Origin of the sequence: Ruegeria sp. HKCCA6837, assembly GCF_013034475.1 — a bacterium.
Taxonomy (GTDB): Bacteria; Pseudomonadota; Alphaproteobacteria; order Rhodobacterales; family Rhodobacteraceae; genus Ruegeria.
Genome location: NZ_WQGD01000016.1, coordinates 1 through 55,699, shown reverse-complemented (window position 1 = coordinate 55,699; position 55,699 = coordinate 1). Strand labels below are relative to the sequence as shown.

At 57.1% G+C, this 55,699-nt stretch carries 64 protein-coding genes and 1 pseudogene (1 of these 65 cut by a window edge); 37 read left to right on the top strand and 28 right to left on the bottom strand.

All coding sequences use genetic code 11. From position 1 onward, the window contains the following. Window positions 1-619, bottom strand: partial view of a response regulator gene (locus GOV91_RS18440; RefSeq protein ID WP_170417925.1) — the 5' portion only. 107 nt of this gene lie to the left of the window's left edge; 619 of the gene's 726 nt are visible here — the first part of the coding sequence; the start codon lies at window positions 617-619; the stop codon falls past the left edge of the window. Between the two features lie 172 nt (window positions 620-791). Between GOV91_RS18440 and GOV91_RS22760 the strand changes: the two genes are divergently transcribed. The 9 genes from GOV91_RS22760 (at window position 792) to petA (ending at window position 9,170) form a co-directional block, all read left to right on the top strand. Beyond that, window positions 792-1,307 carry a calcium-binding protein gene (locus tag GOV91_RS22760; RefSeq protein WP_170417928.1) on the top strand — a complete coding sequence of 172 codons (516 nt, stop codon included), beginning with the start codon at window positions 792-794 and terminating at the stop codon, window positions 1,305-1,307. A 251-nt stretch (window positions 1,308-1,558) separates the two neighbouring features. Beyond that, entirely contained in the window at window positions 1,559-2,281 is a 723-nt protein-coding gene (locus tag GOV91_RS18430) for a TVP38/TMEM64 family protein (protein ID WP_331252139.1), read from the top strand. Beyond that, complete coding sequence (locus tag GOV91_RS18425) at window positions 2,278-2,646, top strand: hypothetical protein (protein ID WP_157054266.1); 369 nt, start codon at window positions 2,278-2,280, stop codon at window positions 2,644-2,646. Before GOV91_RS18430 ends, GOV91_RS18425 begins: the two co-directional genes overlap by 4 nt. An 84-nt stretch (window positions 2,647-2,730) precedes the next feature. Then, window positions 2,731-3,090, top strand: a complete 360-nt coding sequence (locus tag GOV91_RS18420) for a hypothetical protein (RefSeq protein ID WP_152460765.1) — start codon at window positions 2,731-2,733, stop codon at window positions 3,088-3,090. A 132-nt stretch (window positions 3,091-3,222) separates the two neighbouring features. Next, complete coding sequence (locus GOV91_RS18415; RefSeq protein WP_170417931.1) at window positions 3,223-4,272, top strand: YncE family protein; 1,050 nt, start codon at window positions 3,223-3,225, stop codon at window positions 4,270-4,272. A 132-nt stretch (window positions 4,273-4,404) separates the two neighbouring features. Beyond that, entirely contained in the window at window positions 4,405-6,690 is a 2,286-nt protein-coding gene (locus tag GOV91_RS18410) for a copper-translocating P-type ATPase (RefSeq protein ID WP_170418025.1), read from the top strand. Then, window positions 6,687-8,021: an APC family permease gene (locus GOV91_RS18405; RefSeq protein ID WP_255612171.1), complete on the top strand. Its 1,335-nt coding sequence runs from the start codon at window positions 6,687-6,689 to the stop codon at window positions 8,019-8,021. Before GOV91_RS18410 ends, GOV91_RS18405 begins: the two co-directional genes overlap by 4 nt. Further along, on the top strand, window positions 8,018-8,296 hold the full coding sequence (locus tag GOV91_RS18400; RefSeq protein WP_170417934.1) for a DUF2933 domain-containing protein: 279 nt from the start codon (window positions 8,018-8,020) through the stop codon (window positions 8,294-8,296). Before GOV91_RS18405 ends, GOV91_RS18400 begins: the two co-directional genes overlap by 4 nt. 325 nt (window positions 8,297-8,621) lie before the next feature. Next, on the top strand, window positions 8,622-9,170 hold the full coding sequence (gene petA / locus GOV91_RS18395) for a ubiquinol-cytochrome c reductase iron-sulfur subunit (RefSeq protein ID WP_050605700.1): 549 nt from the start codon (window positions 8,622-8,624) through the stop codon (window positions 9,168-9,170). Window positions 9,171-9,462: 292 nt separating this feature from the next. Here petA and GOV91_RS18390 read toward each other — a convergent pair whose 3' ends face one another. Next, window positions 9,463-10,713 (bottom strand): MFS transporter, encoded by a 1,251-nt coding sequence (locus GOV91_RS18390; protein ID WP_170417937.1) that lies wholly within the window; start codon window positions 10,711-10,713, stop codon window positions 9,463-9,465. Next, window positions 10,700-11,728 (bottom strand): lysylphosphatidylglycerol synthase domain-containing protein, encoded by a 1,029-nt coding sequence (locus GOV91_RS18385; RefSeq protein WP_170417940.1) that lies wholly within the window; start codon window positions 11,726-11,728, stop codon window positions 10,700-10,702. The genes GOV91_RS18390 and GOV91_RS18385 overlap by 14 nt, the downstream gene beginning before the upstream one ends. An 89-nt stretch (window positions 11,729-11,817) precedes the next feature. On the opposite strand from GOV91_RS18385, the gene GOV91_RS18380 reads away from it, so the two are divergent. Continuing rightward, a complete protein-coding gene (locus GOV91_RS18380) occupies window positions 11,818-12,231 on the top strand; it encodes a heavy metal-responsive transcriptional regulator (protein WP_170417943.1) in 414 nt (137 codons plus the stop codon). A gap of 284 nt (window positions 12,232-12,515) precedes the next feature. Continuing rightward, on the top strand, window positions 12,516-12,992 hold the full coding sequence (locus GOV91_RS18375; RefSeq protein WP_170417950.1) for a DUF411 domain-containing protein: 477 nt from the start codon (window positions 12,516-12,518) through the stop codon (window positions 12,990-12,992). Between the two features lie 211 nt (window positions 12,993-13,203). Here the strand turns inward: GOV91_RS18375 and GOV91_RS22755 are convergent, their stop codons facing one another. Both GOV91_RS22755 and GOV91_RS18370 read right to left on the bottom strand, forming a co-directional pair. Beyond that, entirely contained in the window at window positions 13,204-13,422 is a 219-nt protein-coding gene (locus GOV91_RS22755; RefSeq protein ID WP_237215937.1) for a GDCCVxC domain-containing (seleno)protein, read from the bottom strand. 4 nt (window positions 13,423-13,426) lie between these two features. Next, window positions 13,427-13,750, bottom strand: coding sequence for a hypothetical protein (locus tag GOV91_RS18370; protein WP_170418031.1), 324 nt, complete (start codon window positions 13,748-13,750; stop codon window positions 13,427-13,429). Between the two features lie 145 nt (window positions 13,751-13,895). Here GOV91_RS18370 and GOV91_RS18365 point away from each other — a divergent pair, with 145 nt between their 5' ends. Continuing rightward, the gene (locus tag GOV91_RS18365; protein ID WP_170417953.1) at window positions 13,896-14,315 is read left to right on the top strand and encodes a MerR family transcriptional regulator; all 420 of its coding nucleotides are present in this window, start codon (window positions 13,896-13,898) and stop codon (window positions 14,313-14,315) included. 263 nt (window positions 14,316-14,578) lie between these two features. On the opposite strand, the gene GOV91_RS18360 is transcribed toward GOV91_RS18365, so the two are convergent. The 3 genes from GOV91_RS18360 to GOV91_RS18350 all read right to left on the bottom strand — a co-directional run bounded on the left by GOV91_RS18360 (window position 14,579) and on the right by GOV91_RS18350 (window position 18,099). Beyond that, on the bottom strand, window positions 14,579-15,532 hold the full coding sequence (locus GOV91_RS18360; RefSeq protein WP_170417956.1) for a LuxR family transcriptional regulator: 954 nt from the start codon (window positions 15,530-15,532) through the stop codon (window positions 14,579-14,581). A gap of 187 nt (window positions 15,533-15,719) precedes the next feature. Continuing rightward, window positions 15,720-17,009: a helix-turn-helix domain-containing protein gene (locus GOV91_RS18355; RefSeq protein WP_170417959.1), complete on the bottom strand. Its 1,290-nt coding sequence runs from the start codon at window positions 17,007-17,009 to the stop codon at window positions 15,720-15,722. A 367-nt stretch (window positions 17,010-17,376) separates the two neighbouring features. After that, complete coding sequence (locus GOV91_RS18350) at window positions 17,377-18,099, bottom strand: hypothetical protein (protein ID WP_170602107.1); 723 nt, start codon at window positions 18,097-18,099, stop codon at window positions 17,377-17,379. Between the two features lie 155 nt (window positions 18,100-18,254). On the opposite strand from GOV91_RS18350, the gene GOV91_RS18345 reads away from it, so the two are divergent. The 19 genes from GOV91_RS18345 (at window position 18,255) to GOV91_RS18260 (ending at window position 32,858) form a co-directional block, all read left to right on the top strand. Then, the gene (locus GOV91_RS18345; protein ID WP_142638830.1) at window positions 18,255-18,611 is read left to right on the top strand and encodes a hypothetical protein; all 357 of its coding nucleotides are present in this window, start codon (window positions 18,255-18,257) and stop codon (window positions 18,609-18,611) included. Between the two features lie 48 nt (window positions 18,612-18,659). After that, window positions 18,660-19,073, top strand: a complete 414-nt coding sequence (locus GOV91_RS18340) for a thermonuclease family protein (RefSeq protein ID WP_170417964.1) — start codon at window positions 18,660-18,662, stop codon at window positions 19,071-19,073. A 473-nt stretch (window positions 19,074-19,546) separates the two neighbouring features. Then, window positions 19,547-20,170 carry a hypothetical protein gene (locus GOV91_RS18335; RefSeq protein WP_152460688.1) on the top strand — a complete coding sequence of 208 codons (624 nt, stop codon included), beginning with the start codon at window positions 19,547-19,549 and terminating at the stop codon, window positions 20,168-20,170. Then, on the top strand, window positions 20,167-20,592 hold the full coding sequence (locus GOV91_RS18330) for a hypothetical protein (RefSeq protein ID WP_152460687.1): 426 nt from the start codon (window positions 20,167-20,169) through the stop codon (window positions 20,590-20,592). Before GOV91_RS18335 ends, GOV91_RS18330 begins: the two co-directional genes overlap by 4 nt. Continuing rightward, complete coding sequence (locus GOV91_RS18325) at window positions 20,589-21,233, top strand: lytic transglycosylase domain-containing protein (protein ID WP_152460686.1); 645 nt, start codon at window positions 20,589-20,591, stop codon at window positions 21,231-21,233. The genes GOV91_RS18330 and GOV91_RS18325 overlap by 4 nt, the downstream gene beginning before the upstream one ends. Next, complete coding sequence (locus GOV91_RS18320) at window positions 21,230-21,511, top strand: hypothetical protein (RefSeq protein WP_152460685.1); 282 nt, start codon at window positions 21,230-21,232, stop codon at window positions 21,509-21,511. Before GOV91_RS18325 ends, GOV91_RS18320 begins: the two co-directional genes overlap by 4 nt. 3 nt (window positions 21,512-21,514) lie before the next feature. Continuing rightward, window positions 21,515-21,793, top strand: coding sequence for a VirB3 family type IV secretion system protein (locus tag GOV91_RS18315; RefSeq protein ID WP_152460684.1), 279 nt, complete (start codon window positions 21,515-21,517; stop codon window positions 21,791-21,793). Beyond that, entirely contained in the window at window positions 21,786-24,152 is a 2,367-nt protein-coding gene (locus GOV91_RS18310) for a hypothetical protein (protein ID WP_170666374.1), read from the top strand. The genes GOV91_RS18315 and GOV91_RS18310 overlap by 8 nt, the downstream gene beginning before the upstream one ends. After that, entirely contained in the window at window positions 24,149-24,283 is a 135-nt protein-coding gene (locus GOV91_RS22830; protein ID WP_256368715.1) for a hypothetical protein, read from the top strand. The genes GOV91_RS18310 and GOV91_RS22830 overlap by 4 nt, the downstream gene beginning before the upstream one ends. Beyond that, window positions 24,283-25,029: a type IV secretion system protein gene (locus GOV91_RS18305; RefSeq protein ID WP_170666370.1), complete on the top strand. Its 747-nt coding sequence runs from the start codon at window positions 24,283-24,285 to the stop codon at window positions 25,027-25,029. The genes GOV91_RS22830 and GOV91_RS18305 overlap by 1 nt, the downstream gene beginning before the upstream one ends. Then, window positions 25,026-25,526 carry a hypothetical protein gene (locus GOV91_RS18300; RefSeq protein ID WP_170666366.1) on the top strand — a complete coding sequence of 167 codons (501 nt, stop codon included), beginning with the start codon at window positions 25,026-25,028 and terminating at the stop codon, window positions 25,524-25,526. Before GOV91_RS18305 ends, GOV91_RS18300 begins: the two co-directional genes overlap by 4 nt. Further along, on the top strand, window positions 25,523-26,578 hold the full coding sequence (locus GOV91_RS18295; protein ID WP_170666362.1) for a type IV secretion system protein: 1,056 nt from the start codon (window positions 25,523-25,525) through the stop codon (window positions 26,576-26,578). The genes GOV91_RS18300 and GOV91_RS18295 overlap by 4 nt, the downstream gene beginning before the upstream one ends. Window positions 26,579-26,604: 26 nt before the next feature. Further along, window positions 26,605-27,240, top strand: a complete 636-nt coding sequence (locus GOV91_RS18290) for a type IV secretion system protein (RefSeq protein WP_170667822.1) — start codon at window positions 26,605-26,607, stop codon at window positions 27,238-27,240. Further along, on the top strand, window positions 27,240-28,055 hold the full coding sequence (locus GOV91_RS18285) for a TrbG/VirB9 family P-type conjugative transfer protein (protein ID WP_170666357.1): 816 nt from the start codon (window positions 27,240-27,242) through the stop codon (window positions 28,053-28,055). Before GOV91_RS18290 ends, GOV91_RS18285 begins: the two co-directional genes overlap by 1 nt. After that, window positions 28,055-28,738 carry a hypothetical protein gene (locus GOV91_RS18280; RefSeq protein WP_170746573.1) on the top strand — a complete coding sequence of 228 codons (684 nt, stop codon included), beginning with the start codon at window positions 28,055-28,057 and terminating at the stop codon, window positions 28,736-28,738. The genes GOV91_RS18285 and GOV91_RS18280 overlap by 1 nt, the downstream gene beginning before the upstream one ends. Before the next feature lie 11 nt (window positions 28,739-28,749). Then, window positions 28,750-29,583: a TrbI/VirB10 family protein gene (locus GOV91_RS18275; RefSeq protein ID WP_170575215.1), complete on the top strand. Its 834-nt coding sequence runs from the start codon at window positions 28,750-28,752 to the stop codon at window positions 29,581-29,583. Window positions 29,584-29,788: 205 nt separating this feature from the next. Beyond that, complete coding sequence (locus GOV91_RS18270) at window positions 29,789-30,802, top strand: ATPase, T2SS/T4P/T4SS family (protein ID WP_152460675.1); 1,014 nt, start codon at window positions 29,789-29,791, stop codon at window positions 30,800-30,802. A 12-nt stretch (window positions 30,803-30,814) separates the two neighbouring features. Next, complete coding sequence (locus GOV91_RS18265) at window positions 30,815-30,973, top strand: DUF4177 domain-containing protein (protein WP_152460674.1); 159 nt, start codon at window positions 30,815-30,817, stop codon at window positions 30,971-30,973. Next, window positions 30,966-32,858 (top strand): type IV secretory system conjugative DNA transfer family protein, encoded by a 1,893-nt coding sequence (locus GOV91_RS18260; RefSeq protein WP_152460673.1) that lies wholly within the window; start codon window positions 30,966-30,968, stop codon window positions 32,856-32,858. The genes GOV91_RS18265 and GOV91_RS18260 overlap by 8 nt, the downstream gene beginning before the upstream one ends. Before the next feature lie 214 nt (window positions 32,859-33,072). Here GOV91_RS18260 and GOV91_RS18255 read toward each other — a convergent pair whose 3' ends face one another. The 3 genes from GOV91_RS18255 to GOV91_RS18245 all read right to left on the bottom strand — a co-directional run bounded on the left by GOV91_RS18255 (window position 33,073) and on the right by GOV91_RS18245 (window position 34,828). Further along, complete coding sequence (locus GOV91_RS18255) at window positions 33,073-33,495, bottom strand: cytochrome c (RefSeq protein ID WP_170474328.1); 423 nt, start codon at window positions 33,493-33,495, stop codon at window positions 33,073-33,075. A 161-nt stretch (window positions 33,496-33,656) separates the two neighbouring features. Beyond that, the gene (locus GOV91_RS18250) at window positions 33,657-34,124 is read right to left on the bottom strand and encodes a DUF411 domain-containing protein (protein WP_170417767.1); all 468 of its coding nucleotides are present in this window, start codon (window positions 34,122-34,124) and stop codon (window positions 33,657-33,659) included. Between the two features lie 74 nt (window positions 34,125-34,198). Further along, window positions 34,199-34,828: a cation transporter gene (locus GOV91_RS18245; protein WP_170417770.1), complete on the bottom strand. Its 630-nt coding sequence runs from the start codon at window positions 34,826-34,828 to the stop codon at window positions 34,199-34,201. A 74-nt stretch (window positions 34,829-34,902) separates the two neighbouring features. Here GOV91_RS18245 and GOV91_RS18240 point away from each other — a divergent pair, with 74 nt between their 5' ends. Continuing rightward, on the top strand, window positions 34,903-35,319 hold the full coding sequence (locus GOV91_RS18240) for a helix-turn-helix domain-containing protein (RefSeq protein WP_170417773.1): 417 nt from the start codon (window positions 34,903-34,905) through the stop codon (window positions 35,317-35,319). 209 nt (window positions 35,320-35,528) lie between these two features. On the opposite strand, the gene GOV91_RS18235 is transcribed toward GOV91_RS18240, so the two are convergent. The 10 genes from GOV91_RS18235 to GOV91_RS18190 all read right to left on the bottom strand — a co-directional run bounded on the left by GOV91_RS18235 (window position 35,529) and on the right by GOV91_RS18190 (window position 44,817). Beyond that, a complete protein-coding gene (locus GOV91_RS18235; RefSeq protein ID WP_170417776.1) occupies window positions 35,529-36,566 on the bottom strand; it encodes a hypothetical protein in 1,038 nt (345 codons plus the stop codon). Between the two features lie 87 nt (window positions 36,567-36,653). After that, window positions 36,654-38,489 (bottom strand): relaxase/mobilization nuclease domain-containing protein, encoded by a 1,836-nt coding sequence (locus GOV91_RS18230; RefSeq protein WP_170417779.1) that lies wholly within the window; start codon window positions 38,487-38,489, stop codon window positions 36,654-36,656. After that, complete coding sequence (locus tag GOV91_RS18225; protein WP_170417782.1) at window positions 38,486-38,905, bottom strand: hypothetical protein; 420 nt, start codon at window positions 38,903-38,905, stop codon at window positions 38,486-38,488. Before GOV91_RS18225 ends, GOV91_RS18230 begins: the two co-directional genes overlap by 4 nt. Window positions 38,906-39,377: 472 nt before the next feature. Continuing rightward, entirely contained in the window at window positions 39,378-39,578 is a 201-nt protein-coding gene (locus tag GOV91_RS18220) for a hypothetical protein (protein WP_170417785.1), read from the bottom strand. Window positions 39,579-40,261: 683 nt separating this feature from the next. Beyond that, a complete protein-coding gene (locus tag GOV91_RS18215; RefSeq protein ID WP_170417788.1) occupies window positions 40,262-40,804 on the bottom strand; it encodes a hypothetical protein in 543 nt (180 codons plus the stop codon). A gap of 22 nt (window positions 40,805-40,826) precedes the next feature. After that, a complete protein-coding gene (locus GOV91_RS18210; RefSeq protein ID WP_152460667.1) occupies window positions 40,827-41,117 on the bottom strand; it encodes an addiction module antidote protein in 291 nt (96 codons plus the stop codon). A gap of 5 nt (window positions 41,118-41,122) precedes the next feature. After that, window positions 41,123-41,416, bottom strand: coding sequence for a type II toxin-antitoxin system RelE/ParE family toxin (locus GOV91_RS18205; RefSeq protein ID WP_170417791.1), 294 nt, complete (start codon window positions 41,414-41,416; stop codon window positions 41,123-41,125). A gap of 115 nt (window positions 41,417-41,531) precedes the next feature. After that, window positions 41,532-43,397 (bottom strand): ParB/RepB/Spo0J family partition protein, encoded by a 1,866-nt coding sequence (locus GOV91_RS18200; RefSeq protein ID WP_170417794.1) that lies wholly within the window; start codon window positions 43,395-43,397, stop codon window positions 41,532-41,534. Between the two features lie 218 nt (window positions 43,398-43,615). Then, window positions 43,616-44,020, bottom strand: a complete 405-nt coding sequence (locus GOV91_RS18195) for a DUF3768 domain-containing protein (RefSeq protein WP_152460664.1) — start codon at window positions 44,018-44,020, stop codon at window positions 43,616-43,618. Window positions 44,021-44,547: 527 nt separating this feature from the next. Next, on the bottom strand, window positions 44,548-44,817 hold the full coding sequence (locus tag GOV91_RS18190) for a WGR domain-containing protein (RefSeq protein ID WP_245220702.1): 270 nt from the start codon (window positions 44,815-44,817) through the stop codon (window positions 44,548-44,550). A 233-nt stretch (window positions 44,818-45,050) separates the two neighbouring features. Here GOV91_RS18190 and GOV91_RS18185 point away from each other — a divergent pair, with 233 nt between their 5' ends. From GOV91_RS18185 to GOV91_RS18175, 4 genes and pseudogenes are all read left to right on the top strand, one after another. Continuing rightward, a complete protein-coding gene (locus GOV91_RS18185; protein WP_152460663.1) occupies window positions 45,051-45,443 on the top strand; it encodes a GFA family protein in 393 nt (130 codons plus the stop codon). 102 nt (window positions 45,444-45,545) lie between these two features. Further along, on the top strand, window positions 45,546-45,848 hold the full coding sequence (locus tag GOV91_RS18180) for an SH3 domain-containing protein (RefSeq protein WP_152460662.1): 303 nt from the start codon (window positions 45,546-45,548) through the stop codon (window positions 45,846-45,848). A gap of 155 nt (window positions 45,849-46,003) precedes the next feature. Continuing rightward, window positions 46,004-46,144, top strand: a pseudogene (locus GOV91_RS22960) (DUF6429 family protein); the annotation flags it as partial. A gap of 115 nt (window positions 46,145-46,259) precedes the next feature. Beyond that, entirely contained in the window at window positions 46,260-47,666 is a 1,407-nt protein-coding gene (locus tag GOV91_RS18175; RefSeq protein WP_174819503.1) for a hypothetical protein, read from the top strand. Between the two features lie 482 nt (window positions 47,667-48,148). Here GOV91_RS18175 and GOV91_RS18170 read toward each other — a convergent pair whose 3' ends face one another. Continuing rightward, window positions 48,149-48,448 carry an MBL fold metallo-hydrolase gene (locus GOV91_RS18170; RefSeq protein WP_170417797.1) on the bottom strand — a complete coding sequence of 100 codons (300 nt, stop codon included), beginning with the start codon at window positions 48,446-48,448 and terminating at the stop codon, window positions 48,149-48,151. Between the two features lie 84 nt (window positions 48,449-48,532). Here GOV91_RS18170 and GOV91_RS18165 point away from each other — a divergent pair, with 84 nt between their 5' ends. Beyond that, entirely contained in the window at window positions 48,533-49,444 is a 912-nt protein-coding gene (locus tag GOV91_RS18165) for a homocysteine S-methyltransferase family protein (protein ID WP_170417800.1), read from the top strand. A gap of 464 nt (window positions 49,445-49,908) precedes the next feature. Here the strand turns inward: GOV91_RS18165 and GOV91_RS18160 are convergent, their stop codons facing one another. From GOV91_RS18160 to GOV91_RS18135, 6 genes are all read right to left on the bottom strand, one after another. Next, window positions 49,909-50,736, bottom strand: a complete 828-nt coding sequence (locus tag GOV91_RS18160; protein ID WP_170417803.1) for a citryl-CoA lyase — start codon at window positions 50,734-50,736, stop codon at window positions 49,909-49,911. After that, window positions 50,733-51,929 carry a CaiB/BaiF CoA-transferase family protein gene (locus GOV91_RS18155; RefSeq protein WP_170417806.1) on the bottom strand — a complete coding sequence of 399 codons (1,197 nt, stop codon included), beginning with the start codon at window positions 51,927-51,929 and terminating at the stop codon, window positions 50,733-50,735. Before GOV91_RS18155 ends, GOV91_RS18160 begins: the two co-directional genes overlap by 4 nt. After that, a complete protein-coding gene (locus GOV91_RS18150; RefSeq protein WP_170417809.1) occupies window positions 51,929-53,374 on the bottom strand; it encodes an aldehyde dehydrogenase family protein in 1,446 nt (481 codons plus the stop codon). Before GOV91_RS18150 ends, GOV91_RS18155 begins: the two co-directional genes overlap by 1 nt. Next, a complete protein-coding gene (locus GOV91_RS18145) occupies window positions 53,371-54,066 on the bottom strand; it encodes a hypothetical protein (RefSeq protein ID WP_170417812.1) in 696 nt (231 codons plus the stop codon). The genes GOV91_RS18150 and GOV91_RS18145 overlap by 4 nt, the downstream gene beginning before the upstream one ends. Next, complete coding sequence (locus GOV91_RS18140) at window positions 54,063-55,073, bottom strand: agmatinase family protein (protein WP_170417815.1); 1,011 nt, start codon at window positions 55,071-55,073, stop codon at window positions 54,063-54,065. Before GOV91_RS18140 ends, GOV91_RS18145 begins: the two co-directional genes overlap by 4 nt. Beyond that, a partial coding sequence (locus tag GOV91_RS18135; protein ID WP_171236533.1) for a hypothetical protein occupies window positions 55,070-55,699 on the bottom strand: 630 nt, incomplete at its 5' end. The genes GOV91_RS18135 and GOV91_RS18140, both read right to left, overlap by 4 nt.

Sequence of the window (55,699 nt, the reverse complement as noted above, 5' to 3'; positions counted from 1 at the left end):
GGCTGACCTGGTTGTCGATCGTACGGTCGAACAAGTGCGGGCTGCGGCCGGCGGTCAAATCCAGCAGTTCGTCTCGCGACAGGAGTTTGCGGGGCCGCTGCAGGAATACGGCCAGCAGCCGGACATCGGCGGTGGTCAGACTTTCTTCGGCCCCTTCGGCGGATATCAAGGTGCGACTGTCGGCATCCAGAACCCAGCTTCCAAAGGCGATCCGTTTGCCGCTCAGATCGCCAGCCGGGGGGACGGTGGTTTCGGAACGCCGCAGGATCGCCTTGATCCGGGCCAGCAATTCACGTGGGTTGAATGGTTTGGGCAGGTAGTCATCGGCGCCGATCTCTAAACCCACGATACGGTCGGTGTCATCGCTGAGGGCTGTCAGCATCAGGATCGGCGGGCCACCGGCCGCGGACAGGCGGCGACAGACCGACAATCCGTTTTCGCCCGGCATCATGATGTCGAGTACGATAAGATCAATCCGACCGGCCGCCAGTCGTGCGTCCATCTCGGTTGCGTCGCGCGCGGTACTGGCGCGCAACCCATTCTTTTCCAGATAGCGGCTGACAGCATCACGGATTTCGCGGTGGTCGTCGACAATCAAGATATGTGGTGCTTCAGTCATGGCGCAATCATAAGCCCCGGCGCGGTACAAATCCCGGCTTTTTTGTATCCCTTTGTATCAGTTGGGCGGGCTGCGACACAACGATACAAACCGGGTTGAGCAGGGGGGTGGTGGCGCGACCGAGGGCGGCCATATGCTTTGTGTAGAAACAAAAACCCGAGAGGTGAAAGTCATGAAACGTACCTTCACGCTGGCCGCTGGAGCCATTGCCGCGACTTTGATGGCGCTGCCCGCGCTTGCCGCCGGTCAGCATGGCAGCAGCGCGCAGATGCAGGGCCATGAGGGCGGCATGATGCAGGGTGCGCCCGGCGGCATGATGGGCGATCACGCAGGCATGATGCAAATGATGGTGAAAATGCATGGCCAGATGATGGGCGGCAACTGGCTGGCGGTTCTGGACATGGACGAGGACGGTCGCCCGAGCGAATCTGAGATCGCCGAAGGTCTGAAGGCCCGGATGCAGGCGCATGACGTCAATGGAGATGGCAACCTGTCGATTGATGAGTTCGAAGCGCTGCATTCCGGGATGATCCGCGAAACCATGGTGGACCGATTTCAGCATCTTGATGCCAATGGCGATGGCGTTGTGACCACAGGGGAAATCGAGAAAGGCGCAAAGACGATGTCGCCGAAACACGGCATGAAGGCCTCGAAACCTGTGACAAAGGCTTCTGAAACCAACAACTGAAACGCAACCGTGTAGCCGGGTCATCGCACTCGGCACAAACCACTGAGGAACAAAGCGATGATGGGCTATGGCGCTGGAATGGGGTTTGGAATGATCTGGATGTTGCTGATCGCAGTGTTGATCGTTCTGGCGATCGTAGCGCTGATCAAATACATCGCTAAGTGACCTCGGAATCCGTCACTCCCGTTTAGGGGTGGAGGGCTATGTCATAGGAGGAACGAAAGCTGGAGGGCCTGCACAGCAATAGCCGTTTGGTTTTCATCGCGGTTTTGATCGCGTTGCTGATCGCCACCATCTGGTTGTGGCTGTCTGGCGCGTTGGACGCAGGACTATCGCGCGAAGTCATTACTGCGTGGGTGGATTGGGCCGGCCCGTTCGGACCCGTTGTCATCATCGGCTTCATGACAGCCGCAGTGGTTGCCAGCCCAATCCCCAGCGCTCCGATCGCTGTCGCTGCCGGGGTGGCATATGGGCATGGGCTGGGAACCGCATTGGTTGCTATCGGAGCGGAGTTGGGGGCGCTGCTGGCGTTCCTGATAGCCCGTTGGTTGGGGCGCGACGCGCTGCGCCAGTGGTTCGGCGACAAGCTGGACTTGGGGTTGCTTGGATCGCAGAATGCCCTGATGTTGACCGTGTTCACCAGCCGCCTGATGCCTTTCGTTTCTTTCGACATGGTCAGCTATGCCGCCGGTCTGACCCGACTTCAATTTTGGCGGTTCGCACTGGCCACCTTGGCTGGACTCCTGCCGGCCAGTTTCGTTCTGGCCCATCTGGGCAGCCAGATTACCGAAACCGCGACAGGCGGCACCAGCCTTGCGGTTATCGGGCTTGGGCTGTTGACGGGGGCGCCACTTATCTGGTTGGCTTGGAAACGCAAGATGCCTGTTGGCTCTTCAGACCACGAATTGAGCCAGATCAATGCGACCGGTCCAAGCGGCCCTAAACTGTTGGAGAATGGAGGAAACCCTAAGTGATCCGCGCACAATGGATATCAACTGCGACACGGACGGCCCGAGCCATGGGCCGGCTGCAGGTCCTGTTGATCTGTGCGTTGGTGGTTTCGATGCTGATCTCTGTTGTGCCGTCCCATGCCGGGCATGACATCGCGAAGGCCGCCACCCAGGCCGAGCTTGTGATCGATGACAGCGGTGGGTATCCCGCGTCTCATCCATCAGAAGAATTAGACTGCTCAGTGCACCCGGGCTGCTATGCGATGGCAGTTATGGCGGCACCTGAATTGCTCTCGATGCGTATTGCTACGCCCGTGGCGCCAGAACGGTTCCGGCCACGCGCAAGCCTGCCGGTCGCACCACTACCACATCCGCCAAACCTGTCCTGAACGTGACCGGCAATGGCTCCGGAATCGCTCCGGGGTCTTGCCCAAGCCGTTGATTGCGGCCCAACTCAGTTCAGGACACTTACCATGCTTACCATTCTGTACTTTTTCGTCACGGGCGTGGTGCTATTCGCACTGTTGCGCCTGACCTGTGGCCCCTGTGTGATGGGGACACAAGAACATCATCCCGGTGTTCCGGTGACAACCCTTGGCTGGGCGCTCAGCCTGTTTCTGGCCGCAACCTACCTGCTGTGCGTGGCCTTTGACCTGATCTTTCCAAGTTTTGCCATGTACCGGGCTTGGATCGGCCTGATGCCCGGAATGACTTGGCTCAGCCTGCCCTCATTCCTGTTGGGACTGTTATGGGCGTTTCTCTACGGCTGGTACGCCGCGTTGCTGTTCGGCGGACTGTTCAATGTCTTTGCGGCTCGCACAAAACTCAACTGATTGAAAGGACAAAGCCATGAAGGCCATCGCTCTGACCCTGCTTTTGACGCCCTTCCTGATGGCCGTCATCTACCGGATTTTTCTGCACGTGCCCGCCAATGCGCGCGTTTCAGTTGACGAAAGGAAACCTAAATGACCCTGTTCAATCTGGCCGCAGGCCTGTCCGTCGCAGCTTTGACTGCGCCTTCGCTCACGCTGGCGGCAACCGTGTTCATTCCCGAAGGCAGCGCGGACTCGGTTCTGGTGATCGACTCCGAAACCGGCAAGACCGTCGAGCGGCTGCCGAGGCTCGTGGCGGTCCATGGGCTGGCCGGCGCGCCCGGCTTTAAGTACCTGGTCGCGGGCAGCTACGCAGAAACCGAGGCCACAACGCCACCAAAACCCGAAGGTATGTCCAAGGATGAACACGCTGCGCACCACGCCAAGCGCGATGTCACTGCGTTGCCCAAAGACAAGGGGCGGAGCCTGCTGACGATCCTTGATGCGGAAACACGCGAGGTCGTCCGCCAGATCGAGGTTCCAGGTGCGGTGCATCACACTGCGGTGTCGCCCGACGGGCGGTTCGCGGTGGCGACCCATCCGGGCGGTGACGGTATTTCGATCGTCGATCTCGATAAGCTCAGCTTCCTTGGTTTCGTAGCAACCGGGCCAATGCCCAACTATGCGGTATTCGCGCCTGACGGCGACAGGGTCTATGTCACCAATACCGGCAATGGTACACTTAGCGAAGTGGATGTCGTCAAAGGCTTCGTCGTACGCAACATGCCCGTCGGCGAAGGCCCTGAGCATCTTGTACTTAACGCCACCGGCAGCGCCGCCTTCGTAGCCGACAGTGATGGTGGCAAGGCCTTCCGCGTAGATCTTGCCAGCGGTTCTGTCACCGAAACCTATGACATTGGAGGCGAGTTGCACGGGATCGGCCTGTCCGACCGCGAGGGCGTACTGTTCGTGGCCGCCAAAGGCACCGACCGGTTGTTGTCGATTGATCTTGCTACGGGCAAACAGCGCTCGACCAACCTGTCACCGGCACCTTATCACCTGACGACCATACCGAACTCAGGCAAAGTGATGGTATCAAGCCGAACCGAACCGAAGGTCTGGATCGTCGATCAAGTCAGCCTGACGGCTATTACCGAAATGCCGATACTGGGTGAGGGCCACCAGATGGTTGTTCTGCCCTGAAGGACTGTGCCCGGCATTGCGTAATTAAACGGCTCTACGACCAAAGCTTAAACCAGGGAGCAGAACATGACAGAAGACCACGACATCAGAATCCACGCGAACGGCCCGACCGAGGTCGCTTACGTCTGCCCCATGCATTCTGACGTGCGTCAATCTGGGCCCGGCGACTGTCCCAAATGCGGGATGCACCTTGTGCCCGAGGGCGAGGTGGATGCGCATGCGCATCACCACCATTCCGCGCATCATGGCGCGACGGACGAGAACGGTGAATATGACATCGTTCCGACAGGCTATGACGGACCCGTATATACCTGCCCGATGCATCCGCAGGTGCGGCAAACCCATCCCGGGTCCTGTCCACTCTGCGGCATGGGGTTGGAGCTGGAAAGCGCGGCGATGGTGGACGAGGGGCCGAACCCGGAACTGGTGGATTTCACCCGGCGCCTATGGGTAGGTGCGATTCTGACGCTTCCACTTTTGGTTTTCACGATGGGCCCCTACGTTGGGCTGTCTGGTGTGCGAGAGATTTTTGGTGAGCGAACAACCCTATGGATTGAACTGATACTTGGCACTCCGGTTGTTCTTTGGTGCGGTTGGCCATTTCTGGAACGAGGGTGGAATTCGTTTCGCACCATGAACCTGAACATGTTCTCGTTGATTGCCATGGGGGTTTCGGCCGCGTGGCTGTTCAGCGTTGTCGCCGTATTGATGCCCCACATATTTCCGGACGGTTTTCGAGATTCAGAAGGCCATGTTGGGGTCTATTTCGAAGCGGCCGCAGTTATCGTTACACTTGTTCTGCTCGGGCAGGTGATGGAACTGCGGGCACGCGAAGGCACAGGAAAGGCAATCCGCGCTTTGCTGGACATGGCCGCAAAGACCGCCCGCATTATCCGCCCTGACAGCAGTGAAGAGGAAATTCCGCTTGAAGAAGTACAGGTAGGTGACCGCCTTCGCGTACGCCCCGGCGACAAGGTGCCAGTAGACGGCATTGTACTCGAAGGGCGCTCATCTGTTGACGAAAGCATGATCTCTGGCGAACCGGTTCCGGTCGAAAAGGTACAAGGCGAGCCGGTCACAGGGGCCACAATCAACGGCACCGGTAGCCTTGTGATCGAAGCAACCCGAGTGGGCTCTGACACAATGCTGTCCCAGATTGTCGAAATGGTGGCCAACGCGCAACGCTCGCGCGCACCAATTCAGAAATACGCTGACAAAGTGGCGGGCTGGTTTGTACCGGCGGTCATAAGTATAGCTGCGCTGGCCTTTATTGCATGGGCAATTTGGGGACCGGCTCCGGCGCTCTCCTACGCCTTGATCGCAGCGGTGTCGGTACTGATCATAGCTTGCCCGTGCGCGCTTGGCCTGGCCACTCCGATGTCGATCATGACGGCCACGGGGCGCGGGGCGCAGGCCGGAGTGCTGATCAAAAATGCCGAAGCGCTGGAGCGGTTCGAGAAGATCGATACTTTGATCGTCGACAAAACTGGCACGCTGACCATGGGCAAGCCAAAGCTTGTGGCTGTATTACCCGAACCTGGCCATGACGAGGTCGAGGTGCTGCGGCTGGCCGCAACGCTGGAGAAGGGCTCGGAGCACCCGTTAGCTGAGGCAATCGTCACAGGAGCCGAGGAACGTGGCGTAGCCCTGTCCGACGCCAGTGACTTCGAGGCGGTGACTGGTAAAGGCGTGAAAGGCACGGTGGATGGCCGCCCCGTCGCGCTCGGCAATCTGAAACTGGTCACCGATCTCGGACTCGAGGCGGCCGAACTGACGGCCAAGGCCAATGCGCGTCGGGATGACGGCGAAACGGTGATGTTCGTGATGCTTGATGGTTCAGTGGCGGGGTTGGTCTGCGTCGCCGACCCGGTCAAGGAAACAACACCAGCCGCACTCAAGGCGCTGCACGAACTGGGTTTCCGGATCATCATGGCGACTGGCGACAACGAACGCACTGCAAAGGCGGTGGCCGAACGTCTGGGTATCGATGAGATTCGAGCCGACGTACTGCCCGAGGACAAGGCCCGCATAATTCGCGAACTGCAGGAGAAAGGCGCAAAGGTCGCCATGGCGGGTGACGGAGTGAACGACGCACCCGCGTTAGCGCAGTCCGATGTGGGCATCGCCATGGGGACCGGTGCCGACGTGGCGATCGAAAGTGCAGGCTTCACGCTGGTCAACGGAAGCCTTGATGGCATCGTGCGCGCCCGTAGGCTGGCCCGCGCTACCATGCGCAATATCCGGCAAAACCTATTCTTTGCCCTGATCTACAACGCCTCGGGCGTTCCGGTGGCGGCGGGTCTTCTGTTCCCGCTTTTCGGCATCCTGATCAGCCCGATGTTTGCGGCCTTCGCTATGAGTGCTTCATCGATTTCAGTGGTGTTGAATGCGCTGCGATTGCGGGGGGCGAAGATTTGAGCACGCACGAGCATAGTACCCACGGCGCCAGTGGCGCGCTGAAGCCCGGATCAATCTCGCTGACCGGAGCCGTCGCCATGGGGACCGGCGTGATGATTGGCGCTGGGATCTTTGCACTTACCGGACAGATCGCCGGGCTGGCGGGGCCATGGTTTCCGCTGTCCTTCGTGGTCGGGGCCGTGGTGACGGTTTTCAGCGCCTATACCTATATCGCCATGTCCAACGCCTGGCCCTCATCAGGCGGCATCGCCATGATCCTGACCAAGGCATATGGGCCCGGGGCGGTTGCGGCGGCGGCCTCGCTGCTGATGGCACTGTCGATGGTGATCAACGAAAGCCTCGTCGCGCGTACTTTCGCGACCTATGCGCTCCGCCCGTTCAACATCGAGAGCGGACCGCTGGTGTCTTTGGTCGCTGTTGCGCTGATCGTCTTTGCCTATGCGGTGAACCGGTCGGGCAACCGGTCGGTGGGGTTGTGGTCGATCATCATGTCGGCGCTCAAGATAGGCGGGATCGCAATATTCGGCATCGCCGCACTTTGGGCTGCGGGCGGAACCTGGCAGGTTCAGGGCTCGGAACCGGCCGCGCCGCTGGGGTTCGTCGCCTCGGTAGCCCTGTCGATCCTCGCCTTCAAGGGCTTTACCACCATCACCAACAGCGGGGCCGAGATCGTCGACCCGCACCGCAATGTCGGGCGCACCATCATGATCTCGATCGCGATCTGCGCGGTGGTCTACCTGCTGGTCGCCCTTGCCGTCGGTGTCAGCCTGCCGCCCGAGCAAATCCGCGCGGCGCAGGACTATGCCCTGGCCGAGGCTGCCAGGCCGGTGCTGGGGCAGGGCGGGTTCTACCTGACCGTGGCGCTGGCGATGGTGGCGACGGCCTCGGGGCTGATCGCCAGCGTTTTCGCTGTGTCCCGGATGCTGGCGATGCTGACCGACATGAAGATGATCCCGCACAGCCATTTCGGCATGACGGGCAGCATCCAGTCTCACACGCTGATCTACACGGTCGTGATTGCGGGCCTGCTTGCGGTGTTGTTCGACCTGTCTCGCATCGCCTCGTTGGGGGCGTTCTTTTACCTGGTGATGGACATGGCGGTGCATTGGGGTGTCTGGCGACGCTTGCGCGGTCAGATCAAAGCCCGTGGATGGGTCTTGCTGACCGCCCTGGCGCTGGACTGCGTAGTCCTGACCGCGTTCACAATACTCAAGCTGCGCTCCGACCCGATGATCGTAGTATATGCCGTTGCTGGCATCGGCTTGGTCTTCGTCTATGAGCGCATCTTTCTCAAACAATGGATCATCGAAAAGGAGACAAATCAGCTATGACCCAATCAAATTTCGACGAAACCCGCGCCACACAGGAGACGACCGAAAGGGTCAGCTCTGACGTAACGGCCGAAGCGCCCAAAACCGAAGATCAGACGGCCAACGGTGCCAAGCGTAATTGGCTCCCGGTTGTCATTGCGATCGCGTTGGGCGCCGCTGTTCTGGGCTGGGAATACCGCGAGACACTCTATCCTTTGCTCAGTTCTCCGTTGCTGTTCTTGCTGGTCTGCGTGGGCATGCATTTCTTAATGCATCGCGGCCACGGCAAACACTGAGAACGGCGCCCTGTATGGCTGGCGGCTTTGCGGCAAGAACACTGCGCAACAAGGAGCAGCAACGGCCAACTGATCAGAACAAATTTGTAACCCAATAAGGAAGGGAAATTGCCATGTTAGCAAATCCAATTCGGAGAGCAGCAACTGAACTGCACCTGACGGCCGGTGCACTAACTGTAAAGGCATTGCACGGTGACACCGACGAAGATCACTCTGATGAATAGGGAATGGGGCATCGCGGTGAAGAAGAGGACCAAGGCGACTGATCCACCTCGTCCGAGTCCTATCATTCGATGAACCCGTCCTGACGCACAGGAGGAACAATATGTCTGAATTTTCTGAAAGACAGGCACCTTCAGAGCCTGAAACTCGGCGCGATTTCTTATACTTCGTCACCGGCGGTGCCGCCATCGTGGCCACGGGCGCGGCGGTCTGGCCACTTGTTAACAGCATGAACCCCAGTGCAGACATCTCCGCCCAAGCCGTTGTCGACATAGATCTTGAAGGTGTCGGACCAGGAACGAGGATCACTGTTAAATGGAAAGGCAAGCCGATCTTTATCGACCACCGGACTAAAGAGCGGATCGCGCTGGCGATAGCAGAAGACGATGCACCAATGATCGACCCGCAACCTGACGCCGAGCGCGTACAGCGACCGGAATGGCTGGTAGTTATTGGCGTTTGCACCCATCTGGGATGCATACCACTCGGGCAGGGCGGCAGCGAACCCACCGGAGACTGGGACGGTTGGTTCTGTCCGTGTCACGGTTCACATTACGACACGTCTGGCAGAATTCGGAAAGGCCCCGCGCCCCGCAACCTCGATCTGCCCCCTTACGAGTTCGTCACCGACACACGGGTCAAAATTGGGTGACGGCGCGGTGAACTTTGTTCAGAGGCGCGTGCCTCACCAAGTTCGTTTGTCAGTCCTCGAATATCCCTCGATCAGCGCCGCGATGCTATGTGGCGGAATTCGACATGTACCCCGCTTTCTGGAGTTTTCGAGAAGAGACCTCGCCGTCATGTTCTGAACGGAACAATTCTAATCGCTGCGCTCAACGTTTTCTGCTTCGCCCATGTTTAGACATGCCATCTTGCCTTTTGACAGGATCGCATCTGAATTGCGGGTTGAGAGGAAACGCTTTGGTCCTGAACAAGGTGCTATTTCAACCCCGTGTCAGCCGCGCGGCGATCGCGACCTGTCCCAGCGCGGCCAGGATCGCAGCGATGAACACGGCTTCGATGGCGATCATGCTGACCACCACACCGCCCACAAGCGGCGCCAGCGCCGCCGGGGCCGCAAAGCTGTTGAACCACGCGGAATAGGCCGGGCGGCGGTCGTCGGGCGAGATCTCCAGCAAATAGCCGAGATAGCCGATGGTCACCCCGTTCATCATCGCGCCGATCAGGAAGAACAGCACCGCGAAACCGGTCAGCCCCGAACCCGTGACCACAAGCAGCAAAACCAGCACCGGAGGTCCGAGACGCACCAGTGCCACTATCCCCAGCAGGCGCAATTTGCCCGCCTGGTCTCCGATGTGGCCCCAGAGCGGATTCGAGGCCAGCGCGCCGACAGTCTGCGCCGCCAACAGCGTTCCGACATCCGCCGCCCCGAGGCCGCTGCGGCTGGCGGCAACGACATAGAACGGCAACGCCATCAGCGTCGCTGCACCAAGCCATTGGAAGATCAGGAACAGCCGGAACCGGTGGTCCTGCCGCAGCGTCGAGAAACCTTCGCGCAGAAATCCAGACAGATTGGCAGGACGGTCCCGTGGCGCCCTTGCAGCGGTAGCGGGCTCACCCGCGGAGACAAAAAGCGTCGCAGAGACGATCATCAGCACCGCGCCGAGCCAGAAGATCAGCGCATAGGCCCTGAGCGGCGGCATCACGTCGAGCGCGTGTCGCAGAAAGCCCGCCACCAGAACCGCCAGAACACCGCCGCCGAAAAAGCGCCAGGCCAACATCCGGCTGCGGCGCTCGGACGGGATCGCCCGGCCGACGATGTCGTTGTAGGGCACCGCGACCACGCCGCTGACAAAGGCATAGACCGTCCACAATCCCAGCATCCCGAGCGCCAGCGGAACCGGAGGCCAATCGACCTGAGGCCAGTCGGCCCCCCACCACAGAAGAATACCGATCATCGCGACCGTGATCGCCCGCCCATAGGCACCAAGGGCGTAGAACGGCATCCGCCGATCGGTGCGCTCGGCGAGGTAGCCCACCGCGAACTGGGGCAGCAGCCAGCCAAGACGCAGGACCGTGCTGGCATAGCCCACGGCCAGCGCGCTACCGGTCAGCATATGCACCAGACTGGCCACCACCGTCGCGCTGTCCACCGCCGCCGACCCGCCCTGAAACACCGCACCAGCACCGGCGATGCGCCAAAATCTCGTGTCTTCGGGATTACGCCTTGCCATTCGCCGCCTCTGCCTCCGCCCGGGCGCGGCGGATGTCGATGCCGCTCTGCCACAACACCGTCAGGCCGATCCCGACCACCAGAAGGATCGTCAGCACATAGTTGAACAGGATCATCAGAAGGGCGGTTTCGTCCGGAACGCCAAGCACCTTGAGCGCGAACCCCGCCCCAAAGACAAAGCTCGCCGGGATGCGCACGAAACGACCCAGAACCATGGCGAACCCGGCAAACACCATCAGGAACAGGTAATCCCACGCGCTCAGCACCACGCCAACCGCCAGCCCGGCCCACAGGAAATGGGTTGTCGCCACCAGCTTACCCGCAATGGCTGCGGCAATGGCGGCGACGCGGCGGGCCCGTGCCTGTGGCCAGACGATCCCTTCACCGAGCGCGGTGCGCAGATACGCGCCATCGGCCCCGATGCGGGCGGCAGCCCAGTCGAAGAGTCGGCAGACCAGAGGGTCCTCGCTCAGAAGTGACGCGCGGAACCGGAACAGAACCCAAAGCAGGCTGCCGAAAAGCATCAGGTTCAACAGGCCCGCAACGCTCAATCCCAGCCGCAGGTCACCCTCGATCTGTGGAATCTGGCCGGCGGCGGCCACCGCTCCGGCAAAAAGGGCGAAAACGACGCCGTCGAGGAACCGGGCGATGATCGCGGTTGCAAGCACGGTCGCCATCTTCAAGCGGTCGAGCCGGGCAACCAGCCAGGCCCGGACCAGCGGGCTGATGCCGAGCGGGACAAGGACATTTGCGCCATAACCTGCCAGTAGCGCCCCCGTCAGCCGCAGGGTGCCGACGGGTTTCACGTCGAACAGGATCTGCCGCCACTTCCAGCCGCTCATCAGCTGCTCCAGCAGGATGGTGGCGGCAAGAATCGCGATCCAGAACATGTTGGCTCCGCGCAGGCCCTGCAGAAACAGCGCAAAATCGAGGCTGCCGTAGAGCGCAAACACCAGATAGAGCGCCAGGGCGGAGCCGAATATCGGCAGCAGCCACCGTTTCAGGAAGGTCCGCATTTGACATCCTCGCAACTACCAAGACCTCAATGTTTTAACCTCCGTATCATGATACGGTGTCAAGATGACGGTGACGGAGGGAGACCGCGATGCAACCACTCAAGATCGGCCAGGCCGCGCGCGAGACCGGGATAGGCGTCGAGACGATCAGATTTTATGAAAAGAAGGGCCTTGTCACTCAGCCGCCGCGCCCAATTGACGGCGGCGCGCGGGACTATGGTGGTGACACGCTTTGGCGGCTGAAATTCATATCCGGCGCTAAGAAGCTCGGATTTTCGCTGGCAGAAATCGCGGAAATTTTGGAGTTGCGCACGGCACCAAATACCGAGTGCGTCGCGATGCAGGCCAGAGCGCGCAAAAAGCGGGACGAAATTCAGGAACGGATCGAAGGGCTTGCACGGTTGAGGAACAATCTGGACGAGCTGATCGCGGCGTGTCCGGGGCGTGGTGGAATTCAGAACTGTTCGATCGTGGGCGCCATAGAACGCAGCAGTGAGAAATAGGCGCAATTCCGGCCTTGAACGGAGGGTAGCGGCGTTGCTTGCGAACCGGGTTATTGCCAAGCAGGACCCAGAACGGCAGGTGCAGCGAAAAAAGGAGAGCGAGGGTTCCGCTTCCGAGCAGAGTTTGCGCCAGATCATTGTGAGAAATCCCTGCGTCGCCCAGAAAGCCATATCTGATGAGTGTCGGAGGGTGACGGACAAGTCGGCCCTGTAAATGCGGTCCAGCTTTTATCCTACCGGTGCGATTTTATATCGGTTTAAGACAAGTTTACCCAAGAGGGAACATGACAATGAATAACCTGAGCCGCCGCCGCTTGATGCAAGGAGCCGCGGCAATTGCGTGCAGCGCGGCGCTTCCCGCCTTCGCGAAAACCGGTCCCTCAATCCATGTCCTGAAGGATCCGAATTGTGGGTGCTGCGGATCGTGGATCAAAATCATGCGGGCGGAAGGTTTTGAAGTAGGCGTGGAAAACAGTGCTTGGGAGGCCTTGAACGCTTACAAAACCGCCAATGGGATTCCGGAGGGCATGATGTCATGCCACACGGGTCGCGTGGAGGGCTACATGATCGAAGGACACGTCCCATCCGCTGACATTCGGCGCCTGCTGGGCGAACGCCCGAATGCTGTCGGACTGTCGGTTCCGGGAATGCCTTTCGGCTCACCGGGCATGGGGCCGGAAAGTGAACGCGAAGCCTTCGACGTCTTTCTGATCCGCAAGGATGGAACCACAGAGGTGTTCGCCAGCTACCCGGCCGCATAATTTCCCGATGGCGCTGGCAAGATCCTGACAAACACGGCGCTCGCTTCTGCTGCCTGGTTTACGTGACATTCTTCACGGCAAACCAGTTGATCCGTGACTTCACGCCTGCCTTGTCCTACCGGGCAAGTTCCAGCCTACGGTGAAAAAATACCTGCGTCCGCAAAGCCTGATGACCGGCTTTGCGGACAAAACCGACATCCCGGTCGCCGTATCAACCGCAGCATTTGTCGCCCGCCTGAATTGGCGGGCATGGGGCCGATCCGTAGGAACAGTAGACGCAGCAATCGCCGGGAAGTGGCTTCAGGACTTTTCCGCAAGATGTGCATTCGTAGAACCACTGGCACGCGTCTGTTGGCATCGTTTCAGGCCTTGAATGTCCACATTCCGGGCAGATGATCGTGCTGACAAGGTTCGGGTGCTTTTCACTCATGGCGTCACATCAAGGTTATCAGGAAATCATTTATTCGGATTTCGTTGAGCACGATAACCCAAGCGATGGCCGTCAACGCAAAACTGCCTGTCAGCCACCATTTGAAGCGGTCGAGCGAACCACGGCGATACGCGACGATGCCAGAGAGAAACAGCAGGGCCGTCGAACCGCCGAGCACGTAATAACTCGCGGCGGCGATCTTGCCGAATACGGCCAGCCAGCTCCCTCCCAAGCCAAGCAAAATCAAGGCCATCGGCAAGATGCAGCAGGTCGCAACGCCAAGTGCGGTAAACGATCCAAGAAAGCTTGCGCCAACAAACTTGCTCATGGTCAGCTTTCTCCGGCTTTGACGAACTCGAGCGGAAGCCGGTTCGACTTCCTCGATTTTTGCTTCGCGCGGTATGTGAAATTCGACATCATGACCGACAACATGCACCCTGTAGTAGCTACAGGTTCAAGGGAAAGGTCATCACATGATTGCGATTGGCGAAGCGGCGAGATTGACCGGTCTGTCGGTCGAGACGATCCGCTACTACGAACGGGAAGGCATAGTCGAGAAAGCCGGTCGAACCGCCTCGGGACGCCGCGCATACACGGAACGGGAAATCTCCGAGCTCAGATTCATCAAACGCTGCCGCGATCTTGGCTTTACCATTCAGGGTGCATGCGCACTTCGCGAATTGTCCAAAGCGCCCGAGCAAGCTTGTCGTGACGTCGAAGACGTCGCAACAAGACATCTCGACAACGTCAGGTCAAAAATCGCCGCCCTCCAACGGTTGGAGCAAGCACTGGCAGAACTTGTGCAGACCTGCACCGAGGGTACGGCCTCATGCCCCCTGCTAACGGCGTTGCTCAACGAGCCTATCGCCAAAGAAAAAATAAACGACACCTAATTGCAACGCCCGGAAAGGATCGAATCTGGCCAACTCAGTTTGCGGAAAGACTACAATGCGGCTCAAATCCGGCTCGCTCATCATTACCCACCCCATGCCCGAACTCTCTGCCTGTCCTCATCGCAGGCGAGAGTGACATTCCTGAATTGCTCATGGGTGACATTTGAGCTTTGCGGCTACAGATTGCGGAAGCATAAGTGAAATTATGTGAAACTTGCCCCTGCTCACAATTTTGCAAATCAAGCGGTGCACGTGGGCCGAACTCAGAGATGCCTGATCCACACGCATTGATCCCGGTTGGGTCCAAGTTCTTCGAGGATCCTTTCAGCATCCAGATTGAAGTCTTTGGCAATTTCCTGGACCTGAACCGCCTGAAAGCTATCCAAGTTCCGCACCGTTCGACCATCTTCAAAGGTGATCAACTCGTGTGATCTTCCAGACCAACGCACGATCCCGCCGCAAAGGGTCTGTCCTTCAACATCCGCAAGTTCGGCGACCGGGTCGGCAAAGAAATCGGTCCATTTAAGAATACCTGTGCTGACAGCTCTCGCCACTGCTTGTTCCGTTGTCCGGCACTTGAGTTTTGTGACGATCGAAGACGTCAAAGCATGCACCATCCTGGAGGAGAGCCCCGTCTGGCCAGCAACTACGGATGGGATCAATCCTGATGCGAGCATCTTCAGAACATCCATCTCCTGATCGGACAACGCATCCGTAGGAAAGTTGAAAACTGTATCAATCACATCGAGCGCGAGTAGATGCAGGACCTGCGCTTCGTGGCGAAGGGCAGGGAGCATACTCCCGACCAAGGCGTCCCAGTCGGATCGGCGCAGGTTGGAGGTAACCGTAAAGACACCACGCTCCCCAAACGGATTGATAACCGGAATGGATAGTCCGTGCTGACCCACACCAAATTTTCTCGCTGCATCGAATAGCGGTGCGTGTTCACGCTGATCATCAAACACAGCCCAATCAATTGGTGCGATCATTGCGGCGCCAAACCGGATGAGGGGATCGACCAGGACCATGTCGTTGTCGACGTAGTGCCTGACCCATTCGGCCGGGAACGTGGTGCAGCCGTGGACAACGTTGTGATGCTTGTCGATATGGGCGTAGGACGCATTCTCCAGTCCGAACCTCGAACAAATTTCCTGAAGGCGCGCCTCCCCGGTCTGCCTGAAATCCAGTTCAGAATTGCCAATGTCCGCGATTTTCATAGATCGTCTTTCTGTTCCGCGTTGCCGTCGAGGCCGCTTAGCAACCTAAAGCTGAACAAACCACTCGGGAATTCCCGTAGCCAATCATGCATTTGAATACAGTTCTGTTCTGGAGGCGGAAACGGAGCGAAAACCTGCCGATGAGACACATGAATTGGAGAAGCTGGCGGCTCATAACCCGGCACGGCTAAAACCCGCTGCAGTGATCTTGCGGAAGCCCGTCTTCCTCCTCTCGGGCTCTACGCGCCAAAAGCCCCATGAAACTGGAAATCAGGTTCAGTTCACCGCGCTCATCTGCGTGCACCATACCGCGCAGATATCCGCCCGGATTAACCACTGGCGGCAACCGTGGATCGCTCAGCCTCGCGTCTGTGATCAACCCGGCCAGGATTGCACCCATCACGGTCAATCGGTCAATCGCCGTACGCCAAGCCGAGGCATTGGCGCCGATCTCCGACAATCGCGACCAAACGCCGGTCTCAATCGCGTAGAGCGACGGGCTGGAATTCTGATCTCCGCCACCCGCGATATCGATATGCATGCGCAGCTCGGGTGAGGCCAGTTCATATAGGATGCGGTTATTCACCCGCGGTAGTTTTTGGGCCTTGCGCGATGCCGTATCTGTCGGATGATTGCTTTCTAAGCAATGCGGAGGGCCGTCAGGCCCGGAGCCGGAACAATCTGGTTCCGAGGCTTTTGCCGAGGACATTGAACTCTCGCCATCGGCGTTACAGGACAGAATTGTTTCTTCAATTTGGTCTTGTATATGGCACCCGAAACAAGCTTCGGGTTCACCCGAAATTTCACCGGGTTTTGCGACATGCTCTTCGATCCGGCTCCAAAGGTCGTAAGCCGCCTGAACATGTAGCTTGAGCGCCTCCAGCGTCATGTATTTCAACTTGTCGGCGCGCGGCCAGGATCGAAGTTCCTCCTTCATGCCTTCCAGACTTTCAGGAGGGCAGGGGAGTAAGAGAAGCACGGCCAGACTATGTTTCACATATCGGTAAAGCCGTGATCGATCCCCGCGCAGCTCGTCCTGTTCTTTCTTCTCGGCCTTGCTGCGCACGTCCGCATCGCGCATCTCGGGAATGAGGTTCAGGGCAGGGGTCAGGAAGAGTCCAAGCTTCTTGCGCTTACAGCGCGCGCCATTTGCGCCAAGCCTGCGTTCGATCAGACCAATCCTTTCCAGCTCACGTTCGTGATTGTGGATTGTCCGATCTGTCACGCCTCGCCCGGCAATGAGGGTTTCCTGGCGCGCGTAGCAAAAGGGTTCCTGAGACGGGTCTCGAAAAGCACATGGCGTAATCATATCGATGATGATCTCTAAGGTGCGAATACACTGGGCTGATGCGCCTCTGATCTGCGCATATCCCACGCAGAGCTGACGTAACCTGTCACGGTTCCAGCCCTCAGGAAGGCCGTTGTGAAAGCGAATATTATCGTGGTGATGGGCGGATGCGATCTGCCGAAAGCTCATGGATTTGGCCTCATTTGGCAAAGGTCAGTGTTGATATCGCGGCTTCGCGGGGCAGGGTGTTCGGAATGGTTCAACGGTCTCATGGTCTGCTTCTCATTGGGGAAGCAAGGCGGCTCGAACCTCAGCAAAAAGACACAGAAAAACCGTTCGCACAGATGCGTTTGTCCTTGTCAGTAATTTTGGAGTTTCCTATAAATCAGGTGATCAAACGTGACTTAAGAAGATCCCCGCTGAGGCCCCGCCTTGCGGGGGTTTTTGTTTCTGGGATTAAGTTTTTCCTCCGGGCCAATCGGCCTGGTTTAAAAATGCAGCTGGCGATTTTTGGTGGCATAGCCAGGAGCAACGCGTTGTACCGCAGGTCAGCACCTCAATATCGGATGAGTTCGTAGTCGCTGAACCCGAATGTGTCGGTCCACTCGACGCCAACGCCGCGGAAGTAGCTGGGAGGTTCACAGCGATTGCCCAGTGGCAGCCAGTAAGGGATTGGGGCAGGAGCGCGCTCGGACCAGCGAAAATTCGTATTATCGTCGTAGGTGCCAACCACAAGATCAAGCGAACGCTCGCAATCTCCCTCCCTTGAACGACGGCGATAGCTGTAGTGGCGCACATCCCAAACCCTGATGGATCTCACAACGTCGAAATCGGAAGAAGAAAGATCGACGCTGATCGGGGTGGCTTGGAAACCGTCACCGTATTGGCCGTGATGTGCATCGATCCTTCCTATCGAGATCGCTGCGTCTACCAGTATTGGCTTAGCGGTGTCATCCGATGGAAGCTCTGGAACTGGGCTAGCACTGGTGCGCTTGATGGCTTCCAACCGTTCCATAGGACCCAAGTCCGAGGGGCTGTGTGACGTATTCATCGGACAGCGCCAGAGTTGAAGCGGCGGTTCGACCGGGTAGGGTGTGATGCGCCGAATGAACTCCGCCTTGGCTGCGACGCAATCAGCCGAACTTGGCCAACCCCCGGCGAGGCAAAGGAATATGGCACAGTCAATTGGATAGGCACGAGCCTGCGTGGCTGGCAGTGCAGCGAGTGCAACTGCAAGGGCCTTCGCGCGAGTTCGATTTCCGGATTTTGAGTGTTTCAAGATGGTCTCTCCTGCTTGCGAATCGCCTAAGCAATATCCGGCCAATATATTTCTGACAATCCAATATCGTATATTGGCGGGTTTTCTTATATTGACGTAGATTGTGTTTTAGTCCACAACTTTTGGATGTAGAAGACGGCCCATAGGGGGTCGTCATGGCGGACAACAAGAGACAATACACTGTGGTAACCATCGAGATGGTCCGGGGCCTGAAAGAGGATCAGGTTCCCTTTACATGCCGCTACGAATTTATCGGACTCGCTTCCCTTGGACGACCTAAGTACCACTGCATTTACAGCTCGCCGAACTATGTCGGGGCCTTGTGCAAGTCGAAGATCTCTCGAGCGGGCGCTGAGCCCAGAGAGTTCGATCTTTGGCCGGGCCTCTTCAAGCATCATCAGGAATTTGGTGATGGGCGCATTCTCTGCGTCAAATCAGACTATACGATCGAGTCGATTACCCCAGAGGGTCTCGAAGCAGCTCAGGCCCTGGACGCGAAATCCAAAACCTGATCGGTCACGTTCGAGAACCCGGCTCATCAAAATGCTGGGGCAGGGCGCATGAAACGGCTCTTGTTTCTCAGCGCTGCACTCGCGTCCTTGTTCATTGCTGCAGTTTGGATTGAACCAGCTAGGAAAACAAAGACTCTCGGCGCATCCGAGGTGATTGCCGTTGACGGTGACACGATCGACCATGGTGACGACCGATACCGGCTTATTGGGTTTGATACGCCTGAGACATTCCGGGCTCAGTGCGATGCTGAGAGAGCTTTGGGTCTACGAGCCAAGGACCGGCTGACGGAGCTCATCAACTTCGCGGGCGTAATTGAACTTGAGATTGAGCTGCACTTTGACGTCCACGATCGCTTCTTGGCGCTTGGGCGCGTGTCTGGACAGAACGTCGGGGCCATCCTGATTTCTGAAGGTCTGGCGCGCCCGTACTCGGGTGGCAAGCGCCAGTCCTGGTGCGGCTGAAAGAAAGGATAAAACAACGATTTATGACAGCAGAGAGAAACGACTAAGCAATAAGCAGTCCTGCCGATTGCGCCAACAATCGACAGGACAAGAAACGCCCTTAATCCATCCGGGCATTCCTCCAACATCAAGAGAGAACTGTACTATGGTAAAAACAGTAGTCCGAGATGCCGGTCCTAGATTGGGCAGCACCGCGACAGAGTCAATGGGTGCAAACCTAGACAACGCGTCTGCACCTCCGATCCCTTAGCGCTGTCTGACGATTGAGGCGCGCGGGACATCCGAACGTTCCAGCCAAAACATCTGACTAAGAGATCCGAACCAGACATTGGTCTTTTGCGGCGCCACTGAAGGTTCAGTGCTGTGTCCCAGCACCCGATTCCCCACCGCTCAGATGACCTGAAGTCGACCCCATAATAGTAATTATGTAAAAACTACTGACCTATTTTTTGAAAGGCGGAAAGGTGATCACAGTGGCCTTCGACACTATCGAAAGCAAGATTGATCGGCGCTGGGTGCCTGCCGCCCAGAGCTTCGAGCAAGCCCGTAAGGACATTCTCACCGTAATCCGCCACCTTGCCGGAGAACGGTCAACCATCAAGCGCGGAATGCGCGAATACTGGCTGGAAAGCGATGCCCGCGCCACGGCTTTCGGAATCGCGCTCGAAATGTTCCATGTCCTCAATGATCTTGAGTATGTCCGTGCAAATCGGCTCTACAAAGCCTTGAAGTTGCACGCAGACGTTAACAAGGCGTTGGGTCCGAAAGAGCTGTTCCGCTTTGCTTCACCGGAAAAGGCCGCTGCGCTCATCCAAAGCAGCAGCCGAGCAAACTATGCCAACTCATACGCAACCCTGAAATTCGGTTGCGACCTGTCAGGCACAATCGACGCCGACACCGCGCGCGACGTTCTGAACCGGCATGAAGCCCTTTGGTTCGTTTACCCAAACGCCACCTATCACGTTCACCTGATCCGTGAGGGTGTCTGGCTGGACATCGTTATGCCGCTTGAAGTGGTCGTTGAGCTGCGCCTTGAAGTGGATTTCGCAATGCAAATCCGACAAGCGGAACTTGATGCGCAGGGAGCTTTGTCATGAACAAGCCTGCGCGCAAAGTTCTTCCTGATCGTCGGCTGGCTGAAACACGCCGCGTTGAAACTCCGCAAGGGCACACTGCCTTTGTCACCATCGGGTATGATCCGGCGTCGCCAATCAAACCCCGTGAAGTGTTCTATAGCGGCGGTTTTCGCTCTGGCAGCGACCTCGAATACCATCTGCATGATCTGTGCGTTCTGATTTCGCTGTTGCTGCAGCACGGCGTAGCAGCTTCGTTTCTGTCGCGCTCTATCGCTCGCAAGACTTCGGCCCTTGGTGGCGAAGAATACGCAAGTCTCGCAGGCTGGTTGGTGGATGCTGTCAGCATTCCGCCGTCCTGGACTGATGAGTACGTGGCCGCGACCGGCGACGAACAGAACCCCTCCAATTCCTCGCCAACTCAAGCAAAGGAGAAATCCGAATGATCGCAGCAATGCGGCCCCTTCTGCTCGTCTCCACGGCATTTGTGGCGACCGGCGCAAGCGCCCAGGTCATCGAATACGAGCCGGATGGCAGCGTGTTTCTGAACGGTGCGCGGGCAGAAATCGTCAATGGCGTCGTTCGGCCAATCCGGATGCGTGAGTACACGCTTGACGAAAAACCGGAAGCGCCGAAGGCCAAGCCACAGGAAAAGATCGAGATTGCGGGCAAGGCACCGCGGCCTCGCAGATCCTCGGGCGGCTGGTCGCAGGAGCGGATCGTCAAAGAAATCCACGCAGCGGCGGAACGCCATGACATTCCGGCCGAGTTGTTCATGGCGCTGGTCTGGCAGGAAAGCCGGTATCGGGCTGACGCTCTGTCACCCAAGGGTGCCTATGGCTTCGCACAGCTCATGCCCGGAACGGCGAAAGACCTGGGCGTGAACCCAAAGAACCCTGCAGAAAATCTCGACGGTGGTGCCCGCTATTTGGCGGCGCAGTACCGCGAGTTCGGAACCTGGAAGCTGGCGCTTGCCGCCTACAACGCCGGGCCTCACCGCGTCGTCGAATACGGCGGCGTCCCCCCCTTCACCGAAACCCGCAATTACGTGCGGATCATCCTAAGCAAAGTGAGCACTTCCTCATGAAAAGAACCCACTTCTACCAGCAGATGGCGTTTTTCGCGATCACTGCGTTCATCATCACAGCAGCGCCCGCCTCCGCTGGCTGGCTGCAAGATGCCATTGGCGATTTCATCAACGAAACGCTGGCCGACTCGAAGGTCGTTGGCGTCAGCCTTGCCGCTGTCGGCTTCATCTGGGGCTGTCTCGCCTACGTGTTCGGCTGGGGTTCGCTGAAAGGCCCGGTAATCGCTATCGTCGTCGGCGCTGTTATCGGCCTCGCTGATACATTCATCGGAGGCTGATTGATGCCGCGCCGCAATACGGTCTTTCGCGGCCTGAGCCGCCCCGCAGAATGGGGCGGCTTACCCGTGATCTATCTGCTGGTGATCCTCGGGATGACCATGCTTTCGTTCTTCATGTTCGGGATAGCGCCAGCAATCATTGCGGGTTTTGTTTTCTACACCGGGCTTCGCCTCTTTTACGAATGGGAACCGGCTTTCTTCCGCGTCCTGTCCGTAACCCTTTCCAAAACTCCGCGCACCAAAAACCGCCAGCATCATGGGGGAGATTACTATAGTGCCTAAGCCTGCTGCACAGGATTTGTGGACCCTTGCCCGCTCGTTGATCGAGCCGAGCTGGCGCAAGGATGAAATGAGCCTCTTTCAGATGTTGCCGTATGGCTATGTCGTGGACGATGAGGTCATTTCTACACGCAACGGTGGCCTCATCGCCGCTGCAGAAATCACCGGAATCAACGCAAACACGCTGGACGAAAACGAGTTCGAGTTCCTGGCCGAACGGTTTGAGCGTGTATTGCGCACGACACCCAATGAGGTGGCCTTTTATGTTCATCGACTGACCGTCCCAGCTGAGACTGGTCATGTCATCACAGATCCAACCGGCTTTGCCGGTGCAGTGGCGCAGGCCATGCGCTCAGCGTCCGTCGATGCAGAGCTGAAAGAACGCAAGATCATCATCAGCGCCATTCTGCAAAAGCGGCAGGATGAGCGGGCAAAACAGATGTTCGGCATGTCGTCTGGAACGATAGACGAGGAACGCCGCGAAATGATGGAACAGCTCGACGGTGTGTTCACAACACTGGCGGGCACGCTGGGCGAGGCCCGTATGCGCCGGCTGAAGCTCAGCGAGGGGCGTTGGCTCGGCTATTATGGAATGCTGTTGAACGGTCGGTATCAGCCGATCATTCACACGAACATTGCAGAACCCATCGCCTTCAACATGCCGCAAGAGGATGTGCTGTTTCAGGGCAAGCGCGGCAAACTGGTCACGGGCGACGATCAGGAACGCTCCATCCGTGTCTATTCCCTGAAGAATTACCCGATGGCTTCGTTCCCCGGCATTTTCGACGGGCTAGACCTGCCGGTTGATGTCGTGATTTCGCAATCCTTCCTGCCGATCAGCCGCGCCCAGGCGCAGGAAATGGAACGCCGCAAGTCGGGACAAATGCGCTCGGCAGGCGACAAGGCAAAGTCGCTTGAAGAGGATTTGTCCATTCTGGCGGACGGCATTGCCTCCGGCACCATGTCACTCGGCAAGCACCACCTGTCGATCTGCGTGTTTGGGAACGAGGAAGATCTGAAAACCGCCGAAAAACACATCATCGGTGAAATCCAGATTTCGGGCGGCACGGTCAAACGCGAAGCGATGTCGGCGCGGTCGGTGTACTTCGCGCAGCACCCCGGCAACTTCGCATTCCGTCCTCGTGAAGAACTGATCACGGACCAGAACTTTGCGGACATGGTTGCGTTCCACATGCGGCCAAAGGGTTTGGATGCGGAAAAGCTGCCCTGGCCGGGGCCATTGGCGACTTTCCCGACAACGCACGGGGACAGCTACGATGTTTCGCTGCACCTTCCCAAGACCAGTAAGGACGCCGAAAACCTGCCCTCCGGGCATACGATCGTTCTTGGACCGAACGGCTCGGGTAAAACCGTGATCGCAATGCTGCTGGCAACAATGGCGGTGGCACAGGGCGCGCGGATTATCGCTTTTGACAAAGACCGGGCAATGGAGGCTCCGATGCGGGCGCTTGGTGCGCAGTACACCCGCGTCCGAGTTGGTGAACCAACCGGCATGAACCCGTTTCAGACCGAGACGGATGAGGCTGGGCAAAGCTGGCTCGCCAACTGGGTCATTGCCCTGTTGAGCTATGACGAACCACTGACCACCGATCAAAAGGATGAAATAACGCGGGCTTGCCAAGCCAATGCCACTTTGCCGCCTGCGCTTCAGAACTTCGATTCACTGGTGGAACGGTTCAGAGCCTTTGACGATGACAAGAACCTGTACAAGCGTGCAAGTGAATGGGCTGGCGACGGGCGTTTGTCGTGGATGTTTGGCGAGGGTGGCACAGATCCTTTTGCCTCTGACGATCGGCATCTTGTGTTCGACATTTCTGAGGTTCTGGATGACGAGTTGGTCCGGTTGGCATGGATCAGCTACGTCATGCGCCAGATCGAGCGCCGTTGTGCTGCGAAAGTGCCCACTGTCTTTGTGATTGATGAAGCCTGGGTGATCGCAGGCAACCCCTACGGCGCAGAAATTCTCAAGAACGCTTACACCACATACCGGAAGCTGAACGTCATGATGATGATGATGACGCAGATCCCCGATCACATCCTGTCGTCAGCGGCAAGTAAGTCGATCCTGGAAAACACCAGCACGCAGCTCTTGTTCCCCTCCCGATCCGGCAATGAAGCAGACTACCGGGCAATCGGCTTGAACGATTCAGAGCTGGGCGCACTGAGGGCGCATTTTGGCGACCGCGTAATGCTCATGAAGAAAGGTGATGAGAGTGTTTGGCTCGATGTCGATGTCGGCGCTCTCGGCCCGCTTCTTCGTGTTTTGAGCGGATCAGACGGCAAGTCGTTCCCTGATCCTGACTGGCGACAAAACCCCAACTTCTGGAAGGAAATCACATGAAATCCCGCCTTGTAATCGCCCTTGTTGTTCTGGCCGCCGTTGCCGCCTGCACCAACACCTATTCGGGCTATCGCAGCAAATGCGCCTGTGACTTCGAACGAATGGGTCCTGCAGAATTGGAGCTGGCGTGATGGACAACTTGAAGCACATCCGCACAACCATTGCTGTTTTGGTTCTGGCCGCCCTGCCCGTCACGGCATCGGCCCAGGGTGTCCCGGTTGTTGATTCAGCGGCAATCGCACAAGACGCCGCCAATTCGGCCCGCGAAGTCGCGGAAATGGTCCGCCAGTACGAACAGCTAATGCAACAATATGAGAAGCTCGAGCAGCAGCGCGCAATGTTGGAGAACTCGTTCAAGGCCATTTCTGGTCTGACAGATTTGGACGAGTTCAACAGCCGCAGCTTTTTGAAGCTGGCAACGGCAGCTGACACGCTTGGATACGCCCTGGATGCAGCGGAGGGCGGTATCACCGGCCTGCCCGATGTCGCAGCGCAGGCAATGGAACGACGATCCATCAACCTCGGCCTGAACGATGGCATCTTGTCCGAGTTCAGCACGTCAGACGTGCCAGCCCGGCGCATTCTGTCAGAGCGAGGTGGCGCTGGCTTGATGGCGTCCGCTCTGGGCGAACAGGGCTATGACATGGCGGGCAAACTCTCCGAAGACGCCGAAAAGCTGCGCGGTGAAATCGGTCAGCAAGAAGATCTGAAGGATGCAATCGACTACAACACAGCGGTTCTTCTGAAACTCCTGCAAGTTGAAATTGAAATCTTGCGCGCAACCTCGGCCAATGCCCTGGCGTCGGGCACGGATCTGGCTGCAAACGCAGCGGACCTAAAGACGCTTAGCAATTACGCAAGAGGAGAAACCCAATGAAAAGCCGCTCCACTTTCGCCCTGATCACACTGACGGCGACGCTTTTAGCGTCGTCGGCCAGTGCTGAGGCCAGACTTCCGTTTCCCCCCAATGTTGATTGGACATTTGGGGAATATCGGACCTGTCTTGGTTATTCGGGCGTGCGAGCGTTCAAAAAACCCCTGAAGGAATACGGGGTTGAACAGCTCGCCAACGCTGGTCAGGGCGCGGATCAACAGTATGTCGTTGGCAACTGGACCGATGCCATTTTGAATGAGCAAGTGATAGCTGCTCATGAATTTGCCATAGAGCAATGCCGCCTGCGCAAAGCCGATGAAGCATTCAGCACTGAATGCCCGCTCGGTAACCTCAGCCGCGAAGCTGCAATCAAGTTGGTGGGCGCAGACCAGGGCGATTTCTGGTCGAAGCCATCCAGCGAACTCAAATCGCTCAAAGAAACGCAGCAAGAACGCTTGGAAGCGCTGCGCCCTGCAATTGAGGAGGCTTGTGGGTCGTGATTCAGGATTTCGTCAGCTCGATTGAATCAGCAATCAGCAACTTTTCTCAGCAAGCATACACCAGCCTTGCGGCGGATCTCGCATCCGCCCTCTGGGCTATTGCTGCGCTGATCTTTGTAGCGATGCTGATCAACGGCGTACTTCAGATCAGAGAAATTGGGTTTGGTGGTTATGTAGGCTGGATCATTCGGGCGACGATCATCATCGGAATGGCGTCGAGCTGGTCCTTTTTCCAACCAATCTATCAAGGCGTCCAAATCTTGCCGGACAGTATTGCCGGGGCACTCACTGGAACCACAAATGTATGGCAAGCGTTGGATGAGATTGCGCTTCAGTGTTTCTTGATGGGCCAGCAGGCCATTGAAAACGCGACCTGGGGCCTGAGCATCACCGGAGCTATTCTCTGGGTTGTTGGGGCCGTCATCGTTGCTTTTGGCACTGGCATGGCACTCATCGCAAAAGGCGGTCTGGCGGTCCTGCTGGGTCTAGCGCCTGTTTTCATTGCAACGCTGCTCAGCTCGGCCACAGCCAATATCTTCGCAGCCTGGGCGAAAACGACTGTGGGCCTCATCATGGTCATTGTCGTTCTGACAGGCATCGTTTCTCTTATTCAGGCGCTTTTCGCTTCGGAACTTGGTTCCTTGTCTGATGTTAATGACATGGAAGCCAGCGGACGTTTTCTCGCAATCTGCATCGTGGCTATCGTCATGCTCACGCAAATCCCGTCACTGGCTGGCGGCATGTCTGGCGCGATAGTTTCGGCATCCTCCGGTCTTGCTGTGGCAACCGGCGCGGTTGCAGCCGCAAGAAGTGCATTGGGCACTGCCAGCGATGGCGCAAGGGGTGCAGTAGCCGGTGGCAAAACCGCCGCCGCGATGGCTTCCGCAGCACGTGACGGGACTGGCGTTCGTGACAGCGCGTCTCGCGCAATGCAAGCGCGTCGGGACATAGCGCACAGAGCCCGAAATCAGGATGGGGCAGCTCGTCAGAGCTACGCCGCTGACCGTTACCGGCAGAGCATTCGACAAGCTCGCGCCAATAAATCTTCATAAATCGAGGTACAGAGCAAATGTCACACGTGACAGATCACGAAAAAGAACTCTTTCTGGGCGCACGCCGCGATGCCTTCAAATGGCAGGTATTCGGCATGGTCGGCATGGCAATGGGCGTGGCCTCTATGATTGGCTGGGCGATGCTCCTTCCCCTGAAGGAAATCCGCGCGGTGCCATTCTCCATTGATCCGGACACGAAACTGCCAGTCCTGCTCACTGAAAAGGTGGAAGAATTGGAACCGACGGAGGCAATGGCCTTCCGTGAAGTCGCAAATTATGTGCGCGACCGGGAAACCTATGATGTCCAGGACAATAACGAGCGCCTGAAATCGGTGCTGCGTCGTTCTGATGAGTTGGCCGAAACGTCCTACCGCGAACTGTGGGATGGGTCGAACGACAACCATCCGGACGAAATCTATACGCCCAAGACAAAGGTGCAGACCGAAATTCTGGGCGTCTCGCCGGTCAACGATGAGACGGTGCAGGTCGAGATCCGCAAGTCCCTGATCGTGCCAAACCAAGCAACGGCGACAGCCCGCTACGTGGTCACAGTGACCTACGGGTTTGAGGAGAAAATCGTGACGTCGATGGGTGAGCTTCTGGAAAATCCATTTGGCTTCGTTGTCACCAACTACCGCGTAGACACCATGGGGAACATCTGATGTTTCGGCCCTTAATAACACTCACCCGCGTCATGGCTGCAACCCTGACGCTCTCAACACCTCTGCTCGCTGAAATCACACCAACGCCAGACGGAAAGAACGCGGATCACCGCATCACGCATTTCCATTACGTCGACAACCAGGTGTACCGCATCCCTGTGGGTGAACGCCTGATTACCTATGTTCACTTTCCGCAGGGCGAAACCGTCCGCAGCATTGGTGCGGGCGACACTGAAAGTTTTCAGATCACTCGCCTGCAGGAAGGTCGCGTTATTGCGTTCAAGCCGGAAATCCTGAACTCGGATTCAAACCTGACCGTCCTGACCAATCGCGGGACATACAACTTCTATTTGGTTCCGGCCGAGAGCGCCGCCGAACGTAAGCGAGTACCGTTCCGGGTCACGTTCTATAACAAGAACAACAGCGGCGGGACCACAACGCGTCGCGGCACAGTCGCTCGGAGCGAGCCGAAGCCAACTGGCCGGTTTGTGAACCAGAACTACTCGCGCTCGGGCAAAGCGGACTTTGCGCCCACCGCCGTTTGGGATGATGGCGTTCACACTTACATGCATATCCCACAGGATGCGGAGCTGCCCGGTATCTTCCGTGTCCTGCCTGATGGACGTGAGCTGATGGTGAACACCACAGTCAAAGAGCGCGGCATTATCCAGGTGCAGGGCCTTTCAGATCTTTGGACACTGCGCATTGAGGACACTTCAATCTGTGTTCGAAACGATGGCGACGAGTTTCAGCAGGCGAGTGCAACGGGCAGGCCCGTTACTTCACAGACAGTTAAACCGGGGGGCAGCAAGTAATGAACCGCGATCAGACAATTGCAGCACGGATTGCAGCGGAGCAACCACCTCAACGTATGAGAAAGAGGTTCGAGCCCAAGAAGCTCATCGCTGTCGCTGTTGCCGGAGCGGTGTTCGTGAGTTTCGCTTGGTTCGTATTGGGCGACGAAAGCAAAGGCGGGAACACGGGCGTTCGCGTTGACGCTTTGCAACAAGGTGGTGGCGAGCGATATGGGCTTTTGACCGCACGGGGACCAGAGGTCGATGAGCCAGAACCAGAGGCTTTGCCCGAGGAAATTGCGGTGGCAACGCCCGCCTCAACTCCACAGCCGGTTGAATTCATTGGGTTTGATAAAGCCTTGAAAACCATCGAGCAACAGAATGGCCGGATTTCCGACCTGCAAGACGAGCTGACGGATGCCAAAGTTTCGCTGTCAGAAAAAGACGGTGAAATCGCAACGCTGAACCTGACCAATGAACGCCTTCAGGTCAGATATGATGAGCGAGAGAAGAAGTTCCAGACGGAACTTGCCCAGGCCATCGCAGATGCGGAGGCCCGGGCACTTGCCAGCGTAAGCCACCTTCAGGCGCAAGGTCTGACCGATGACGAGCGGCGCAGACTCGAAGAACTGAAGAAAATGCGCCAGCGGCAGAACCAGTCGGACGGCATTGTGTTCGATGAAAACCCATACGGCAGAAACTGATGGAGCTGACGATGAACAGAACAGCACTCACCCTCGCCCTGGTCACGTTGGCCTCAAGCGCGATGGCACAGGACGCACCCGGTCAAAACTACCAGCCGATCAATGGTGGATCGCAGCCGGTCATTTTCCAACCCTTCCCTGCAGCGCCGCAGCCGGTTCAAGTCCAGCCAGACGACACCCGCCTGCCTGAAGATCAACGCGGCTATCAGGAAAACCAAAACACGACATGGCAAAACAATCTGGTCGAAGAATATCCCCCCATCGTCGGGGCCTCGATCATTGACGATCCGTCGCGCACCCTGACGCAAGGCACGGTTTTGTCGGCTGTGTTCGGTGGCGCGGTCAGCTCGGAGTTGCCCGGCAGTGTCGTGGCGACGATTACACGTGGCGTCTACTCGATGGACGGCACGCGTTTGCTTCTGCCGCGCGGATCGAAGCTCTTTGGCGAGTATCGAGCGGACACGACATTGGCGCAAACGCGCATCATGATCGTTTGGAGCCGTGTCATCACGCCTGACGGCCTGTCAACTCAGGTCGGATCGGCTGGTACGGACGGTCAAGGCCGGACTGGTGCGACCGGCAGGGTGAACACACACTTTGGGAAACGGTTCGGAACTGCAGCGCTGTTGTCCATCATCGGCATTGCGCCGGTGGCACTGGTCTCTGACAACGATAGCAACAACTCGGTTCGCACTGATCTGGCAACGCAAGTGGGGTCTAACCTGCAGAACGCTACGGCAGCGGCGCTTGATGAATACCTGCGCATTACTCCGACAGTCTTTGTCGATCAGGGCAGTCGCATCAACGCCATCCTGCAGCGCGACGTTGTGTTCGATAGCTTCTGAGCGCGAGCCAATGAGCCGACCGCCTCAGCAGTCTTTCCGGCCGCTGCCAGCATGATCGAGTGCGGTAGCGGCCTTTTTTGAAGCAAATTCAGCACTTTTTGGAAGCAATGAATCTTATGTGGATGCCTTCGTGTTCGAGGCAAAGCCGAGATGCAGCGAAGGCAACCTCCAGTGTTCAAAAAAGTGCTCTACCAAGGACAAGAACATGAGCGGGCGGAACGGCAATAGCCTTCTGGAATACTATACAGGCAAGATCGAGCATCTGTTGCACGATGAAAGCCTGAGCGAAATTTCTGTGAATCCTGACGGATCGGTCTGGGTCGAAGAAATGGGCACAACACACATGACCAGGACAGACATTACTCTGAACAGAGATGATGTGGAAAACATCGGGCGCTGCGTGGCCGGATTCAGCGATGTGACATTCGGAGAAAAGAAGCCGATTGCGACGGCCAACGTGCCGACACAGCAGGGTAAAGCGCGGGTGCAGGTTGTGATTCCGCCAGCAACAACCGGCGTGGGGTCCGTGGCGATCCGCCTGCTCCGCGTGAAAACCGTCGATCTGGGCGCGTTCAGCTTCGCCAGCAAAGAGGCGGCGTTGGCAGAAAACAATGATCACAGCGCGCTTGAAAAGGCTCGGGCTGCTCTCGCTGCCGGAACAATGAACTTTGACGAGCTGGCCGACCTTGCGATGCTAAGCAAATGGAACGTGATCATTGCCGGGGGCACCTCGTCTGGCAAAACCACTGTTCTCAATGCAATGCTGAAGCGCGTCGATCCTGGCGAACGGATCGTGACGATTGAAGAAGTGGCCGAGCTGGACATCGAGCAACCCAATTCTGTCGATCTACTTGCTGACCGTTCCGAAGAAGATGGCCCTCGATCACCAACAAAGCTGCTGGAATCGGCGCTGAGGTTACGGCCTGACCGCCTCGTCTGCGGTGAAATTCGGGGCGACGACGCAAATATGTTCCTGGAACTGGTGAACACCGGCCACGATGGTTCTGTTTGTACCATGCACGCCAACTCACCAGTAGATGCCATTGGACGTATGAGCAAGATGGTGCGTCGCGGATCTCCGACCGTTCAAAAGTCAGAAGTGGTCGATGACATCCGGGCCACCATTCACATGATCGTTCACATGAAGAAAATCGGTGACGAACGGAAGGTCAACGGAGTGATCTTCCCACCCCTGATGACCGCTGATCAACTTATCTGAAGGAGAAATAGAATGAAAAAATTTGAGTATCGTAATGTCTTGATGCGGGTAGAGGAAAATGCAGGCGAGAAGTTTGCGAAGCTCGGGCAAGACGGTTGGGAAATGGTCGGCGTCGTACCTGCCGAGTTTGGCATCGTGTGCTTCTTCAAACGCGAGCTGACCGATGGCTGAGTTTCAGGATCTACCCAAAGGCAAGAAGGTCGCGATAGCCGGTACTATGGGCTTTATCGCTACCTCGGCTTGCGCGGTGTTGGTGGTCGGGCTGGCTCTCGAATACATCAACACCAGAGGCTTTCGCGGGCTGGACATCTGGGCGATCCCAGAGAAGTTCATGGCACAGCCTGCAGAGACGCAGCAGATCATGGGTCTGGTGGCGGTGGTCGCAGTGGGTGTTTTGACCTTTGCATTTGTGGCGGCTGCGCTGCGTGGTCCCTCAACGAAATACGGTGATGCGACCTTTGCAAAGGCCCCTCAGCTCGTCCAGGAAGGCTATGCGTCGGTTCTGAAGCTCAAAGACAAATTGGATAGTGAAATCGTGTTTGCCAAATTTGGTGAGCCAAAGGACAAAAACGCGATCTACTATAAGCCCGGCCCCGGTGTCCAAAAGCCGCACGCGATGTTCATTGCCCCGTCTGGTTCGGGCAAAACCAGCGGCTTTGTGATCCCGAATGTCCTGCGTTTCAATGGGTCTTGCGTCGTCCTGGACATCAAGGGCGAGATTTTCCAGACAACCGGCGCGCGTCGGGCAGCAATGGGCGATGAGGTTTTTATGTTCGACCCCGAGAACCCCGACAAAAGCCACAGCTACAACCCTCTGCGCCGCGCAGCACGTGCCGACAATCTGGACCGGCGATGGGAAGAAGTGATTCAGGTTGCAACTCAGATGTTCGACACGCCCAGCTCGTCCGCGCAGGGCTTTATGGGTGGTGTTGAAGGCATGTTCTGCGCAATGGCGATGCTGGCGATCAAAAGAAAGCGGCCATACATTTCCGAAGTCCTGCGCCTGGTCAAAACGACCAAGCAAAAGGACTATGAGAAAATGGCTGAAGAAGTTGGATATGCGCGAGCTGCAGATGAGTTTCTGAATCTTGCAGCCGAAGAATCCAAAATCCTGCGGTCAACGATTTCGGTTATGTTGAACTCCGGCCTGCAGCTCTGGCGCAACCCGTCGGTAGCAAGAGCCACGCAGGGCAATGACATCAACTTTGAAGATCTGCGTCGGCGCCCCAGCTCGATCTACTTTTCCGTGCCAGGGAAAAAGGTCAAAGAGTTCCGGACGCTCATTCGCCTGTTCTTCCTCGATCTGGTGAACACCATCGAAACTGTTGAGCCGGGCGAAGATGAGCCGTTCAAGGTTTTGATGCTGCTCGATGAGTTCCAACGCCTCGGCCATCTTGAGCGCGTTGTTGAAGCCTATGACACCATGCGATCGTTCGGGGGCAGGCTCGTGGTGATTTCGCAAACACTGTCGCGCCTACAGGACATTTATGGGCACGAGGGTGTGCGGGCGATGCTGGCAAACGCTGGAACCCAGATGTTTGCCGCCTCAGAGGATTCCGAAGTACGCGAACATGTGTCCAGGTCCATCGGGGACAAAACGGTCATAAGCAAGTCGAAGTCTCGAGCACTCGGCAAGATGGAAATGGGCAGCATATCAGAGCGTGAAGAAGGCATTCGGCTGCTCCGGCCAGAGCACGTTGGTCGTCTGCCGGAAAACGAGGTTGTGCTGATCCGCGAAGGCAAGATGCCCGTGATTGCGAACAAGATTCGATATTTCGAAGATCCTTATTTCATGCAGTTCCTTGGTGGCGACACGCCAAAGATCAAAGGGACACACCTGGATCTTGCTGAAGAGCAGGCCAAGGATACGGCAAAGGCAGTGGCTGATGCGAAACCGGCCCCTGCCCCGGTGAAAGAGGTTTCTGAAAAAGACCAGGAACTTCAGGCGGCATTTGATGCGCAGCGCACGGTCGCAAAGCGGAAAAGTCGGTCAGCGAAAGATATGGCGATGGAGAAAATGAAAGCCAAACGGGCTGAAAGTAGCGCCTTCACTTGACGGGGGTAACAGGACGCGGCCGAACCGGACCTTACTTCAATATGCAGAGAACGGCAGGAGAGAGCCCTAACCTGCTCGTGCTGCGACTTACATATATGTCCGCTTCCGTGAAGCTTACTAGAATGGCGCATTGTCAGCTTTATGCCTGCTGAGAATTGTCGTCATAGTATCGACAGCAAAAACACTCATCAAAAACCAACAGATTGACGACAGATCAAGGGAACCCCGCACGCATATAAACGATGATCTTCCAAAGGTCTTCTTCGCTCAGCGCTTCCTTGAAGGCTGGCATGTCTGTTCCGAAGCGTTCGCCGCCCTCGGAAATTGCCCAAAGAAGGTACTCGTCCCCCGACATCGGCATCTGAACGAACCATCGTAGGAGAGCGGGAGAGGGCGCGAGCGAACGTCCGGCTTCACCATCGCCCAAACCCTCAGCTCCATGACAGCTTGCGCAGTTTTCCGTATATAGCGTCTTGCCCTCCGAAACATTCTCGGGCGTTGCACGAATGGTGCTCCGAGCCCCGCGGTAGGCTGCGGGCACGTCCTCGTTCATATACGTCCAATGTCGTTGCATGCGCTGCTGCTGGCCAGGCCCCATATTGCCGTGCCCCCAACCACGCATGTGCTCAGACCTCATGTGGTTAGATCCCATTGGCCCGTGACCCCACCAATCTCCTCGTTGTTGTTGTGCGCAACCCACTGTAGCAATGGTGATAGACAGAACGCTTAAGGTAAGAGTGCGTAATCCAAGCTTCGTCATCTTCTCCTCCTTACTGTTTCCGCTCGATGAACGTCGCCTCAGGCCGCTTCGTAACTCTTGAACACCTCGGTGCTACCGTCCTTGAGGATCAAAAACACGTCGTAGGCCTCACGACGATCTTCCGGCCCCATCCCAGGGGAACCGTAGGGCATGCCAGGAACAGCAAGTCCAACAGCACTGGGTTGCTCCTCCAGCAGACGACGAATGTCTGCAACCGGCACATGCCCCTCGATCATATAGCCATCGATCTCGCCTGTGTGGCAGGACATCATTTCTTCGGGAATGCCGTTGTCCAATTTGTGGCGGACAAGCTGTGTTCCAAAGCTGCGCTCCTCGGTAATGCGAAAGCCTTCCTGCCGCAGGATGTCGATCCAAACCTGGCAACAGCCGCAGTTCGGATCCTTGAGAACACGGACGGAAGGCGTGTCTTGCGCAAACGCGGCAAATGGTACTGTGCTGGCAAAGCCAGCGGCGTAAGTCAGTACTTGGCGGCGTTTCAGGTTCATGGCGAGAGTCCTTGGTATTTCCAACTAAATTGAGCCGATTTCGTATCATTCGAGATCAAAGGTCATAATCCACGTCAAACATGCTCATGTTCGCCAACTTCCCGACGCTCGGCGAGCGCTTGGCGCACGATCTGGAAAGCAGAGGAAAGAAACAACGTTGCCATGACCGCCGCAACAATCAGGTCAGGCCAACCGCTAGCTGTGCCCCAGACGCCTAAAGCTGCAAACATAACGGCCACATTGCCAATGGCGTCATTACGCGAACATAGCCAGACAGAGCGCACATTTGCATCGCCGTCCTTGTAACGGACGAGCAAGAGAACACTTGCGAGATTGGTCATAAGAGCGAAAAAGCCAACGATGCCCATGATCTCGGCCTCCGGCACTCCGACATAGAACACCCGGTACACGGTCGATCCAAACACCCAAAGACCCATCAGCAGCAAGCTCACCCCTTTCGCCAGAGCGGCATTGGTGCGTGCACGGATTGAAGCCCCGATCACTGCCAGCGAGATACCGTAGGTCAAAGCATCCCCAAGGAAGTCTAGAGCGTCGGCCTGAAGTGCCTGAGACTTTGCATAGTGACCGGCAGTCATCTCGACGACGAACATCACCGCGTTCAGAGCAATGACAATCCACAGCCTCCTTTTGTAGTCGTCTGATACGCCGTCGAATTTGGCGTTGTGTCCGCAACATGCTGACATTGGGAAGCCCTTTTTGTATCTGTCGTGACCATAGTGTAGTGTCTCTAGTTACTAGAGGTTCAAGAGGTATTTTCATGTTTTCTATCGGGGAGCTTTCCAAGCGCACGAAGGTCAAAGTTCCGACTATCCGCTACTATGAGGAAATGGGCCTGCTTGCCGCACCAGAACGCACCGAAGGCAACCAACGGCGCTACGATGTGGCAGGGCTAGAGCGTCTCAGTTTCATCAAGCATGCACGCGATCTTGGTTTCTCAATTGAAGCGATCTCCGAATTGATTGTGCTTCAAGGCCACCCGGATCGTTCATGCCAAGCCGCAACGGACATCGCCGTCTCACAACTTTCCGAAGTAAGAGCAAAGATCAAACGACTACGGGCTCTTGAAAAAGAGCTGGTTCGGATTTCGAAGGGCTGTGATGACGAAGGAGTGTCAGAGAACTGCTATGTGCTCGCGTCTCTTGCCGATCATAAACTCTGTCACCACGATCACTAAACTATGAGCGGACATTGCTTTAGTCCCAGCGAAAGACTGTTTTGTCCGCTTCTTGCCTATTCAAACGTGGTGCAGCGAATGCCCGGAATGTCCAAGGACAAGAGTCCGTCCCAATCGGAACAGACCCCACATTACTCCAACCCGGTGGTCTCGCTGTTCCCGGCAACACATTCACCGGCGCGAACAATCATCTATCATGTCCTCCGTGGTTAAAGACTGTGTCCATCATACTCATGGACGTGGGTAGCCTGTTCGCGGGTATGGGCAATCTCTTGCACCACGGCGGCAATCTTGCTGGATGAAACTTGGTGCAGCTCACCAACAACGGCCTCCGCGCGCTCGTAGCTGTCCGGAACGCCTTGGCTGTTGAAATGGGCGGCAGCGGTGGAAATGTCCGCGTCTTTCCAAGTCGCCGTTGTGCCGATTGAAACGCTGTCATGATCGTTGTAGCGGGCCAGGAACTTGCTTCCGTCGAGACCGAAGCTGTGCGCGGTCGCCACAATGTCATCACGCACAGCCAGCCATTTTTCGGCTTCCGTGGGGTCCAGGTTGTCCAACTCGGCCGCATTCATGGATGTGGTGTAGCTGTCATCAGCCAAAGTGTATGCCTGCAGGTCGGTGTCATATGGGCGCAGTTCGGCAACATCGCCTTTCAACTCCCCGATCTGAACGTCCATTGCGGCACGCAAGTGTGGATCTTCGACCTCTCGTGCAAGAGCCTCCATGTTCTCGATGGAGTTCACGATGTCCTTGGTCTGCTGCTCGTAGTTCTCAAAGATGGCCTCCCCCAAAGCGGATTGCATATACTGAACATAGCGATCACCGGGCGACTGGTAGTCGTCGGACTCCTGAAAATCCTTGTCACCACTCAGATCCGCAAGGGACGAATAGTAAGGGTGATACAGATCGTATTCCTGAGCATCACTCATGTGCTGAGAAACCAAAGCCTGCATATCGTTCAGATCAACCGGCTCCCCTGACCGCTCCGCAGCTTCAAATTCGATTTTGAATTCTTCGACCAGATCTTGTTGCGCAGTATGTTCGTCAACACGGCGGTTGGCCTGGTCCTCGATGTCGAAGCTGTTTGAGGCGATGGCTGCACGATCAAAGCCCATCGCCTGCTGTTCTTTCCTGATGATGTCGATCTGCTCTGAAACGCGATCTTCACGCGGGGCGGATTGATCAAATCTGGAATAGGGTGCGAAGTGTTCGACTTCGTTCAAAAGATAGTCTGTACGCGAAACCATAGTTTTTCCTTTGCGAGTTGATGGAAAACTCTGTGATGGGTCTGCCTGGGGCGTTGGCGCGCGCATCAGGCAGACCGGTTAAAGTCCTTACAAGCTGTGCCCGTCATCGTCACCGCGCCCCTGCAAGAGCGGGTGCGTTGCGTGGGCGTGAACGTCTGAAAGTTCTTCTGAGATTGCGATGATCCTGGAAGACGCAAGCTGGTGCAGCTCGTCAACAACGGCCTCAGCGCGGTCGTGGCTGTCGGGTAATCCTTGCGCCTGGAAGTGGGCCGCGGCGGTCGAAATGTCGTCGCTGCGCCATCCCATTGTTGTACCCAGGGTGACGTTCTGATGATCGCCAAAGCGGGCAACGAACGCCTCGCCATCGAGGCCGTAGCTGCTGGCCGTGTCGGTGACTTCTTTGCGGATCGCTGCCCACTTGCCGGCCTCTGAATAATCCAAGACATCCATTTCGGCAGTGCCCATTCCCATCATCGTTGAATAGCGGCGGTCCTCGATGATGAAGGCTTGAAGGTCCGGATCGTTGGTGCGCAGGTCCGCAACGTCGCCCTTCAACTCGCCAATTTGAATATCCATAGCGACACGCAGATGAGGGTCGTCAACCTCACGGGCCAGCCCTTCCATCTTGTCGATGGATTGCAGCAATTCTTTGGTCTGAGTCTGGAAGTCCTCATAGGCCCCCTTGCCCAAGGTGTCCTGTATATAGACCTCGTACCGGCGTGCTGCCGGGGCATAATCAGCGGACGACTGGAACGCCTTGTCATCGACAATATCAGCAAGGGCAGACAGATACGGATGGCTCTGTTCGTTGTCCCGAACGTCGCTGATATGGGCAACAACCTGAGCCTTCAGCTCGGGTGCGATTGTTTCCTCAGAACCGCCTAATTCGATGTGTCGCCGCAAGTTGCTCATGACTTCGGGCGACACATAAGACGGGTCTCCTGGCTCGCCGTAATCATCAAAATGATGGGCTTGATCCAGCAGATGTTCCATTCTCGATACCATAGGTTCCTCACTTTCAACGAGTTGGATGGCAAACTCTTCGATCCGGTCTTTGACAGCGTTGGCGCGCTCATCAAACAGATCCGACATTCTTGCGATGGAGAGTGTCATCACATCACCGGCCATGTCGCGGGCCGTAACTTCAACCTCCGGAGTGCTTTCAACAACAGACAGTCCGGCCTGAACCTTCCACGTGTCGGTCTCAACTTCCTGCCGCAAACCGCGCTCAAGGCGGGTCGTTGCGGTCAGCTCAATTCCGTATCCTTCGGCAACCTCAACCTGGATAGAGCGCTGAACGTCGATGTTCATGTCGCTGCTCATACCCATAGCCAACCACTGCCCATGTTCCACGCCTCGGTTATTCACAACGATGTGGACATGGGGGTTGTCAGTGTCGTTGTGGAACACGGTCAGATAGTCCCAGGTATCGCCAAAATCACCGCTCCCAAACAGGCGATCCGCGAAGTCCAAACCGGCCTCATGCGCGGCATCCGGATAGGTGCCTTCGGGAAAAGAAACGATCATGTGACGGGTATAACCATAGTTGGTTTTCCCGTTGAAATCCTCGGCCCAGGTCTCGATCAGATCACTCACCTGATCGGCATCGAGCGGGGTCACACCATTGTCGCGGATGTCCAACACGCCCTCTGCCCTGACGGTCAGGTAATTGATCTGGCGGCGCAGCTCATGCGCTTTTTTCACCCCACCTTTGCGGACGTGTTTCACAACCGCCTCGGGCTTTCCAACCACAGCACCAAGCCGCGCCTTGATGGATGAGGCCCGCGAGATCATGAACTTCATGCGCTTGGCGGTTTGCAGCTGCTGGCTGATCTGCTTGGACCGATCGATACCCTTCTGCGCTTCCCGGAAGGCTAGCTCCAGAAAGTCCCCTGCCGTCAAATTGTGAGCCGCGACGTTCATGCTTCAGATGTCCTCTCATCGTCGCGCAAGATTCGGCGAATGGCGGAGTCTGGCTCTCGGTTTCGGCGGGCCGCGGTGATCAGCGCCTTCAGGTCTTGCCGGTGCTGGATGATCGCACGATGGAGGTTTTCGACATCGCGCCGGTCGTCATCGGTCCAGATCACCGAACCGCGTTTGGCCGATTTTGCGAGCTGATTGAGGTTGGTGTATCCACCCTGAACCTGCCGCAAGTGCGTCTGCCAGAGATCGACAACGGCCGGGTCAGGATCGAGATACCCGATCAGACGATAGATCAGTCGTTGGATGATCTGGTTGCGGCTCTTGGCCCCAAGCGACTGCACGGCCTCCTCCAAACGCACCAACGCATCTGACGGCAATCGAACGGAAAAGACAGTGGTGTCGCCGGGCTTGCTCAATGTATACCTCTGGTTGTTTTTATGACTTGTAACACAACTACCTTATCCTGTCATACTCTCCAAGAGGAAACCGGGGGTGATTTTAGAAATCCGTATTTTCTCAAATTGCCCCCGGAACAGTTTTGCTCTTGGAGGCAATCTCCACGCCGGGAAAAGGGTCCTGCCCCTTTTCCAGCCAGCAGGCGTGGGTGCCGGTGGACCGGCGCAGGGCAATCACGCAAAGCGGGAGCTGCCCGAACAGCGCCCGTCACATACCGGCACGTTCAAGGTCAGTATGGCATTTTCCGCGCGCCTCAGCGCGCTCAATGTCCCGCCGCTTTCGCGGCGGGTGTGGCAGGGTTGTCTGCTGCCGCATTGGGGCAGGTCGGCACCCCTGCCCGGTCTTAGGACCGCGCGCCACCTGTGGCGCATATGTGGTCCGGCCTGCGGCCGGAGCAGAAGAAAGGGCGGCTTGCGCCGCCCTGCCCTCCCGTCATTCGGTGACGGGATCGTCATCGGTGCGCTTCGGGAAGGCCACCATCTCAACGCCAGGGAACATGCTGTGCTTGACCTGGATCGAGGTGATGGTGCCGGTCTCATCGGTATTGACGAAGAGCACCCCGCATCGATCCCAGAATGTCTTGCCTTCTTTTTCACCGGTCTTGACGCTCAGTTTCAGAGTTTGAGTTGCCATTGTTTGATCCTCGCTATGGCGTGTTTCGATGAACAAGGGAAAAGCGGGCATCAAGGGGATGTCAGCAGGGAATTTGATCCGCGCGGAATGCGCCGCAGGCGCAGGGGACATTCCTTGTTGAAGCGCGGCGCCCGGCCCGGGCGCCGCGCGTCTTCCCCGACTGCCCGCTTATGTTCATCCCTTCAGAAACACCGCAGCCGAGGATCTTCTCCGGCAACGTACTTGAAACTGTCAGACCTGGTGAAAGGCAAGGCTTTCTGGGATCGCTGCGCGCGGAACATCTGAACAAAACGATGTCTTTGATGGCGGCAACATCACCTCGATCCGACACAGGCGCGGCGCTCAGTTCTAAGTTGGGGGTTGCCCTTCTGGGTCGGTATGACCGTCGTCGCAAAGGATGAAGAATGACGGACGGTGCAAACCGCCCTATCCAACTGGCGGAGGCCAAAGACCGGACGGTCCGGCCCTGGTCCGTGCTTGTGCGGATCAGGTAAACAGCCGGACTCAATTTGGATTGGCGGGTTCGGTAGGACGCCCCGGTAATCCGCAAGAACTCTCTCAAGCGCTGTCGCGGGGCGAGACCGGCGCACGGGCAGATACAGTGATGAGTACGCCAAGAAAAAGGCCCACCGAAGCGGGCCACGAGTTTAACCAAAGGAAAATCTGGAGGTATTCTTTACAGGCTAACGCTTGCGCGCGCGATCGACAACACCGTCAGCTGTGATCGTGGCAATGCGATCCTCTGTGCGGCGGGTCATTTCCACCCCGTCACCCGTCATATGCGCCTCGGCAAATTCCGTGAACTTGAAGATGCTGCCATCTGCTTCAACATGGGTTTCGTCCTCTGCCGAGCGCCGCTTCACCGATCCGTCATGGCGGATTTCGATGATCGTGTTGTCGGCCATTCGGACCGTCACGGTATGCTCATCTACAGCGACACCCTGCCACCAGGCATCTGCATCGCGGCGCACAACAATGCGGTTTGGGTGCAGCTTGATCTGCACGTCCTGTACCTCGTCCGGATCAGCGGCTTTGACGACCACGATGGCCTCCTGCGCGCTGGGATCACCATGGATCGACGCGCTCCCGTTTTTTGGCGGCCAGAGCTTCGGCTGTGTGCGCGGCTTGCCCTTCTGGTCTGTATGAAACCCGACGAACATCTGCGCGGATTTCCAGACGCGGCGGGCGGCTTTTTCAACCGTAGACGGAGCTGCATCGGTGGACATGGTGGATAGCCTTTAAAGTGGGTTAATTCACGTGCATTTTCGGGGTGAGCGTCACACCCACAGCGCTCAGCACTTTCAGCACCGTGCCAAACTCGGGATTGCCATTTTCGCTAAGTGCGCGGTAGAGGCTTTCCCGAGACAGACCAGATTTGTCGGCCACACTCGACATACCTTTGGCCTTGGCAACATCGCCAAGTGCCGACGCGATCAGCGCCGTGTCGCTGGTTTCAAAAGCCGCTTCAAGATAGGCTTGAATGGCTTCCGGGCTGTCCAGATAGTCAGCCGCTTCAAACTTCGTTGTTTTGACACCCATGTTTTTCACTCCAACTCTCTTGCCATCGCCTTGGCGGTTTTGATGTCGGCTTGCTGGGATGACTTGTCTCCCCCGCACAGCAAAACGATCAAAACGTCACCGCGCGACACATAGTAAACGCGATACCCCTTCCCTTCGGAGATACGCAGTTCACTCACACCTTCACCAACCGGTTTCACATCACCGGGATTGCCCAGGCTCAACCGCGTGATGCGAACCAAGATCCTGGCTCTCGCCCTTTGGTCCTTCAGGCCCTTGAGCCACTTGTCGAACAGGTCCGTCTTACGAATTTCTATCATACCTATATGTAGCCTACAGGCTACAACCTTTCAAGTCAAAACAACCTATACCATTGAACTAAAATCAAAAATCATTGCTGAAAAGCAGGGCGCGTTGCGCCCTGCCCTGCCAGTTTCAGAAGCAATCCGGCACCCATGCATCGATCCGGGCTTTCTGTGCCTCGGTCACGCCCAGTGCCTTTTGATGCTCTGGATCATTGAAGAGCTTGTGCAGCGCCTCGTTCTTGGCACCCTTTTTGGATTTCGCGAAGGCTTTGAACATGTCGGCGTCGATGTGCAGGTCCAGCAGGTCTTTGTAGAGATCATCCAGCTGCCAGCCTTTCAGACGCTTGAAGCAGTTTTCAGCCGAAGGGGTCCAGATCGCGCGCATGTCAGCCTCGATCTCAGCCTCGATCTCCGCCATGAACTCCGGGCGTTGGGTCAGAAACCGCCGGGCCAGAAAACCCGTGATCTCACCATTGCGGGTCTTCTTGCCCAGATCGCGAAACGCTTTGAACGCTTCCACGCTGCCTTGTGCGGCAATCTCGTGGAACTGGTCATAGGCTGCCTGTGCCGCTTCATCCCGTTCTCCGCCAAGACGCGGGTCGAGGATGAACTGGTCATCGATCTCGGGTGTGTTCCGCTCGGCACCACCATAGCCAAACCCAAACAGATTGCTGCTCAGACCGGAGGCCGGGGTGGCAAAGAAAGCAAACAGGCTCAACACATAATCAGGCTTGTCCAGCAGGGCCGTTTGAACCGCTGCCAGCCGGATCGCCACCATGTCGTCGATGAACTTCTGCGAATAAACTGGTTTTGGTTCTTCCTTGATCTCCGGTTCTTTGACCGGGGCCAGAACACCAGCCTCAATGGCAGCCTGAACATGTTCCGCCGCGACATAGGCCGGGGATGTTTTGATCTCGCCATTGTTGGTGACATAGACAAACACGCCGGACAGCTTGCGCTGCGCGTCAGAATAGAACGGCGCCGTATAGTCCTCAAGCGCGGCCAGCTCCTTTTCACCATCCGCGTCCAGAGCCTCACCCTCATAGAGTTCGGCAAGTTCGTCATACCGTTCGGCCTGTCCTTCGGTGAAGTCCCGGCTCACCATGTCCAAACGGTGCATGTCTTTCGTACCCGAGAACCCATAGGGAATGTAGCTTTCCTCATGGGTGTCCACCCAGTCCCAGCCTTCCGCGTCGCGCAGTTTTTCCGCTTCTACCGCCAGTTTCTCGGCAAACAGACGATCCAGTAACGCGCCTTCATTGAATAGGGTTTCATCGGCAAACAGATCAGCGGTGACGGTGCCGCCCGCCTCAACATAAGCCTTCTGCCCGACAAATACGGCCTTGCGGCTAGTGCTGCTAACAGCCTCCGACGTCAGTGCCTGTTTGACATCATGCTCACTGAACCACCGACATTCTTTGGCCCGTTCCAGAACCTCCAGAATTTTCTCTTCTTCGGTGCTGACGGTCATGGCCTTGGCCAGCCCCATGCTGATCTCACCGGCTTTGAGCGCATCCAGAACGGCGGCGGGCAGACTGGCAAGCGCGAGGCGGCGGCGCACATGGGATTCGGTCACGCCAAACGCATTGCTGATCTTGGCAATAGACAGAGATTTCTCGGCCATTTTGCCATAAGCACGGACCTCGTCCACAGGGTCCAGTTCTTCACGGGCGGTGTTCTCCGCATTGGCCCATTGCTCAGCCACGAAGGGATTGTCCGTGACCTTAACGGGAACCTGTGCCAGATCAGCGCGCTCAGTCACGGCGATGTTCAGAGCCCGTAGGCGGCGACCACCGGCAACGATTGCGACTTTGCCATCGGTATCGCGCAACCCGCTGAGGTTCTGGATCAAGCCACACATAACCAAACTGTCGGCCAGAAGTGCAATACCTTCCTCACCAACCTCCTGTCGTGGGTTGATGTCAGACAGGTAGAGATCGGACAGGGATACGGTTTCGATGGTTTCCGGTGCGGTGAATGTTTCGACTTTGCTCATGGGGCAAATCCTTGTTTGAGTGTTTGAGATCGTGTTAAGGGTGCCCTACCCCTTCCGGGGTAGAGCGGAGCCGTTTAGATGGCTGCGTGTTGGATCAGGAAGCGGCGCGCGATGTGGAAATTGTCGCCCTTCCTGATTAGCGCCCACGCTTCTGCGATACGTTGCTGCAAGATTTCATTGCTCATGGTGTTCACCTCCTTTCCGGTTTGGGATTGAGATCAGTATTCGCTGGGGCACATGATGGTCAGAACGCGGCGCGTCACTGACGTGTCAAACGGCCGGTCGGACCCATACGTGTAGTCCGTGTCGTAAAGATCGATCTTCCAGAACAGCTTCTGGTCACGGACTGTCACCGCCCCAAAGGTGTGATCGCCATAGGGGTCATTGCCCTCGTCAAACTGGTCATCCGACGCCACCGCTGCCAAAGCTGCAGTCTGGAACTCCATCCCTTCACCTGACACGCCGGGCGTGACAAATACCTGACCCTGAATTCCCTTAGAATGCATCTCGATTGCCGCAGTCGGATCGATCAGCGCTTTCCGAAATAGGTCATTCTGGGTCGCAATCTCTGCCGCCTGCAGGCTGGTGTCAGTGTCGATGTCTTTTGTCTTTTCAATGTCCAAAACCGTCTCTCCTTTTGTGGTGCGACCTCTGGGGTTGATCCCCTTTGGTGCTGGTTTTGAGCCGAGCCCTGAAAGGGCGTCGTCTCTAAAACCTGCCCCGTGGCGAACGCGGAGAGGGGCGAGACAGGACCAATCGACAAGAGTGGTGCGGCCCGCAGCGCAGGCGCGCGAGGACACGGTATTGTCTATTTGTCTTGTCCGAGGGGGGAGGCCGCGCCTTCCCCCTTACGGAAGGTAGCGTTTGGCTTGTCCAAATCCCGCCTGACCCACAAGGAAAGGACAAAGGATCTCTGATCCTGCGTGAGCGCAAAAGGGACCGTCACCCGAATGGGCAGATCACCACGGCATGGACCGACCATGACCCAAAGCCCCTGCCCCGGCTCGCAAGAGACGGGTCAGGGGCTACTGGGACAGGGAGATCATTCTGGGGTGTTCTGGGTGGAAGCCGATACGTCGGCTGAAACCTAGAGCCTGCTCACGAGCCGAAAGGCTCGGGATTTGCCACAGAAACAGACTGCAGCCCGAAGTCACTCACCGACCGGAACATACCCTCGACGGAGCTTTTGCTTTTCGAGATTGTGGAGCGCTTCACTAGCCAGGGCTTCGTCATCATACGTCACCATCATGGCTTGCCCGTTCGTGCCAATACGCCCCCAGGTACGAAGCACTGAAACCTCCCCAAACAACGTCGGCTGCAACTCGATGCCATAGAACCGCGCCATGTTGATCTCAGGGTCCACATGGATCAGGTGCACAGGTGTGGTGTCTGTCAGCTCCATGACGCGATTGTCGATCAATAAAGCTCGTCTGTCCAATGACTTTGCTGGAACAGTCAATTGGCAAGGATTCAGAACCGTGATGAAAACATTCGACAACTCAATCTGTCTGATGCTTGCCTCGTACCCATCCAGGTACAGGAGCTCATATTGGCACCATTCCACATTCCGCTGCTGGAACCGTTGTGACCACTGGCCAGAGTAGGTACGGTTTTCTCATATCTTGCAAAACGAAATAGAAGGATGAAGGCAACGTGGCTGAAATCTTGGAAGGCGGATGTTTTTGCGGTGAGGTTCGATACCAGGTCACTGGCAGCGCAGTAATGCAACTCATGTGTTTTTGCAGTGATTGCCTATCGATGACCGGAACGGACGGTTATGCCGGGTACATGATAAAGTCGGAAGACCTGCAGCTGCTGAAAGGCAAACCACGGACCTTTGAGAAGACCTCAAAGGAAGGTCGACCTGTCATCAAGCATTTTTGTGGCACCTGCGGATCAGGCCTGTGGGGCGTGACAGCCTTCGGATTGACGAGCATTGCGGCTGGGACATTGGATGAGCCAAACAACTTCAAGCCAACGAGCAAGGTTTTTGTGAAAGATGCCCCCAACTGGGCCAGGGTTCCCCACCATTTGGAAGAAATGTAGCGTTTGAAGCTTTGGTATCACCTACATTTCTGTCTTGGAGTTGTTCCTCTTGGTGACCCGAGTTGCTACGATTGTCGTTGAGGCAATAAGCAGGACATCGCGATGCGCAATGCAATCTTTTTACCCCTAATGGCTTTGTTCCTGGGGGTCGTCATGGACGTTAAACCGGCGGCGGCCGCGTCACTCGGAACATATGAGGTTTTTGGCGTCGAAGACGGTGACATGCTAAAAATGCGCAGTGGGCCTGGAACAGGGTTCAATGTGATCGTTGGTCTTCCAAATGGAACCGCACTACGAGTTCACGGCTGTGAGCAGACCGGTGGCACCCGTTGGTGCCGCGTCTCTTTGGAGCGCGCGCGCAAGCTTAAGGGATACGTCTCTTGGGCATATTTGCGGAAAATCTAATACGACAGCGATCAGCACCACCATCTTTTAGCAATCATAGAATACCGGCGGAAACGCCCTGACGAATCCACTAGTTGGGCTCACACCCGTCGTCGAAGCGGCTCGCAACATCCCCGAATTCGCTGGGTTCAGGACGGCCCTAAGGCTTTGACTGGGGAGCGCTTGATCGCCTGCACCGTAACGGATTGATCCTGGACCCGGTTGGAAAGGCAAAATCGGTGGTACTGACCGATGAAGGCCTGCGCCGCTCCGAAAAGCTTTTCACAGAGCTTTTTGGGCGGGAGCCAAAGACATAGCATTCGCCATGACAAGTCCCTCCATGTAACGCAGGTCTGCATACGCGTGTGGGCTGGCTGGCGGTTGCAATCTGCGCTAAATCGCCCCTGTCCGGCAAACAGGGAGAAGCTGAAGATGACAACGGGGAACGATCTTGGTGGGCTCATCGGGTTTATCACCCGTGACGAGATTTGGCATGAGCGGCTCGCTGATGTGTTGGACGAGCATTTTCTGCCAGCGCTCGAGGCCTTCGATCTTGAGTTCGAGGATCTGGGCGACTTGCTGGGCGAGGATTGGCCGATGGTCCTGTGGGGTGGTGGCCTGGAAGATTTGCTGGGCAGGACATTCGGAGCGGACGCCGAAAACGCTGCGGATGCTTATCTGAAAGGGAGCGGTTCCAAGGAGAGTGCGCAGACCCGCGCCTATATCAAAGGATTGCGGGACGCGTCGGTCAGCCTTTATGAGGTGAGCGAGGTAGACCCCGGCAGATCCATGGTCTTGCGCAACATGCTTTCGGACGCAGAGCCGGTTACCGTCCGGGAACACAGCGCGACGCAGATGCTGCAGCGATGGGATCGCATCGCAGCTCGGGTTGTCGCACAGGGGGATTATAACGTGATCTCGGGGGCGCTGCTCCCATTCGACCCCGACACCGTCGCGTTTTTTGAAGACGGGCTCCGCTCCGTGTTGAAATTGAACCCCGACGTTGAACTGAGGCTGACACAGGATCAGCTACACCGTTCCGCACCCCTCTTCACCAATGCCTGGCTCTTCGCACATCTGCCGAACCTACTGGATCCGGAACCACCACAAATCAGCAACAGCGATGGCGACAACCTGCTCTTTCACGACATGCGCTTCCCCCTCGCCAGCAAAGTGACGCAAAGCCAGGTATCTGAAAAGCTAACACAGTCCGCAGAACTCGTGATCTCAGGCCAGAAGGATTGGACCTGGCTTGACCTCGACACCCCGTCCGGCACCAAGCACGGCACCGGCCTCGTGTTGGACAAATCAATGTCAGGGGCCTCCGTGCTTGGGTCCCTAGATCTGAAAGGTCGGACACTCACACTTTCTGTGAGCTCTACAGCGCGCGCTGAACGCGGCGAAGCCCTGGTCCGGGACCTCCTGGGCGACCTGGTGAAATCTCCGCTGACATCAATCCAGACCGCCGAACAGATGATGGCGGATGACAGCACGAGTAACGGAGTGGCAGAAGAAGAGGACATCCCCCGTGCCCTTGCCCGTCAGATGGCCCACGAATATCTCGAACAGCATTACCGCGATACGCTTGACCAGCCGATTCCTGCCCTGGATGGCAAGACCCCGCGCCAGGCCGTTCGCAGCACGGCGGGCAGGAAGAAAGTCATAGACTGGCTGAAGACAATCGAAAACCGCAGCGCGCGCCAGACCGGCTCTCCGGTGGCTGAGTATGATTTCGGCTGGATGTGGGACGAGCTTGGTCTGTCAGACTACCGAAATTGGACCAGCGATGGTTCTTGCAAAAACCGTTCCAAAGCTTCGCCTCCTGAACCCATCGACTAACCCATGTTTTCCCGGCTGCGTCTTGCAGAGATGTGGCAAGGGTTATGCTGTCGCTGCGCGTCCAGATGGTTTGCCTCGTGACAGCTGGGGCACAACAAAATTTCAGTCTCCGTGGACACACCGGTTTCATAATCGAAACAGTACTCTTGTCCACATATTTCCAGCACCTCTCCACTCTTGGCCAGTTCCGAACTTGTCACCTCGCAGTGATCACAAATTCCGTCCAAGAGAGCTGATTGGAGTTCAGAAAGAACCACTGTTTTCTGAAAATTGCACACTCTGTCACTCATAACTGCTTCAGGCTTTCACAAAATGGTGAAGAGAGAAAGCTTGTGAAACAAGAATTCAAGGGAATGTGACATAGCCCAATGGGTTCGAGATTTAGTTTCGCCGATCATTGCCTGTAAGCTGCGCGGCGCGTCGAACTTTCACGTCAGCCGCCATCCCACAACAGACCCGCGCACATCAAAATACAACCTGGGCTAGTCCTCCCAGCGAAACGCGTCGTTGTCCGCCTTCACCCGACCAATAGACGGCAAAGCGAAGTGGTTTCCCAGCACAATACATCCCGTTTCCGAGGCGCTTTCCAACAGTTTCCGACGGGATGTCACGGCCATCTCAGCATCGGAATCAAACATAAAATGCCACTCGGGATGCCAGCACTGGGCGGTTGTATGGATTGCATCACCTGTAATCAGAGCGCGCCGGTCGCCACTGGTGATTTCGACCGAGACATGACCTGGTGTTTGGCCTGGCGTGGGGATCAGAGTGACGGAATACACCCTGTCGCAGTCCTAAGGTTCACAGGAGGCCCGAGACAAAGTAGGTTTCTTGTGTAGAGGTAACGGCAATAGGCGTGGATCAGAATGGCGCGACAGCTCCCACTCGAAGGTAACAAGCCCTTTCTGGTTTACGCCGGCACTGGCACCGACCTGATTTTCAATCATGGAATTGAGCTTCCCGGTTTCGCGTCGTTTCCATTGCTGGAAGAACCTGGCACCAGGGTGATACTGGCCGGTCAAATGCAGGCTCTTGTCGATCTGGCCCGTGAAATGAATGTCGGATGCATCCTTGATGCGCCCACATGGATGGCGAACGCCGACCGGGCAGCGCCCTTGGGGTACGATGCAGAGCGGCTCGCCGAAGTAAACAAAGATGCGGTCAGTCTAATGGAAGACGTGCGCCAAGCTGCCGCTCGCGATGATGTACTGGTGTCGGCCTGCATCGGCCCGCGCCATGATCCTTACGCCGACATCCCGCCGGTACCCGTCGAAGATGCACGTCAATACCACGCCGCTCAAATGCACAGCCTGAAAGACACAAGCCTCGATCTGGTCACCGCTTATACATTCAACCGCCCAAGCGAGGCAGCGGGATGCATCCTCGCCGCCCGGGACGCTGAACTGCCGATCATCATGTCTCTGGTTGTTGAGACAGACGGGTGCCTGGCAGACGGGACCAAACTTGTGGACGGAATTGACCAGATCGACGCAGCAACCGACTCGGCGGCGCTGTTTTTTATGGTCAACTGCGCTCACCCTACCCATTTCGCCGGAGCGCTTGGCAACCACCCCCGGCTGAGAGGCCTTGTGGCGAACGCTTCGAGTTGCTCGCATGCGGAACTTGACGAAGCAGATGAGCTGGACGAAGGCGATCCAGCTGAACTTGGTAAACAGATTGCCGCGATTGCGAGGCAGAATCCGTCGATCCAAGTATTTGGAGGATGCTGCGGTACCGACATGCGCCATCTGAAATCGATGATCAGCGAACTAGCATAGCCAACTTGGTTCAATCTGAGCGATAACGCTGAGATCTAAGGTGATCCCGTAATTTCTTTCCACAACTTGTTAGGAGATCGGCCCTTTGCTGCCGTTGACCGAGGGCGCGCATCGCTGCGGTGCGGCCCACCAGACCGGACTTTAGCTGCGACTGCGAAATCCAGCGATCGACAAACTCACGCATCGCGGACCAAGTGTGAATTCGCCGCGCTTGTCGCGATGGCAGCTCGGTGCGCTTCGCTGACGTCAGAACAAGCGTGAAAATGTATCGATTCTCGCCTGGATTGAAATACCTTCAAAGACAACACCAAAGAAGTGAATCTTTGTTCAGACTAACATGTTGGGTCTGCTTCTAGGGGGGGATGCCCAATGACCGAGACCGGCAAAACAGTCCACACGCCAGTGGCGCTTCAATGCCAAGTTCGGTGTGAATTTAGGCGTTCGCACCATCAATGGTCATCGGGTTAGCGCTCCGATTTGACACCAATATATTCCGGCAGATAACGCGGCGGCATTGGCCCCTTGTTCCGCCCGCCCTGTTGAATCTGTTCCCAGCCATGAGACAAGACGCCAACCGAGCGGGAAAGACAGAACAATCCCCGGGAAAGCGGTGCCGGGAACCCCAATTCGCAAAAGATAACAGCCGTGGCCCCATCGATATTCATCGCGATATCGGCACCGCGCTTACGTCCGATTTCCGTCTGTATAGCTTCACCGATATCGGCAAATCGCCCTTCTACAGTGCCTGACATCGCGGCCTCGCGTACCAACGCCATCAATCGCGGTGCGCGGGGATCGACGGGCTTGTGGAAACGGTGGCCAAAACCCGAGACGATCTTGCCATTTTCCTCACACCAGGCGGCGATACCGTCGCGGACGGCAACTTCCTGTTCAGCGCCGTCATCCATCCGTTTGGCGACGTCGAAATAAAGCTCGGCGCATTGTTCACCGGCGCCGCCATGCACGTCACCCAACATGTTGACCCCGGTGGCCATGACGTTGTTGAGCCCCAGCCCACAGGTCGCGGCCATACGCGCTGCGGCTATCGATGGCGCCTGCGGACCATGATCCACGCCCGCCACCAGCGCGCATTCAAAAAGCGCCGCCTGTTCTGGCGTGGGCAAATTGCCGCGCACCATGAGCCAGATCATCTGAGCAAAGCTGACGTTTCCGATCAGGTCCTGGATCGGGTGGCCGCGAAAGGCGATCCGCCCCGGAGCCATGTCGATAATTTCGGTGCGCCACCAGTGGCAAATGGCATCGGCGTCATTGCGTCCTGCGGGGTCCGTCATATCGCGCCATCCTTTGCCAGTTTTTCAATGTCTTCCGGTGAAAGACCTAACTCGCTCCAGATTTGAGAGTTGTGCTGCCCCAATGTGGGCGGTGGTGCATCGACGGTGGGCGCGCTGCCGTCCAATTTGATCCCGGTCGTGGCAACCTGAATGTCGCGTCCGACGCCGGGGACGTTTTCAAACTGGTCGAGGAAACCGCGGTCTGCAACCTGCGGCATTTCCAATACTTCCGGCACTGTCAAAACCGCTCCTGATGGCACACCAATGCTATTGAGTTCCTTGGCCCAGTCGCGCGGTGACCGGGTCTTCAACACGGTCTCCAGCTCAGTTTTCAGAGCCAGCCTATTGCGTTTGCGATCCTCGCGCGTGGCATATTCAGGCCGCTCGCGCAGCGCGGCCAATCCCAGGTGGTCCGTCAGTAGCTCCCATTGCTGGTCTTTGTTTGCGGCAATGTTGATCAACCCGCCCTTCGCTTCAAACGCACCGGAAGGCGCCGAAGTGGGGTTTTCATTGCCATTGGCAGTCGGATTGACGCCGGCGATCAGATAGTTCGACACCACCCAGCCCATTGTCGCCAGCACCGATTCCAGCATCGACACATCAATAAAGGTGCCGCGCGGATTGGCGTTCAGAGCAGATGAAATCGCAAAGGCTGCGGTGATGCCCCCCACAGTGTCTGCCACCGGATATCCAACGCGCAGCGGCGCGCTGTCGCTATCCCCGGTGATCGACATCACACCCGAGGTTCCCTGTATGATCTGGTCATAAGCCGGGCGGCGTATCCACGGGCCCTCTTGGCCAAAGCCGGAGATAGCACAATAGATGAGGGTCGGATTGGCCTCTTTCAGGGTCTGGTAGCCCACGCCGAGGCGCGTCATGACGCCGGGCCGGAAGTTTTCAACCACGACATCTGCAGTTTCGACCAGTTTCAGAAAAATCTCTCGACCCCGTGGGTTCTTGAGGTTGACCGTGACCGATTTCTTGCCCGCGTTCTGGGCGAGAAAGGACACGCCCATGTTGACTTTGTTCAGCTCTGGGTCGGCCCCCAGTTGGCGGGCGAGATCGCCCCGACCGACGGCTTCGACCTTGATAACCTCGCCGCCCAGATGCGCCAGATGATGACAACAGAACGGACCGGCAAGGACATTGGTCAGATCAAGAACACGAATGCCCTTCAAAGGTGTCTGCGACATTATCCGCGCCCCGCGTGTACAACCTTGGCCGCCGTGAAAAACTCGCGGCAATAGCTGCCTTTTTCCGGTGCACCATAAGAGGATCCCTTTCGGCCCGTAAAGGGTGCGTGGAAATCCATGCCGGCGGTGGGCAGATTGACTTGTATCATGCCTGCTTCGGCGTTCTGCGAGAAGTGATCGATTTTGGCGGGATCCCGCGTGACAATTCCTGCGGACAATCCAAATTCGCAGTCGTTGGACGTGGCCAGGGCGGCGTCGTAATCCGGCACGCGTAACACGGCGGCGATGGGCCCAAAGATTTCGTCTCGTGCCACGGCTGCGTCGGGTGACACATCCGTAAACAACGCAGGCGCAAAGTAATGGCCGGTTGTTTTGGATTTGACCTCGCCACCACCTGCGGCAAGCGTTGCACCGTCATCCACAGCCTGAGACACGTATCGTTTGTCGATGGCGAGCTGCGCTTCACTGGCGACCGGACCAATCTGGGTTTCCGGAGCGCGCGCATCACCGATCCGAAGGTCTTTCATTGCCGCGCAAAGACGGTCAACAAATGCGTCGTGAATGCCCTCGGTCACAATCAGGCGGGAAGACGCTGTGCAGCGTTGTCCGGTTGAGAAAAAGCTGCCCTGAACGGCGCAGTGCACCGCCAGATCCAGATCGGCGTCATCCAGCACGATCAAGGGGTTCTTCCCCCCCATCTCCAGCTGCATTTTCGCTCCTCGCGCAAACAGCGCCGCCCCCATATGGCGACCGACGGGTGTGGAACCGGTGAATGTGACCCCGGACACCTTGGGGTGCGTAACGATTGCCTCCCCAACCTCACGGCCTTTTCCCATCACAAGGTTGAACACCCCCTCAGGCACGCCCGCACGGGCAATAATATCGGACAACATCCATGCCGATCCGGGCACCAGTTCGGCAGGTTTGAACACAACCGTATTGCCATAGGCCAGAGCGGGTGCGATTTTCCATGCGGGGATCGCCAGTGGGAAATTCCAGGGCGTGATTACGCCCACAACGCCGATTGGCTCGCGTACAACATTTAGCGACACACCTTCGCGCAGAGATTGGTAGGTGTCGCCGGTCGCACGATACGCCTCAGCCGCGAAATATTTGAACAAATGCCCGGCGCGATGCGCTTCGGCCTTGGCTTCGGGCAAGGTTTTGCCCTCTTCGCGGGCCAGCATATCGCCCAGCTCGTCTACACGGGCGAGGATTTCCGACCCGATCCGGTCGAGCGCTTCGAACCGGACCAGAGGCGATGTCTTGCGCCAATTCGGCAGGGCCGCGGCCGCGGCCTCGATTGCGTCAACCGTTTGATCGGCGCTTGCCCGGGCATACTCGCCGATCGTGTCGTTCAGGTCGGACGGGTTGACATTGGGGGCCGCGTCGCTGCTAGCAACCCATGATCCGGCGATAAAGTTGGCAAAGGGGTTTGCAGTCATAGCGCTTCCTCAAGAACTGGTCGCCACCCGATATCTTCATGCCGGTGGTCCACAGTATTCACGTAAAAATAGGTCGGGCCATGATAGCCCCTGCACACCCGCCCATCGGCCCGTCTGGCAACCGGTTCGGCGGTCCAGCTGACCGCGCCGAACCAGTTCCACAAACGGTTATGAGGCGAGGTCAGATGATCCGGGCAAAGCGGTGCTGTACTATTGGCCGGGTCCGGTTGCGGAGCGTTCAACGCCCCGCTGCCCCCCACCAGCGCATCCCATTCATTGGGGCGCGTCGCCCCCTGAAAAGGGTCACTACAGGGCGTATCCCCCCCCGTAAGCAACCGGCAGCGAAACAGGCGTCCATCAATCGACAGCTCTGTGCCATGGACATACCCCGCATCATCCAGATCCTGCCAGCTGACGCGGCTCATAAGCATCCGGTCGGCGACCATCAATCTTCTTCCACCGTCCTCAAATAGATGCCAGTTCAGGCGCAGGTTCGGGTCTTTGGGACTGTCGGTGAGCGCCCAGTTGTCCCAATTCGGGTCGCGTTCAAATTCCGGTAGGTTCCCGGGTTGCAGGCCCTCGTAAGGGCAAAGCGCTGACAGGTCTGTGATCCAGGGCCGTGTCGCGGGCGCAAGTGTTTTTCCTGCATGGGAAAACCCACCCAGCTGCTCTGTTCCTTTGTAGTCCATCATTGCTCTGTCACCGCCCCGGTCACAGGTTGTGTGCGGAAGCGACGCAGGATCCGGAACAACATTTCTGCAGCCAGAAATTCGGTACGCTCCGACGGATCAAGAGGAGGGGACACCTCAACAATATCCAGTCCACCCAACGGGGCCTCGGCCAGCCCATCCAGCAGATCGTAATACTGACGCGGTGTAATACCGCTATGAACGATTGAGCCGGTGCCGGGGAGGTAGCCAGCGTCCATCGCATCGATGTCGATTGACAGATACAGTTCGTCACATCCCTTCATGGCATGCTCCAACGCCTGACGAATTGCCTCTGCCGTCCCCAATTTATGTACGTCGCCAGCCGAAAACACCCGACCGCCCTGCTCTTCGATCAAGGCGAGTTCACCGCTGTCGACCCAACCGGTGATCCCGACCCAAACCATATTGGACACGTCGACATTGGGCAGTTCGGAAATCCGACGGGCATTGGTTGCGTGGTTATGGCTGCCCCACGCGCCAAGCCGGTCAGAGAAATCCAGATGACCGTCGATCTGGATATACCCAAAACGTGCATTTGGTGCGCGTTTGGCCAACCCACGGGAATAGCCAAGGCAGGCCGGGAAGCTATTATAGTGATCACCGCCCAGTGCCAGAGGGATCGCCCCTCCAACGCTCAGCGCCTCGGTCATTGCGGCAATGGCCTCGGTGGTTGCGTCTACATCCTCAGGGGTGATCACTGCATCCCCGCAATCCACGAGCCAGTCGCTGGCCGTTGCGCTTCTTTGGCCCGTATCTGGATCAAAACTGACCCCCTGCGGTCGCATGGATTGCAATACCGTCGTTGCCTTACGCAGCGCCTCGGGACCAAACCTGGTTCCGAGCCGGCTTGAATGTGTCCAATCGCTGGGCATACCCACCACACCGATTTGGCCCGGACGGACGTCGGCGGCATCGAGCAGAGGCCCATCAAACAGCCGATACCCCGGTTGTGCCAGAGGCGGGAGAAATGTCGTTATCGCTGCAGTCATGTCAGTACTTTTTCCTTGGAAGTTTGGCGGCGCGGAAAATCAATCCCAAAGCCGAGGCGCGCATAGATAAACGCCAGAAGAGCCGTGACCATCAGGCGTTGGCCAACCTTCACGACACCCATTCCGGGACGGTTCGGATTCAGACCGGTCAACATAATGGCGCTGACCTCGTGCCGTCCCAAAAGCTCAAGCCATTGCACCACCGTCGCAAGATCGCAGCCCCCCAAACGGGGCCGATCACAAAGCGCACTGAGCGATGTTTCAAACACCGAGAGATCAAACCGAACAAACAACGGCTTTGATGGATCCCGCCACTCTGAAAACGCGGCACGCTGCGCGGCAGTATCTCTATTTACCGGCGTGGTCGTTCCGTTCGGCAAGGGCGCAATATGAAAATCGCGCGCATCGGCTGGTGTACCGCCAAGCTGCACTGTCTGACAATGAGGGAGCGCGCTCCGCGCCGTCTCGGACATGCGATCTGATCCGCCCAAAAAGATTGCACAGGCGCCATTGTCGCTGATCTGACGCATGGCCGCCTTCAAGGCCGCGTGGATCGCATCTTCGGACCCCGGTGCAATATCTCCGAGATCACAAAGCCGCTCGTGCAGGCCATCGGTACTGATATC

Coding starts and splice junctions, on each gene's coding strand:
- GOV91_RS22760 (WP_170417928.1), top strand. CDS start 792: ATGAAACGTACCTTCACGCTGGCCGCTGGAGCCATTGCCGCGACTTTG.
- GOV91_RS18420 (WP_152460765.1), top strand. CDS start 2,731: ATGCTTACCATTCTGTACTTTTTCGTCACGGGCGTGGTGCTATTCGCA.
- GOV91_RS18415 (WP_170417931.1), top strand. CDS start 3,223: ATGACCCTGTTCAATCTGGCCGCAGGCCTGTCCGTCGCAGCTTTGACT.
- GOV91_RS18410 (WP_170418025.1), top strand. CDS start 4,405: ATGCATTCTGACGTGCGTCAATCTGGGCCCGGCGACTGTCCCAAATGC.
- GOV91_RS18400 (WP_170417934.1), top strand. CDS start 8,018: ATGACCCAATCAAATTTCGACGAAACCCGCGCCACACAGGAGACGACC.
- petA (WP_050605700.1), top strand. CDS start 8,622: ATGTCTGAATTTTCTGAAAGACAGGCACCTTCAGAGCCTGAAACTCGG.
- GOV91_RS18390 (WP_170417937.1), bottom strand. CDS start 10,713: ATGGCAAGGCGTAATCCCGAAGACACGAGATTTTGGCGCATCGCCGGT.
- GOV91_RS18385 (WP_170417940.1), bottom strand. CDS start 11,728: ATGCGGACCTTCCTGAAACGGTGGCTGCTGCCGATATTCGGCTCCGCC.
- GOV91_RS18380 (WP_170417943.1), top strand. CDS start 11,818: ATGCAACCACTCAAGATCGGCCAGGCCGCGCGCGAGACCGGGATAGGC.
- GOV91_RS18375 (WP_170417950.1), top strand. CDS start 12,516: ATGACAATGAATAACCTGAGCCGCCGCCGCTTGATGCAAGGAGCCGCG.
- GOV91_RS22755 (WP_237215937.1), bottom strand. CDS start 13,422: ATGAGTGAAAAGCACCCGAACCTTGTCAGCACGATCATCTGCCCGGAA.
- GOV91_RS18370 (WP_170418031.1), bottom strand. CDS start 13,750: ATGAGCAAGTTTGTTGGCGCAAGCTTTCTTGGATCGTTTACCGCACTT.
- GOV91_RS18365 (WP_170417953.1), top strand. CDS start 13,896: ATGATTGCGATTGGCGAAGCGGCGAGATTGACCGGTCTGTCGGTCGAG.
- GOV91_RS18360 (WP_170417956.1), bottom strand. CDS start 15,532: ATGAAAATCGCGGACATTGGCAATTCTGAACTGGATTTCAGGCAGACC.
- GOV91_RS18355 (WP_170417959.1), bottom strand. CDS start 17,009: ATGAGCTTTCGGCAGATCGCATCCGCCCATCACCACGATAATATTCGC.
- GOV91_RS18345 (WP_142638830.1), top strand. CDS start 18,255: ATGGCGGACAACAAGAGACAATACACTGTGGTAACCATCGAGATGGTC.
- GOV91_RS18340 (WP_170417964.1), top strand. CDS start 18,660: ATGAAACGGCTCTTGTTTCTCAGCGCTGCACTCGCGTCCTTGTTCATT.
- GOV91_RS18330 (WP_152460687.1), top strand. CDS start 20,167: ATGAACAAGCCTGCGCGCAAAGTTCTTCCTGATCGTCGGCTGGCTGAA.
- GOV91_RS18325 (WP_152460686.1), top strand. CDS start 20,589: ATGATCGCAGCAATGCGGCCCCTTCTGCTCGTCTCCACGGCATTTGTG.
- GOV91_RS18320 (WP_152460685.1), top strand. CDS start 21,230: ATGAAAAGAACCCACTTCTACCAGCAGATGGCGTTTTTCGCGATCACT.
- GOV91_RS18315 (WP_152460684.1), top strand. CDS start 21,515: ATGCCGCGCCGCAATACGGTCTTTCGCGGCCTGAGCCGCCCCGCAGAA.
- GOV91_RS22830 (WP_256368715.1), top strand. CDS start 24,149: ATGAAATCCCGCCTTGTAATCGCCCTTGTTGTTCTGGCCGCCGTTGCC.
- GOV91_RS18305 (WP_170666370.1), top strand. CDS start 24,283: ATGGACAACTTGAAGCACATCCGCACAACCATTGCTGTTTTGGTTCTG.
- GOV91_RS18300 (WP_170666366.1), top strand. CDS start 25,026: ATGAAAAGCCGCTCCACTTTCGCCCTGATCACACTGACGGCGACGCTT.
- GOV91_RS18285 (WP_170666357.1), top strand. CDS start 27,240: ATGTTTCGGCCCTTAATAACACTCACCCGCGTCATGGCTGCAACCCTG.
- GOV91_RS18280 (WP_170746573.1), top strand. CDS start 28,055: ATGAACCGCGATCAGACAATTGCAGCACGGATTGCAGCGGAGCAACCA.
- GOV91_RS18275 (WP_170575215.1), top strand. CDS start 28,750: ATGAACAGAACAGCACTCACCCTCGCCCTGGTCACGTTGGCCTCAAGC.
- GOV91_RS18270 (WP_152460675.1), top strand. CDS start 29,789: ATGAGCGGGCGGAACGGCAATAGCCTTCTGGAATACTATACAGGCAAG.
- GOV91_RS18265 (WP_152460674.1), top strand. CDS start 30,815: ATGAAAAAATTTGAGTATCGTAATGTCTTGATGCGGGTAGAGGAAAAT.
- GOV91_RS18260 (WP_152460673.1), top strand. CDS start 30,966: ATGGCTGAGTTTCAGGATCTACCCAAAGGCAAGAAGGTCGCGATAGCC.
- GOV91_RS18255 (WP_170474328.1), bottom strand. CDS start 33,495: ATGAGGTCTGAGCACATGCGTGGTTGGGGGCACGGCAATATGGGGCCT.
- GOV91_RS18250 (WP_170417767.1), bottom strand. CDS start 34,124: ATGAACCTGAAACGCCGCCAAGTACTGACTTACGCCGCTGGCTTTGCC.
- GOV91_RS18245 (WP_170417770.1), bottom strand. CDS start 34,828: ATGTCAGCATGTTGCGGACACAACGCCAAATTCGACGGCGTATCAGAC.
- GOV91_RS18240 (WP_170417773.1), top strand. CDS start 34,903: ATGTTTTCTATCGGGGAGCTTTCCAAGCGCACGAAGGTCAAAGTTCCG.
- GOV91_RS18235 (WP_170417776.1), bottom strand. CDS start 36,566: ATGGTTTCGCGTACAGACTATCTTTTGAACGAAGTCGAACACTTCGCA.
- GOV91_RS18230 (WP_170417779.1), bottom strand. CDS start 38,489: ATGAACGTCGCGGCTCACAATTTGACGGCAGGGGACTTTCTGGAGCTA.
- GOV91_RS18220 (WP_170417785.1), bottom strand. CDS start 39,578: ATGGCAACTCAAACTCTGAAACTGAGCGTCAAGACCGGTGAAAAAGAA.
- GOV91_RS18215 (WP_170417788.1), bottom strand. CDS start 40,804: ATGTCCACCGATGCAGCTCCGTCTACGGTTGAAAAAGCCGCCCGCCGC.
- GOV91_RS18210 (WP_152460667.1), bottom strand. CDS start 41,117: ATGGGTGTCAAAACAACGAAGTTTGAAGCGGCTGACTATCTGGACAGC.
- GOV91_RS18205 (WP_170417791.1), bottom strand. CDS start 41,416: ATGATAGAAATTCGTAAGACGGACCTGTTCGACAAGTGGCTCAAGGGC.
- GOV91_RS18200 (WP_170417794.1), bottom strand. CDS start 43,397: ATGAGCAAAGTCGAAACATTCACCGCACCGGAAACCATCGAAACCGTA.
- GOV91_RS18180 (WP_152460662.1), top strand. CDS start 45,546: ATGCGCAATGCAATCTTTTTACCCCTAATGGCTTTGTTCCTGGGGGTC.
- GOV91_RS18175 (WP_174819503.1), top strand. CDS start 46,260: ATGACAACGGGGAACGATCTTGGTGGGCTCATCGGGTTTATCACCCGT.
- GOV91_RS18165 (WP_170417800.1), top strand. CDS start 48,533: ATGGCGCGACAGCTCCCACTCGAAGGTAACAAGCCCTTTCTGGTTTAC.
- GOV91_RS18160 (WP_170417803.1), bottom strand. CDS start 50,736: ATGACGGACCCCGCAGGACGCAATGACGCCGATGCCATTTGCCACTGG.
- GOV91_RS18155 (WP_170417806.1), bottom strand. CDS start 51,929: ATGTCGCAGACACCTTTGAAGGGCATTCGTGTTCTTGATCTGACCAAT.
- GOV91_RS18150 (WP_170417809.1), bottom strand. CDS start 53,374: ATGACTGCAAACCCCTTTGCCAACTTTATCGCCGGATCATGGGTTGCT.
- GOV91_RS18145 (WP_170417812.1), bottom strand. CDS start 54,066: ATGATGGACTACAAAGGAACAGAGCAGCTGGGTGGGTTTTCCCATGCA.
- GOV91_RS18140 (WP_170417815.1), bottom strand. CDS start 55,073: ATGACTGCAGCGATAACGACATTTCTCCCGCCTCTGGCACAACCGGGG.